The organism is Bradyrhizobium sp. SRL28 (genome assembly GCF_018596315.1).
Taxonomy (GTDB): domain Bacteria; phylum Pseudomonadota; class Alphaproteobacteria; order Rhizobiales; family Xanthobacteraceae; genus Bradyrhizobium.
Window position 1 is genome coordinate 1 of record NZ_JAHEAG010000009.1, and the last position, 57,671, is coordinate 57,671.

Genomic DNA, 57,671 nt, shown 5'->3' on the forward strand with positions numbered 1-57,671 from the left:
GTCGGCGCGACACCCTTGCGGTCCATGCAAAGCTTGACGAACTTTTGAAAGCGACGCGCGACGCACGAACCGAACTCGCTTCGATTGACGAAAGAGAGCCAGAGGTGATCGAAAACATTCGAGACCGTGAGCGGCGCGAAGCGCAAACAAAATAGACAGTGCTCAACTGCCATTGACGGCTGTGTAGTTAGATGTCCCTGTGAAGGCTGGCGGGTCCCGGCGGGGCTCAAGGCGATGCGGTCGCCGATTTTGAAGCCACCGGCCGGCTTGTAGAGCTGGGGCTGAAGGCGAAGGTGAATAGTGGCGAATACCCGACACATCTACTCGAAAGAGGGGGAGCACGTCTATTATCGCGTCGGCGACAATATCTATGAACCCGGTGGAGTCCGCGCGTTTTGGGTCAGCGGCACTTGGTGGCATTCGCACGAAGGCGGGGCCGAGTACTATGAAAGAGGAAACTGGATATACAGCAAAGACGGCGACCGGGTAGTGGAGCAGACCGGAATCTTGGTGGGCCGCCCGATGCCATCCCCCGGCTTGTCGAGCTAGGATTGAAGGCGAAGGTCAAATGACGTCAATCGAGCTCAAGCCGGGCGATCGGGTGCGTTTAAACGAACTGGGCGCCTCTCGTAGCCCAAAGATAAAGGTTCGCACTGGAGTAGTAGTCGCGTCCTCCGACAACAGAAGCGGCGGCGCATCCATCGGCGTTCTATTTGATGGGAATAAGCGACCGACTACCATCCATCGGTCCTACGTTGAGCTCGATGACGTCGGGGCAAATGACAAATGAAGTTCTGGCGTTGGCTTCAAGACGCACTTGCACCAACAGGCCCACCGGTGTTTTTGGTGGGAGTAACTGCTTTTCTTATTTCCGTTCTGATTTCCATTTATATGCGCTCGCGATAGGTTAAGACGGCTGGTCGAGCTGGGGCTGAAGGCGAATACCGAAGGCTGATTTGCGATCTTGCGAACGACGGGCGAGCGGCATGAAAGGTTCGAAGATCAAAGAGCACGTCTGCCCGGCCTGCAATGGAACGGGCTACCCAATCGTGAAGCAGCCAGTGCAACCAGGTCGCAAAATCTATCCCGTCAAGTGCACGTCCTGCGACGGCAAGGGAAAGGTCACGGACGCCAACTGAGGTCTCGTTGCTCCCGATCCTGACGACGCGAGCCGGCAAGTAAATTGCGTGCCGGAAAGCATTTGCATCAGTAGCCGCAGTGGAATTTGCCCGTGAACGATACTGATCCCGATGGACAATGTTTTTCATAATATCGATCGGCCGCTCGTTCTTCGTCTTGCTCTTGGCTCAAATTAGCCGGGGGAGGAACTGTTACTGGTGGGCTCAGCACGGCGATGGGGAAACTTTCAGATTTGAGATCGCCGTCCCCGTCGGTCCACGAGCAATTCACCTGATCGCCTTGGACCGCGGTAACGGTCATCAAGGGCCCACCTGAACGCACTCGAACAAGATCGCCATTGTGCAACGGAGAAGCGGAACGGCTCTGCGCTGCAACTTGGGAAGGAGGAGAAGCAGAAAAGGCGGGTATCGCCAAATACACGTTAACCCCAATTCCAAGCATTACTGCAATTGCAATCGAGCATGGTCTCGTGCGCGCCAGCATGTTAAGCTCCCGTTTCACAGCTCATGATCCGACCCCCGTGCAGCTGACGTAGGTTCGCAATCCTCAGAATCCCATTAAATTCTGCTTTAGAAGGACCAAACGCCCAGCTTGTAGGCCATCCGCCGGCTGTAGAGCTGGGGCTGAAGGCCAGGGGGAAGTGAAATTCTGGCGTTGGTTGCGAGACGCAGTCGCGCCTAAGGGGCCGCCGGTGTTCTTAGTAGCAGCCATCGCATTTCTTATTTCCGTTTTGGTCTCGATCTATATTCGTTCGCGGATAGGATGAAACGGCTTGCGGGGCTGAAAAAGAAGTGAGCACTGCGAATGACGATAAGAGCCCGATGATCGATCTTCTTACCTGCATTGTATGTAAGGTGACGATGAAGATTGCGAACTCCACCCCTGAATCCTCAGGCAGCGACTCAGTTCAATATCGCTACCGCCATTAGCGGAAGTTGGTCACGGCACGCATGATATGGCAGAGCTACCGCCTGCGCTCTAGGTTTCCCGGCTATATTGCTCGTACAGTTTGGCGGCGTTGTCCCAGCGAATAGCTTCCATGTAGACGTCGACGTAGCGCGCGGCCGCCGCACCGTAGTCCATGTGATAGGCGTGCTCATACATATCGAGCACTAAGACCGGACGACCGCCTGCAAGCGTCGTGGTGTGGTCGGCGGCCCATTGGTTGACGAACCGCTTGTCGCGAGGTGAGTACGCGAGGATCACCCAACCCGAACCACCACCTTCCGCCTTGCCCATCGCTGCGAACTCGGATCGCCAGCGCTCCATACTGCCGAAATCACGCGCGATGGCATCAGCAACCGGTCCACTGGCCATTCCGCCACCACCAAGCCCTTGAAAAATAGATTTCGTGGAGGATCATCGAGTTTGAGGCCACAAGTTCCTCACGCTTCAATCCGCTGATGACGAAATTCGGAGCCTTGGCGAAATCAAGCTCTGCCAGTTGGGTGCCAATCGCATTGAGGCGCTTCACCGCGCCGACATAGTTGTTCTCATAGTGGCTAGTGAGCACTTTTTCCGAGATGCCCGTGATGGTTTTTGGATCGAACGGCATCGGTTTGGCTTGGTAGGGCATCGCTTTAGCTGCGGCCTGCAGGTTGCCCTGGGCAAACGCCTGTGTTTCGGGAAGCACGGCCGTCGATACTGCGGCAGCACTTGCGGCCTTGAGAACGTTTCGGCGATCGGTGGTCATGGTCATCGGACTCTCCACGTGTTGATTGCCCCCATGGTAGAAGTCGCTCGTGCAGGTTCAAGGCACGACGGCTCAATCTCCGCAGGCGCGGAGAGCCGGATGTTGGCGGAAAAACGCACAGCCGTAACGGCGCAAGGCATTGGGTCTGATGGGCGTACCCATTCAAGCCAGATCCAGATCGCTTCGGGGCAAGACCAGCATCCAGGAAAGATGGCCTCAGCGCTCTCTCGCGCCGAGGTTATCTCGCGGCCAGATACTCCATCTGTTAGCTGCCCGTTCCAGATCGCGATCAACATCAGTCTGCGACGGCCCATCAACCGCAAACCTGGCGGGGTTGCAGGCGCCAGCCATGCTTGCTGTGCACGCGTCGCTGGACCACGTAGCAACTGCCGTCGTCGCCGTATGAATCGCTGTAGGCATACGGATAATAGCCATACGGATAGTCGTAAGCGTAGTCGTCATAGTAATCGTACGGGTAGAAGCCGAAGCCGAAACGCCGCCCGAAGCCGCGATCATGAAATCCACGGCCGTGGAATCCGCCACCACGAAATCCACCTCCGTGGAAACCACCGCCATCATGGAAACCGCCCGCCATGCCGCCTCCATGGAATCCGCCAGCTATGCCGCCGCCATGGAAACCGCCTCCTCCGAAGCCGCCACCGCCAAAGCCACCGCCGCCCATGCCGCCCCCGTGGCCGCCACCACCACCGCCGCCAAAGCCGCCGCCGCCCATGCCGCCCCCGTGGCCGCCGCCACCGCCGCCACCTCCACCGCCACGGGCCAACGCCATCGTTGGCGAAACTAGGCCAATGGACGCAACTGCCAATAACGCGATCACTGTCTTACGCAACATGACCATTCTCCGTCAGAGATATTTCGCTCCCAACCAGGACCGGGCTTTCGAGATGGGAATCATCTTCGAGAATCGCTACCAGCTTCGACGAGTCCGTTACTCAACTCTCCGCGAGCCACGCCTGATTAAATTTAAATTTAGTGAACGAGTTGTTCGCGCCGCGCGCGCGGGGCGGCCGAAGCGCGCGCCCACTGTTGCAGATGTAGCCTGATCTGGAATTTCGTAGCAAACATCTGCTGAAGTAGAATCCGAATTGGCCTTCCTGGATGGCGGCTACTTTCGCAACGACTAGCAGAACGGCAACGTGTCCATGGAACATCGTTGGCACCGTCACCATCGGATGCACCGCGACGCTATTAATGTATGCCGCTTTCAAAGGACCAATTCTCCGTCCGAGATAGGGTGCTGCCGCCGCGATGGGTGAATCACCGCGCGACAGAGAACACCCCGCCGCCTTTCGCAGGGAAGCGGCGGGTATGTTTCTTGCTTTCTTAGCTCGCTCGTCGCGAAGCCATCGGAACTCCGCCCCTCTGTCGTCCGGCGGATGACGTTTTGGGCATGGCCTTCACGCCGCGCGCTTGTCGCGAAGTGTGCTTAACGTGCCATTCCAAAGCTCGATCCGGGCCTTGATGCTGTTGCACGCGGCGCGCAGAGCCCGCTCGTCCCTTTGCGGCGAGCCCGCGACCAGAGCATCGAGCAACTCTCGCCCCATTGGACCGTGACTGTCGCCATCGAGCTCGATGTGCCGCTCGATGTAGTAGATGAAATGACGCAGCGGATCCTTGTCCTGCCTTGCGCCAGGGAGGGTCTTTTGAAGTCTGCTGAACATCTCCGGGATGACGTCCTCGCGGCCGTGAAAGAATGCTGCTACGACCTCTTCCGTCGACCCGGACTGGGCCAGCATCATCGTATGCTTGACGAAGGCCTGGACATGAGGCGGCACGCCGGTCCGCACCATAGCCGTTTCGACCGAAGTACCGCCTCGCGCCATCGAGCGAAACGTGTCGAATTGACGGGTGCTGGCGCCGACGTCCGCCATGGCGCGGAGGTAGAGATCGAGGTGGCTGACATAGGAGCCGTCCGGATCGACATCCGTCTCCTCGCCGATCACGATGTCGTTGATCAAGCGCGCAGCCTTAGTGTTTTCCGCCGGGAACCACGGCACTTTTGTGCACGTCAGGTCTTGCTGCAGCCGCTTAAGGAGCGACATGAAATCCCAGACGGCGAAGACATGATCTTCCATGAATCGCCGCAGATCCTCGACGGAAGCGACCTCCGCGTAAACGGGATGATCCAGCAGCTGCGTGCGAAGGGTGTTGAGGCAGTAACGGTCCTGTTTCGGCATGTTTGACCTCTATTTCAGCATGTTTGACCTGAGCTCTGGTTGAAGTGTGAGCCCGGCTTCGGCGACCTAATCCCGCGCAGCTAACGTGCAAGTATCTCAGAGCCGTTAGTGCGCGCCGGTACTCATCAAAGTGCGTAATCGTTCTGTCCAGAATTATTCCACGCTGCGATTGGTGCTGTAACAACGACGTCAACTGCAAAAGTCCGCAGCGCGACGCCTGGTTTGAAGCCGACGGGGTTTGTCGGCTGATGATCAATTTGATCAGACGTGATCGCTTATGTCCTCATTTTGGCTCACGAGCATGCGAGTCCCTTTGCGTCAGCGGACGGCTGCAGATAGCTCGACGTCTGCAAAGCAGTACGGTGCCGACACCGTTTGCATGTCTACTCATGCATGCCGTTTCGGTCGCCAACCAATCGGGTTTTCGAGGATGGATGGTCCCATGCCACGAAATGCGGGCGAGAATGTCGCGCTGCCAACTCTGGATTATGAGACGTGGAAAGAACTCGTGCGCGCGATGGGCGGCCGGTTCAATCCGGAAGGTATCGATCCGAAGGCATTTATCGGCTGGCTGCGGCCCATGAGCGTCTTTGGGCTAACGGCAGCCGAGGTTAGTTCTAATGCTCAGCGAGTCGAGCGGACGCAGCGGGATGTTCGCCTCGATGGCGCGGACCACTACATCGCGATCTTTCAGTTCGCCGGCCAGTCCGCGATAACCCACAACGAACAGGCCTTGCGATGCGATGTGGGCGATGTCGTGCTGGTCGACGTGGCTCGGCCCGCGACGTTCTTTGCGAGCGTGGGGGCCGAGTTGTGGAAGTCCGTAGCCCTTGTTTTGCCGCGACGGTCGCTCGTTTCCCACCTCGGATTCGAGCCACGCGGCGGGCTTTACCGGCGCGGCGGAACGGCTGCCGGGCGCCTCCTCCTGATCTCATCCGGAATCCCGGCGAAGACGGAGGATCAGCCCACTCCTGTGCCAATTCCCACATGCGATTAGCTGTCTATGATCTTGTCGGCGCCCTCTTTGCACCGGTTGATCCGGCGCCGTCGCGTCATGCGGACAAGCTGTTCATGCGTGTCCGCAGCATCATCAAGGACGGTTTCGCGGATCCGGATTTTTGTCCGGACGAAGCAGCGGCGAGAGCGGGGATATCATTGCGCTATCTGCAGAAACTGTTCACGCAGCGCGGTTCGACCTGCAGTGAATTCATCTATTCGTTCCGTCTGGATCAGGCCGCACGTCTTCTGCATCGCCGGGCGGAGCTGGCCGCAAATCAACACCTCAGCGAGATTGCTTACGCTTGCGGCTTTCGCGGCTACGCACATTTCGCGAGAAAGTTTCGGCACCGGTTCGGTCACGCACCAGCTGCACGTCCCGCAGGGTATGTTCACGCCCGGCAGCAGCCCGAATGAGCGTGTGCCATCGGCTCACGACGACAGGTGAGCGATTAGCAGTCTTGGATAGTCCGTCAGATTCGCGTTGGCTTCCGGGGATGGAATAGCTCCTCGACGGATTGTTTCGGGTCCTTGATCCGGGAGCGATCCTTGCGATCGTTCTTCTGTGCCTCGAGCTTCTGCAGGAAGCGAAAACGGGGCGACCGGGTCGCGTGACCCGATCGGCCGTGCTTGGTCATGCCGAAACCCTTTTGGCCGCCGTGCGTCATTTGATCACTAACGAAAGCTGTGTGCCTAATCTCTCGCAACCGGGAAGCGGCCACGGGCCAAGCTTCATGCGGTTCGCCGAAACCATGATCACGTGAGAAAGGATAGCCCTGATCGTCAAAAGGCGCGAGGTGGAGACGGTCAGTTTGCGAGAACAGAATGCGGCAGTGCGGCGTGCCTGCTACCCAGGAGCCGTTGTGAGCCGTCGGGAGTTCCAGTCAGGGGAGCGCTACCGCCCTTCCCCACACCCGACAAACTTGCGCTACCTCCTTCGATCATCCGCATGATGCAGTTCACACGACATTGAGCCAGCTCTTGAATTTCTTACGTGCGGCACCGACGGCGCGGTTCCGTCGCGTCGTTCTGACTGCGCGCCAATCACTTCCGGTTTACCCAGATAAGCAAACATTTTCAGAGCCGATCGGTACTTCGCGGGCCAACTTCGGACGCGCGCACTGGATTTCTTCATCAGCAAAATCCCAAGTCGCCCGAACCGACCCACAGAATGAATCGCCGGCGAGGCATCTTTTGCAGTAGCGCAGCCGTGGTCTGCCCTCCATCTACCTACTATCTCGAGGAGACCCGAAATGAACAGATTGCTCACCCTAGCCCTGCTAGCCCTGCTGGCCGGCGCTACGGCCACCCCGGCCCCGGCGGCGAATGTCACGGAAACGGAATTGATGCAGGCGGCGACCGCGCTGGCTCAGCAATATGACGCCAATTACGCCGCCAAAAATCCCGCTGGCATGGCCGCGCTCTACGCCTCGGACGGCGTGCTGGTCGCACCGTCCGGCTCGATCGTGCGTGGCCGGCAGGCCCTCACGACCTATTATGCCAGCCGCTTCGCCTTCGGTGCCCGGGGCCATGCGATCAAAGTCGTCGAAGCGCATGTCCAGGGCAATGGCGGGTACGGCCTTACCCAATTCACCGTCACTGTGCCGGGAGCGAATGGCCATCTTCGCGAAGAGCACGGTAGCATCGTCGTGGTCTATCGACGCGACGCCGATGGATGGCACATGCGCCTCGCCGAACCGAGCGTGCCGGAGTCGGCCGACCAATAGACGGCAGTGACAGCGCCCCGCAGGCGTTACGGCCGAGCGCGACCGCGCCTAAGGATGGATACTTCCTGATGCGGTCAACACACCAAACCGTCACTGCATAAATTGATTCAGTCTCTATGCCGTGATGCTAGGAGTTCTTCCGGACCATCTGCGGCTGAACCGCCGTTCTCAGTGGCGGGATGCCCTTGGTGCTTGCCACCACCGGCGTCTCCTCCGATAGGCCCGCAGTCACCTCGATGCGACCGTTATCGGTGAGCCCCGTCTTGACGGCGAGGCGTGTGATGCGATTGTCAGTGATGGTGTAGACAAAGTTGCCGTCGCCATCCGAACCTACAGCCCCGGTGGGTACGGTAAGTGCATCGGGACGCCGGTTCATCTCCAGTGAGACCTCCGCATACGTGCCGGGATATAGCCGTTCCTCCGAGTTGGGAAGGTCGATCTCGGTGCGCATGTTGCGAGTCTCAGGGTCGAGACGCTGCGAGAAGCGAGTTACCTTACCGATGAACGGCTTTCCGTCGAAGCCAGACGGCTTGATGATCGCCGGATCGCCGACGTGAAGGTGAGGTACGTCGTTCTCCGGAACGTCGCAAAACACCCGGATCGTGTCGATCCGCTGCACCGTGAACAGCGATCCCGCAGACGGCGTCGTCCGCGTCGCCGTGGCGGCCTGGACCAAATCGCCCCGGTTCACTTGGCGCCGCGCCACCACGCCATCGAAAGGCGCCACGATCTGCGTATAGGCGAGCAGAGCCTTGATCTTCTCCACGGTCGCGGCGGCGACGTCGACCTGGTTGGCAGCGAGGTCGCGGTTCGACTCCGCAACGCCGAGATCCGCCTTGGCGATCTCCGCATTGGCGTGCACCTGGTCAAGCGTCCGGTCGCTAATAAACTGCCGTCCCTCGCCCAACTGCTCCCGGTCTCTGGCCAGGGCATTCTGAAGCGCCAGGTCCGCCTTGTTGTGGTCCAGTTGACGGCGAGCGCTCTCTAGCGAACTTTTCTTGGATGCGAGCTGGGCCTTGGCTTCGGCAAGTTCCTGCTTCATTTCGGGAACGTCGATCACCGCGAGCACTTGACCCGCCTTCACGTGATCGCCGATGTCGACGCGAACGTCGGACAGGTATCCGGAGACTTTGGCGAAGAGGTCGGCTTCCTCAAAGGCTTCGAGGGTGGCGTTGGTTTGGAGACGGTGAGCCATCGTAACGCGGCGTGGACGCAGAACCTCGACCCGCGGGGGGCTATCCGCCTTCGTTAAATTCACCGGCGATGGCGATGCCACCAGGTGCCGCCCGGCAACGATGCCCGCCGCGCCGACAGCGACCACGACTACCAAGACCTTTATGCCGGTTCGACTCGTGAAATTCATTGCGTTCCGCCTTTAGAATTCGTCTCGCTGTTCGCTTATTCCGCCGCGTGAGCATGGTGCTCAGCGCGTCCATCGCCATTCGAGACCGACCTGGGCCGCGGCTCCGACTCGAAATAGCGACTCTGCGGGTCGTCAGGATCAAGCGAGGCCGAAATTCGGGTATGACGCGACTGGAGCGTGGCCAAGATCGCCGGCAGAATGATGAGGGTGGCGCACGTTGCGCCTAGCAGACCGCCGATCACTGCCCGCCCGAGCGGCGCACTTTGCTCTCCGCCTTCGCCTAGACCCAATGCCATCGGCACCATCCCGGCCAACATCGCGAAACTGGTCATCAGGATCGGGCGCAGGCGGCTCCGTGCGCCTTCAATTGCTGCCTCCCATGATTCGCGGCCCTCGACCCGGCTGCGCTCAGCGAAGGTCACGAGCAAGATGGCGTTTGCCACGGCCACGCCGATCGCCATGATCGCGCCCATGAAGGATTGAATGTTGAGTGTGGTCCGGGTGAGCCAAAGCATAAGTACGACCCCCGCGATCACGGCGGGAATCGTCAACCCCACCGCCAGGGAAAGCCGGAGCGATTGGAAATTGGCTGCCAGTACCAGAAGGATGACACCGACTGCCATCAAGAGCCCAAGACGCAGTCCCCCGAACATCTCCGCCATCGGCTGGACTTGCCCGCGCACGGTGACGTTTACCCGATCGGGCGGCTTGCCCGTATCGTTGATCGCCTGTTGCACGCGAGCTGCCGCGCGCCCAAGATCCTCGCCGTGAATGTTCGCGCTGAGTGTCAGCATTCGCTGCATGTTGTAGCGGTCATATTCGCCGAGCGCCGTGCCGTCGGTCACGCCGGCCACATTGCGAAGGTCGATCTGTTGGCCCGACCGGCGAGTAATGGGAAGGTTCTTCACCTCCTCCAAGGAGTTCATCTTGTGCTCCGGGATCTCGACCTGAACCTGATAGCCAATGCCGCTCTTGGGATCGGCCCAATAATTGGCGGAGGTGTAGCGACTGGATGACGTGCCTGCGACGACCGACTTCGCCACATCATCCGTCGTCACTCCCAGGACGCCCGCTCGCTCGCGGTCTACTGTGACCTTCACGGTCGGGTAATCGAGTTCCTGCTCGAATCCCAGGTCTCGCAACGTCGGCACCTGCGCAAGTTTCGCTCGCAGTTCTTCGGCGAATTGGCGGCTGTCGGCAAGGTTGGGCCCGCCCACCGCCACTTCGATCGGTGTCGGCGCGCCGAAGCTCATCACCCGGCTGACGATGTCGCTTGGCTCGAATGAGAAGCGTACACCGGCCAGTTCTTGGGGCAATTTCTGACGCAGCCGCTCCTTCAAGTCCTCGATGCCGATCCCTGCGCCGCGCTTGAGCTGCACCTGCAGCACCGCCTCCTCGGAGCCGGAACTCCAGAGGTAAATGGTATTGATGGGGTAATTGGGCGGCTGCGTGCCGACAAAACCGAGGCTGATTTCCACGTTGTCCGGCCCGACCTCGCGCTTGATCACGTCGAGCGTCTGCAGCGCGATCTGCTCGGTCCGCTCGATGCGCGTTCCCGCCGGAGCTCGGAGATGCAATTGGAGCTGGCCGGTATCCACGCTCGGAAAAATCTCGGTGCCGAGCGAGCCGCCGACCACGAAAATGATTGCGCCGCTGATAATGAGATAGGAAAGCACGATGCGTCGCCGTCTCATGATGAGGCGCAGGAACCGATCGTACCTCGCACGCAGCCGATCGAAAAACGTCTCTTGCGGCTTTTGGTATGTGCTGAGATTGCGCAATAGCCAGACCGACAATACCGGCACAAAGGTACTGGAAAGCAGGTACGACCCCACCATCGCGAAGCCGACTGCCAAGGCCAGCGGTACGAACAGGTTATGCGCAGCGCCGGTCATGAAGACGGCGGGAATGAACACCGCCAGAATACAAAGCATGGCCACGAACCGGGGGAGCGTCGTCTCGGCCGTGGCCTCGCTCGCCGCACGGGCAAGGCCGCGGCCATCAGCAAGACGGGTGTGGATATTTTCAATGGTGACTGTCGCCTCGTCGACCAGGATGCCGACAGCCAACGCCAACCCGCCCAGGGTCATGATGTTGATCGTCTGACCCGATACCCAGAGTGCCGTCACCGAGGCGAGGATCGCGAGCGGAATGTTCAAGACTACGACGAGCGAACTGCGCCAATCCCGCAGAAACAGCAGCACCATGAGGCCGGTGAGCACCGCGCCGAGTGCGCCTTCGACGAACAGGCCCTGGATGGCGCGCGTCACGTAAGCGGACTGGTCGAACTGGTAACTGACCTCAACGTCATCAGGAAGCACGGATTGGAAGCGTGGCAAATTGGCCTTGACGGCCTGGACGACCGCGAGTGTCGAGGCATCCGCTCGCTTGGTTACGGGGATGTAGACCGTGCGGCGTCCATTCACCAGCGCGTAGCCGGTCTGGATGTCGGCGCCGTCTTCGACCGATCCGACGTCGCGTATGAAGATCGTCTGCGTTCCGCGCGAACGGATGGGGATGTTGTTCAGGCCCTTGAAATCCCCGACAACGGAGTTGACCGGCACCATTGGCATGAGGTCGCCGATGCGGACGTTACCCGATGGGCTGACCGTATTTCCAGCACCCAACGCCTGCACCACCTCATCGGGGGACATGTTGTAGGAACGCAGCTTGTCGGGATCCAAGCTAACGAGGATGGTGCGCTGGCTCGATCCGAAGGGCGGCGGTGCCGACACGCCCGGCAAGGTCGCGAACAACGGGCGCACCTTGAAGAGCGCCGCGTCCTGAAGCTCGGCGACTGTTTTGGTCTTGCTGGAGAAGACGAGGTCGCCGACCGGAACGCTGCCACCGTCGAACCGCATCACAAAAGGCGGCACGGTTCCCGTGGGCATGAAGGCTCGGGCGCGGTCGACGTAACCGACCGTCTCCGCCGTGGCCTGCGCCATGTCGGTGCCGCGATGGAATTGGAGCTTGATCAGCCCTACGCCCTGAATCGATTTGCTTTCGACATGCTCGATGCCGGTGATGTAGAGGAAGTGGTATTCATAGTAATTGACGATGAACCCTTCCATCTGCGCCGGGTCCATGCCGCCGTACGGCTGGGCCACATACAGAACGGGCACCCCGAGATCTGGGAAAATGTCCCGAGACATACGACCGATCGCCAGAAAACCCACCAATGCAACGGCTACGACAATCGTCAAAAGCGAGATCGGGCGTCGCAGTGCAAACGACACTAAGTTCATGGTGCCGCCTCAGCCCGTTCTGCTCCGCCCGGACGACCGAGCGCGCCTCGATGCCAGCAATAGTTTTGGAAAAATGCAGCTCATATTTCCATCCACATGCTCAGCCCTCAAGATCCAACGACATCGAGTGGTGAGCAGAACTTGAACGGCGAACCGTCTTGGGATGGCCGGGGGTCTGCTGGCCCCGACGACCGAACCTGGCAATCAAGTTCGACCTTCTCAACTAAATTCGAATTCAGCTTTGCGGCCCTGAGGGTTCCGACCACTTAGAATTTTCGCGCGAGCGGCCCATATTCAGTACAGGAACGGATAATTCGCAGGTTCAACAATGCACTCACATTCAATTGACCAGTGGAAACACGATCACGTGTTCCTCGGTTCACAGCACGCCCGGAATGAGCGACGCACTTGGGTCGTGGTGGCACTGACCGCCATCATGATGGTCGGTGAGATCATGGCGGGCTGGTTGTCCGGATCGATGGCGCTGCTCGCCGACGGCTGGCACATGGCGACACACGCGGTGGCGCTCGGGATCGCCGGGCTGGCCTATCTGTTTGCGCGCCAGCACGCCCAAAGTTCTCGTTTCAGCTTCGGCACCGGCAAGTTCGGCGACCTCGCCGCCTTTGCAAGCGCGATCATCCTGGCGATGATCGCCGTTCAGGTGGCTTACGAAAGCGTGGTCCGGCTGATCCATCCGGTACCGATTGCCTATAGGGAAGCTATTTCGGTCGCGGTGCTTGGTCTTGCGGTCAACGTCCTGAGCGCCTGGCTGTTGCGCGATACTCACAGCCACCACCACGACCATGGTCATTCGCACGAGCATCATCATCACGACAACAATCTGCGCGCGGCCTATGTCCACCTGCTGGCGGATGCGGCGACGTCGATCCTCGCGATTGCCGGGCTCGTGGTGGCAATGTCTGCGCAATGGGTCTGGGCCGATCCGGCGGTAGGGCTCATCGGCAGCATCGTAATCGCCAGTTGGGCCTACGGATTGATCCGCTCTTGCGGCGCTGTGCTGCTCGACGTCAGCGCGGACAAGAACCTCGAAACCGTCATCCGTGACCGCCTTGAGACCAAGGGCGACCGCGTCACCGACCTGCATGTGTGGCAGGTCGGTCCCGGTCATCGCGCTGCGGTGATCTCGGTGGTTTCAGACCAGCCGCTGGCGCCTGCGGACTATAAGGAACGCCTCGGCGGCCTGCGCGGCCTCAGCCACGTAACCATCGAGGTGGAGACCTGTCCGAACCCGCACGCTTAGGCCATCCGGACCCAGCTGGCTCAACAACGGACATGCATTGGACGGGATCTTGTGCAAGCGACCCGGAAACGCCGAACACCTTCCCGGCCCGGTACTTGTTGATCTTGCGTTTGTCTAGCAGCAGACGCCTTGGCGGCCCATTGGTCCTGCGACGAGAGACCCAAGCTCTAGCGCCGTTCCTGGATTTGGCCGCTGCTGTCGACGACGAGAGACACTTCCTTGCCGTTTTTCATCGCCTTGACGGACGTACCTTCGGCGGTCGATTTGATTTCTCGGATTTGTGAATAACCCGCGGATTCCAGCTTGGCTACCAGCTCCTGCTGGGTCAGGGCCTGGGCAGGCGAGAAGACGCCAACCAGCAGCAGAGCGGCGAAAATGGTCTTTCCTATCTTCATGCTTGTCTCCCGAAGCTGCAAACGCTCGCGATAAGGGCCGACGATTGGTTTTGGTTCCGATGGGGCGCACACGGCTTCGTGATTATTTGCGTTTTTCACGTCAGCATTATCATTCACTGGCTCCTGTTGCGCGTGCGCCGCACGCGATCTAGGAATCGATTGCGGGGAAAGCAGACTCCCCTTCAGACGGTCTCCGTCCAAGCTCTGCGCAATGCTCGATTTGTCGAGGAGATTGCGCATGGACGAAAAAGGACCTTCGTTATCTGTCCCGGGCGTTATCTGTCCCGGGACTTGTGAACAGACCGGCTCTGATGCGGCGCCGTTAGGGGTGGGCGTTGGATGCCCCAGGGACGCGGGCAACATCCTCGTTTTGCCGACTTGCGACAAGTCCAACGACCGCCTGCCGAGTTCATGCGTGAGAACTCGTTGATCACCTATTCCGGCCTGAGCAGCGGGTTCGCGAAGGCTTCTCCATCGCGTTACGCGCAATGGGAATCGAGGTTGACGTTAAGCCTAGGGATACTGCCCCTGCTCCCTGCCGACCCAACCAAAGAGGATAACTAAATGCGTATCATTCTTCGGCTCATGGCATCAATCTTCGCGATTCCGCTTATTTACGGCGCGAACGCGCAGAAAATCGACTGGCAGGTTTTCGTGGAGCCGTTTGTCACCTCCGCACATGCCCAGCAAATCGACTGGCAAAAGGTCGACGACGTGTTTGGCAGGAAGCCTGCCGTGTCAGGTGACGTGCACCGGTATGGCTTTCCTCGGACCGATCTCGCCGTGACGCTCGACGGCGTCACCATCAAGCCAGCATTGGCTCTTGGCGGCTGGGTCGCGTTCAAGCCGATGCATGGGGAAGCCATGGTCATGGGCGACCTCGTATTGCTCGAGACCGAGATCAATCCGGTCATGCTCAAGCTGATCGAAGGCGGACTTGAGATCACCGCCGTTCACAATCACCTTCTGCGGGCGAACCCCGCGACATTTTACATGCATGTCGGCGGCCACGGCGATCCGGTCAAGATGGCGGCCGTTATTCGTGAGGCCCTTGGTGCAAGCAAGACACCATTGGCGACGCCAGCCGCGGCCACTCCTCCACCGGCGGTAGATCTCGACACGGCGCAGCTCGATCAGGTCATCGGCGCGAAGGGGCAGTCGAACGGCGGCGTTTATCAATTTAATGTGCAGCGGCGCGATCCGATCACGGAAGGCGGAATGCAAATTACTCCTGTCGGTTCGATGGGCGTGGCTATAGCGATCAACTTCCAACCGACTGGCGGTGGCAAGGCGGCAATTACCGGCGATTTCGTACTTACGGGCGACGAGGTAAATCCCGTCATAAAGGCGTTGCGGGCGAACGGCATCGACGTGACCGCGGTTCACAGCCACATGCTCGACGAACAGCCGCGCCTGTTCTTCCTGCATTTCTGGGCCAATGACCACGCATTGAAGCTTGCCCGAGGACTGCGTGCCGCGCTCGACGAGACAGCGAGCACGAAGTTCTAGATTGGGAAAAGGAAACGTACCGACTGAACTCGGCCAAGGGTCGAGGGCAGGTGTGATGATTGACGCTGCGCACGAGATAAAGAACAAGGCGCGCTGTCTTCCGCTTCACACCGAGGGGAATCTCATCATGAGAATTATTGGGATAACGCTGCTGTGCTTGTCAGCTTTCATGAGATCAGCGACGCAGCAGCTCAACAATCGAATAACTGCAAAGTGTGCAGCGACCAGCAACGAGCTGCATGAAACGTTATGCCGGACCGACCCGCAAGACTGAGTACCAGATGTGCATGAATCTTAGCAGAAGCGAAACGAAGTATTTGAAATTCTTTTGTCAAAGTACTCGGACGTTTGATTGCGTCTCGAGGGAGGCGCGACCTGAACGTCCGCTTTGCGCTGCCGGCTCAACCGGTCGACCCAACACAGGCGTTAAATCTCTCTGCTGGGGTTTCAAATTGCAAGGTCTCACGTGGTCGTTCGTTTAGCTGACGAGCCACTTTGTTCAGATGGGCTTGCGAATGCACCGACAAGTCGGTGCCCTTGGGAAAGTACTGTCTGAGCAGGCCATTGGTATTCTCGTTCGACCCGCGTTGCCACGGGCTTTGCGGATCGCAAAAAACGACGTCGATTTTGGTCGCCAACGCAAAGCGACGATGATCCGTAAGTTCCTTGCCCCGGTCCGAGGTCAGGGATTTGTATAGCTCCTTTGGTAGCTTCTTCGCCTGCTTGATGAGCGCGGTGACAACCGTCTGGGTGTCCTTGCCTGCCACCTTGGCCAACATCACGTAACGGGTATGACGCTCGACCAAGGTGGCGATGTAGGTGTTGTTCGGCCCGGACAGGAGATCGCCCTCCCAATGACCAGGCACCGCCCGATCTTCAACCGCCGCCGGTCGCTGACGGATTGAGACGATATCCTTGATATGCCCCCCGTTTATCGCCATTCGGGTCAACCGGCCTGGAGCGACGCATCGAGCGCTTCGATCGAAGATGGCTAAGCAGCTCTTTCTTGAGCACGCCGCGCGCTTGGACAAACAGGCTGCGATAGATGGTCTCGTGTGACACCTGATTACACTCGTCCAAAAGACGCTGCTGCTAATCTTCCGCCAAAGAACGAAACAAGCGATAGTCGCAGATCAATGCGGCCTCAAACCCACTACCGGAATCGCCTGTGAGTTTGGCGCGTGGAGGCGTGGTCCCCCACATCATTTTTCAATCGCCGCGCCTATGGCTCGGAGAGCTTGAGTCCCATCCCCCAAAACGACTTTTGCAACACTATCTTGGCAAAAGCGGACAAGGGCCGCCCTCGCCTATCCGTCCGTTCGGCGCGCCGAGATGCCGCTGTATCCTGTCAAGATGGCCGCGGCTCCTGCTTGAAAACACGCTGCACTACGCTCGTGCCGATGCGAATAATCTCCCGCTCGAACTCAGCAATACACCTAACATCTGAAACATCGCCTTGCCGGCGGTGGTTGACATATCGATACCTTGCTGATGAAGGAACAGGTCGATCCTTTTCCTGAAGCTCTTGCAGGATGCCGAGCAGATCGGTCAGCGATCGACCGAGCCGATCCACCGACCAAGCGGCGACCATATCGAACTCCTTGTCATTCACCGCCTTCATCGTCCCTTCTAGTCCGGGATGTTTGTCCCTGCCCTTGGCACCGCTGATGCCAGCGTCCTCGTAGACTTTCTAAATCTCCCAGCCCGACCGTTCCGCAACCGCGCTCAATTCGCGGCTTTGATTGTCGGTGTGATGAATGCCTTAAACCGCCACCTCGAAGCCGGCAGAAGTCAGCGCCAGCCGCCACCCCGATCAGCTTGAGCTGACCGCCGCGTACCAACGCCCAACCTGCTCGCATAAAATCGAATTGAGTTTTCTGAACGGCAATTTAATGGTGCCGGCAGGCCGGCCGTCTATCTTCAACTCTGACGGTAATGCTTGTGGACGCAGATAGCCTAGAGGTGTGACGCTTCATCAGTCCATCGAACCGTCGTCTTGCTGAAGTGCAAGGTTCCGGCGCCAGCACTAGCGCCGTTGAAACGGTAAACGCTCATGCCTCTCGCAACTAAATTTCCGGCCTCCACGAGCCGACTTCCTTTGCTCGCCCTCGCGTTGGCTTCGTTTGGGATCGGCACAACCGAATTCGTGATCATGGGACTGTTGCCCGATGTTGCCGGCGATCTTGGCGTCACGATCCCGCACGCCGGTCTCCTTGTGACCGGATATGCGTTGAGCGTGGCATTCGGGTCTCCTTTCCTTGCCATTGCAACGGCAAGAATGGACCGGCGGAGGGCGTTGCTTTTGCTGATCGGCATCTTCATTTTCGGCAACCTGCTTTGCGCGCTGGCTCCGAATTATGCCCTGTTGATGGCCGCGCGAATCGCAACGGCACTTTGTCACGGCGCATTCTTCGGACTCGGCGCTGTCGTCGCCGCCGCCCTGGTGCCGGAGCAGAAAAAGGCCCAAGCGATCGCAATGATGTTCGCCGGTCTCACCCTCGCCAATGTGCTAGGCGTTCCGTTTGGCACCGCACTCGGCGAAGCCGTCGGCTGGCGGAATACATTTTGGGCCGTGGTTGTCATCGGCTTCGCCGCGGCATTTACCCTTTACGCCTGGCTGCCGCGCGACATACCCGCTCCCCGCATGCAGTTCATCCACGAAGCAAGGTCGCTTGGCAGCACGCAGGTGATTTTAGCAATGCTGATCAGCATGGCGGTGTCTGCAAGCCTCTTCAGTGTCTTCACTTACATCACCCCGATTCTGGAGAACGTGACAGTGATCTCGCCGCACGAGGTCACGTTCATGCTGCTGCTGTTCGGCACTGGACTCACGGCGGGTAATTTCATTGGAGGGTGGCTCGGCGACTGGAAGCTGATGCCGTCAGTGATCGGCATCTTGGCGTTGCTGATTCCGGTCTTGGGCCTGTTCACGCTTACGACCGCATCGCTGGTGCCGGCGGCCGCGACGGTCTTCTGCTGGGGTTTCCTGGCGTTCGCCCTGGTCTCCCCATTGCAGATGCGCGTCGTCAACGAGGCAGCGCAGGCACCCAATCTCGCCTCTACCCTCAATCAGGGTGCATTCAACCTTGGCAACGCCGCAGGCGCCTGGGTCGGCGGTCTCGCCCTGACCGACGGTCTGGCCTATCGCGAGTTGCCGTGGATCGGCGCGGCTCTTGCCGCTGTCGCCCTCACACTCAGCTTTCTGTCCCGTCGGCTCGACGTAAAGGCGTCCGTCGCCGGTGCGCCGGAAGGCGCGCGATGACATCTGCGCTACCGCAAATTTTCTCGCCGACGCATCTGGTATCGGACCAAGTAGTCAAGCACCTTGGGCTTACTAACACTGATCGGCCTGTGTTGAGCGGCGATTGGAGGCTATCAGCCTAAGCCAGAGGCGGCGCTTCCGTTATACAGCCACTGCCGGGTCTCTTCGTCGGTCCATCCCGGAACCGCGAATCGCGGCGAGGGAGCAGTAACATGTTGGACCGGGTGAAGTGACCCGCAGGCGGTTTGAAGTGATGCACCGTGGCGGCGTTGGCAGAAGCGCACAAAGTGGTCAGTAGGCCCATGGCCAGAACAGTTCGCATCGTACTTGCTCAGTTATCATGGATGTCACGCCGACTATGTGCGCACTGGTGGCCACCGCGCCAAGCCGTAGCGGCTTCACGATTGGGTCGAATGCCTTTGATGCCGCTTGGCTCGCGTGCCTGTCAAAACGCACGGAATAAACTTCAATTTAATGGTGTCGGCGGATTGCGAACCTACATCAACTTCACGCACATCGACCAACGAATTGGGCCGAACGATCAAGAGAAAGGACCGGCGCGGTGATACCCCCGATAGTAACGCTAATCGTCGCAGTCGTAGGTACGGCTGGTATCCTCCTTAACGACTTCGGCCCAGGCAACGCCTCGCAGGGTAGTAGCAACGCGGGGATAATCACAGCCGCGGCGGTGTCGAGGGTCGGCGCAATCGAAATCCCCTTCGGAGCTGCCCGCCGGCCGGCGCTAACGAAGAGTCTCGGCATGAAAAAGCTTTCCGTTCTTTGCATCGCCCTTTGCGTTGGCCTTTCAACCACCGCGGCGTTCGCCCGCGGCGGCATGGGAGGAGCGCATGGCATGGGATCGTCTCATATGGGCATGATGGGTATGTCCATGATGGGCGGCGCGTTCGGCACCACCGCTGCGGCGCCCGGCACCAACTCGTCGGGCACTGCGCTTTCGTCAGATGGCGTGGGCCACCCCATGCTTGACACCAAGCCCGCTATCGACCCTGAAGACGCGAAGGTCGACAAAATGATAAATTCGATCTGCCGGGGATGTTGATGCCTCTGGCCTGGGGCGTTGCTACTGACCTCAAGGAATGTCAAAAATGATTGAAGCAGTCGCGGCATTTCTAACCCTGCTTAGCGCTGGTATCTTTGTCGCTCACGCGGTCGACGCTTACGCCCACATGGCGAAGGTCAATGAAGCGGTGCGCAATCGAGAAGATCACCAGTGCAGTTAAGTGTCGTCGTTTGCACACCCCGGTGGCGATTCTCCTTCACGGATGTTCGACTGCGGCAGGTCGGGGCAGCCTGTCGAGTTTGCCCATCCTTAAAGTGTAGCAGAGCGACGAACCTGGCCAACGTCCCCCCTCCGTGATCGATGACAAGCACCCCGAATTCTTCAAGACGTTTCATGGCGGAGCAGACGGTTCGCCGCGACAATCCGGTTGTGCGCGCGAGGAGCTTTTGACCAGCCAAAGCCCAATTGAAGCGCGGCGGGCCGGGTCTCGGTTGATGAACTGCAAGGCGATAATCAGGCCGATGAGCTTCTCAGAAGGGGAGAGTTCGGAGCCGATATCGATTCCATCCAGCGATCGCGAGCTTGTCGCCAGGGAATGGCTTCCCGAGGCAGCCCTTCCTACGCAGCGCTTCCGCGAAGCGGACTCACTTCGATCGTTCGATCGAGCTCGCCCCACCCTTCGTGTCAGCGTACGCTTGGAAGGCCTGTACACTTGATCAGGTCTGGACCGTTCGAATTCTGGCCCCACACTCCGGAGCCCGGAACGAACAGAATTGTGTACCTCCGCTCAGTCCAGGGATGCTGGCCCGCCCCATCCAGGAAGATAAATGGCTTCCTGACTCTTGGCAAACTTCATTGCCGTTATGAGTGCGCGATCAAAATCACGCTCAATGAGCCTGCGTTTGATTCGCCGTCGCAGAAAGTCCGCCCACAGAAACTCGCTGAACGGTGTCGTATCTTTGGCGAATCCCCCCGCGCGCCTCAATTCGCCGGCCAGAGAGCGGAAAGGATCATCCACGAGGTCGCGCACCGATTTCGGAATATCCTTGTAGTCGCGACGACGACCCTTGTCGTCAAACGGATGCATCCACCTGCGATTGTCGAGAACCCTCCAAAAAGTACCCGGGTCGACCATGCTAAGGTTGGCGACAACCGCAACTAACACATCTTTGACGCCCTCCTCGTGAAGTGCGCGCGTCAAATGATGATGATCAATAATATAAAGGCGATCACTTGGTCCCAGAATAACTGGAATCATGTGTTTGCCGAGAAACTCCGCAGCTTTCTTGCCCTTCTTCTCGCGCCAGCCTTTCCGCTTTCCCTCGACCTCGCGCATGCCTACGGTAATCTGGGTTGGGCGCAGGTCGGTGATACCTACCGGCTTAAGAACGGGTTCGCGGACCGCCACCATTGGATGCTCCTGCATATGTTGTCGCTTGTGTATCGCTGGGGACTAACGGCACGTCCGCTGGCTGGTCGAATACCTCGATCATTGAGCCCGTTGGCAATCTCGCTGGGTTGATCGCGACCAAATTCCGCAGCGCAGCGAAATGACGCGATGGCCACAACCGGGCTCACGCGCCCGCTTGAATTTTGAATGCTCAGCTGCGTGGGGCCGTACAAAGATTTCGGGCTGGTGGCAAATCGCTCCCAGCCCGAACTATTCGCACGCTTCCCACATTGCAGTGCCAGCGGCGCGTCCTCATCGATCGATCCGGGTTCGTTGCCTACCCGTTCAGCCAGATGCCGCGCCGACCTATCAATAAGACGACGCGGGTTCGCACGGGGGTCTGGTGTAGGGGTCCGATGCAAATGCGCCGACGTCCGGAGCGCGGACGCAGCCACGCCCATCAAGGGCGCCACGCGGGACGCTGACGTCGGCCCCGTTGGCGACGTGCCGATACTCCCGAGCCATCGCGGGCGTGGTCAACATGGCTGCGGCGATCAGCCCAGCCGACAGAACTTTGAATCTTGTCATCTCAGTTTCTCCATTGGATACAGAAGCCAAAACATTTTGGCGTCTGCTTTGAAAATGAGTGGAGCGACCGGCGGTTTAAATGAAATATTTGTTTATAGTCGTTCACCGCTGCGCGAGGTCGGCGAGGGAACCGATCACAAATTTTGGCCCCGCGTTCGTCACGCGCCGTTGCGCGTGAACGCGCCATCGGCGGCTATCCGAGGAGAGTTCTTCAACGGTTTGCGAAAAGCGACCGGTTGCCGACATTCGGAGAGCACCTGTGGATCGGCGGGCAAGACGCCTGAAGCTCCGAACATGATGAACGATTGAAACGGCCGCTCATGCCGTTCCATGTTGGCGTACGCGGCTCCGTCGGGCCAATTGACAGAAGCAGACCTTGCACGACTGCTTGGGTCTGTATTCGCGACCAGGTCGCGCCGGTAGCAAGTCGGCCAGGTCCGCCATGCCGCCGAAAGCGGAAAAAAATTCAAAGCATGAGCGGGTGGTCTCGTTCTATAACTCCGTGCCGCCGCCAAACAGCTCTTCGTAGTGGAACGGCGGCCGTGGCGGAACGGCGTAGTGAAAGGAGAAACCTTGAACATGTCGGCCCCAGCGACCGGGGGGAGCCACTGGGGCCGCGCTAGCAGTGCCTGTCTGAGGGAGAGCGGCACGATCCTGATGTAGGTTCGCAATCCGTCGGTCCCATTAAATTCTCTGTTAGATTCTCGGAGTGGCTTGCCATTGGCAGGCAGGATCCGCCGTTGTGAGCGCCGGCGGCTCCTTCTAAGACAGTGTGGGGCCCAAAATCTTTGCTGGCCGCCGGCCCCACGTTCTGCGGGTATTCGATCAGCAATTCTTGGACATATTCACATTGCGGACAGTCGAAGATTCGCATCAAGTGACTCCCGGGTTATGTTCGATCCGGGTTAGCATCATATGGCCCTGACACTTGGGGCAATGAGGCGGGCTTGATCGGAATTAGCTACAAGGCCGCCAATCGAGGCGGCCTTAGCGCGGCTCCATACTGGCGTCCATCCTGAACACTTCGTACGCCCTCCCCGACTTCGCTGCCGTTTCGTCGTGACGGTCAAACCAAGGTTTATCGCAGACGACCAGAAGATGTTATGCCGCAGAACGCAAGTGTGATGGAAGAAGCCACCCAAATCGAGCATGTTTCACGCAGAAGGCGCTGCGCTGAGCCGGGCCTCCGAGATCCGCAAAGTCTTGAATCGTGCGGACGGAGTCGATTTCCGTCTGCGAATCAGAGGCCTGGTTGGAACGCTTTAGTAAACTCGGACGAGCATCTCACACGGCAGGTTTATCATGCACAATCACGATTTGGTTTCCGATGGATTCCTCACGCTGACAGCCGCCAGCCTTGTGCTGCTGGGCTCGAGCTTGCTGGCTTTCGCGTTCAACTGAGGGACGTTCTCGCCTATCGCAACGATTGCCGACGGACTCGATTGCGCATCCCCGTGAATGCACCACTCGTGTTCCTTTTGTCTCGCTGCCGCCCGTACGATCGTAACGCCACCTTTCGCAGATTTCGATCAACTTGCGAAACTTCTCAATGACGCAAGCGACGTCCGGGAAGCATCACAGACCGGGCCCGCCTCCAAATGATCGTTTGTTCCTGCAACGTCCTCAGCGACCACGACGTCCGCAATGCCATGAACGGCAGCGGGTCCTTGCCACGAAATGCCAGGCAGCTCTATGGCTGCCTTGGTTGCAGCGCCGATTGCGGTCGTTGCGCGCGCACTATCAACACCATCATCGAAGAGGCACTCAGTCCCTGCGTCAAGGCGTGCCGTGCCAGCTGCCCGCAGAGCCAGGAGGCGGCCTCACGCACAAAGACGCGCGCGTTGGCCCGGGCATTACGCGAGAGCTAGGCAAGGTAGGCGACGGGGACGGTTCCGCGATCGCTGCAATCCCTGTCAGAAATTCTCGTCACTCTGATCGCCCATCGATCATTTTCGGTCTTCCGGCTAGCGGACATTCTCGGGATCAGTCGGCAAGTATCAACGGCGCCATGTGTGGACTGCTCCGGGTTGGCAAGAACCTTCTTTACGTCGCAGGCTCTTTCGGTGCAACCATGTGTTCGGTTTGCAGGTGCGGTTCACATGACCACTGGCCATAATGCTCCCCGCGGATCAGGTTCCGGTTAAAAGCGCGCATTCGATGATGCGACCGCACAAGTGGGTTGTCCCGATCGCCGGATCGACCGGCTCTGCATTACGCACGGTCGGCCTCCCGACCTTCACATCACGCCGGTTCCGGCGCGATCTCGTTACGCCGCAAGGGCGACGGGTTGCTTGCATCGCTCGCCTTCAGCCATGCACTACCGCCTGAAAATCGAAGCCGCGGTGAACCCGCAGCAAAGGCGGGAGCTTCGTCAGTGCGGCAAAAGGGATTTCGCATCCGCTGAAGCCCGGGATGGAAAGCGCTCCGCGCGACGGCCCCACCGCTTAGCCAGCGCCGCGCAGACCATCAGCTGGATCTGATGGAAGATCATGAGGGGAAGGATGGCCGCGCCCACGGCGTGCGAAGCGAAGATCACCTTGGCTATGATGATACCCTGAGACAAGCTCTTCTTCGAGCCGCAGAAGACGATGGTTACCCGGTCGGCATGCTCGAAGCCCAGCCATTTGCTGACCAGCGCGGTGGTGATCAGCGCGGCCGCCAGGAGGACGCCGTCTGCGACTAGCAGCCCGGCCAGCGCCGAAGGCGGAACCTGGCGCCACAGGCCTTCGCCTAACGCCTCGCTAAAGGCTGAATAGACGATGAGCAGGATCGAGCCTTGGTCAACCCCGCTAACGATGCTCTCGTTGCGCTGGATCCATCCGCCAATCAACGGCCGTAGAAGCTGCCCGCAGACGAAGGGCACGAGCAGCTGCAGCACGATTTCGCCGACGGTTCGCCAGCCCGAACCCATTCCGACATGGCTCGAGAGCACGAGGCTTACCACCAGCGGCGTGACGAAGATGCCGGTGATGCTCGAGGCCGAGGCGCTGCAGACCGCCGCCGGGACGTTGCCCTTCGCCATGGCCGTGAAGGCGATTGAGGATTGGACCGTGGACGGCAGGGTGCAGAGAAATAGGATACCGGCATAGAGCGTGGGCGTCACGAGTGGAGACAGGAGCGGTTTGAACGCCAGGCCGAACAGCGGAAACACGACAAATGTAATCAATAGCACCAGGACGTGTAGCCGCCAGTGACTTGCCGCCGCGATCACGGCTTCACGCGACAGCTCTGCCCCATGCAGGAAAAACAGCAGGGCGATGGCGACGTTGGTGAGATCATCTACGGTCGCCGCCGCCGCGCCGCGGCACGGCAGGAGGCTCGCTGCGACGAGCGTCCCGATCAGCGACAGGGTGAAGTTGTCAGACTTGGGGCGGGACATGCTAGTAATCTGATTCATTCAGGCGATTCCCAAAACTTGCTCCAGCCTGTCTGGCCGTGAAATCGGACCTCCTTCACTCGGCCTTCGAGCAGCGACCGGAAACCGGCTAGCTCGTCCTGGAAGGCTTATCAAGCCGAACGCCCGCTCCGGGTCAGACTCGAATGCCTGACCGCAAAGCGCGCTTCACCTCGGGACACCAACCTTAGCTCATGCCCGGCCACCCGAGTTCGAGGTCTTTCGCGGCACTGGAAACATACCCCAGTGAGAACAGCTGATCCATTCGTCGTTATCGATCGCGAACGCAGACCGTGATGCGATTACCGTCAACTTCATGGTTGTCTCCTTTGTTGTGCGAACATTTTTCAGATAGGAGACGCCCAAACCGTCACCATTAAAATCTTGTTTAGGCGTGGCAGGAACGATGCAAGCACGTTCAGCAGCCGCGTCGCGCGAAAGGGCCAATGTCCGTGTTGGTCATTAGCGAAAGCCTATGCCGCTCTGAACGGTGTCCGCGGTACCCAACAAACAGATCCTTCGCGCGGCCCTTCCGCAAATTGCCGTGCCGCGCAATTTGCCACGCGTCGACATCGATGGGACGCCTTCACACTACGGCCGCGCTTGTGCCGTCCGCCTCGCACCAATTCGAGGATGCGCCTGGAAGGAATTGCTCGCGGCCACTCACAAGAAGGATAAGTATTGGAAGCGCAGAAGGCAAAAGCGATGCAAATTGCGCGCTTCACCGCGTTGCGAAGCGCGACTCCAGTAGATCAAGCTCTCTGACCAACTTGCGAGAGGTCTCATCGGAGAGGCGGCGGGCGCGAGCAATACGGTAGATTTCGGTTCGTTCGGCACGAAGCCCGGTCAGACGCAGCCTCCGCTCGATCTCATCGATCTTTCGCGCCAGGGATGCTTCTTTGCCGCTCGTAGAGCGACCATTGATCCGCTGGCGATAAAGCTCCATGATACGTACCCCAGCATCGGTATATAGATCGGCGTCGCTGCGGCCTTCCCCCATGTGATGCTGCGCCTGCTCAATCGCCCGAATCGCCGCCTCCGCCGCGGCGATGCGTGCCAGATCCTCTTCTTCCTGTTGCGACGGCTCAGGTGGCAATTTGAGCCCTTTGAGGAGAAACGGGAGGCTGAAACTTGCCGCGACCAGCGACACAATGATCACGCCAGCAGCGAGAAAGATTGCAAGGTCGCGCGCCGGAAACGCGGACCCATCGTTCATGGTCAGAGGCAGCGTTAGCACGCCGGCGAGCGTTATGGTCCCTCGAACGCCGGCGAGCGATGTCGCCGCGATGAGACGCCAGCTTGGTACGTATGAGTTTTGGCCCTTCAGCGCTGTCCGAAACAACGTGAAGCGCAATGACGTCCAGACCCATATGAATCTCAACACGGCAAGGGCGAGATTGATGGCAACCACATACACAACGAGCCAGATCGCTTCGTGTTGTCCGGCCTCATGCACCACCTGCGCTGCACCGATGACGAACTGCGGAAGCTGCTCTCCAAGCAATACGAAGATGATGCCGCTGGCGGTAAACTGAACCAGGTCCCAAACCGCGCTGCGCCGAACTCGGGTGATGGGAAGCGCCTGGCCGCTCTGCTCGACGTAGCTCATGGTGATGCCAGCCGCGACGGCGGCGAGAATGCCGGAGCAATGCAGATGCTCGGACAAAAGGTAGGCACCAAACGGGATCAACAGGCTGATCAGGATCTGCGAGCCGGTCTCCTCGCCGAAATGCCGCGATACCCAGTTCTTCGCGGCGGACGCAATCCAGGTGACGCCTACACCTATGGCAACGCCGCCGATCGCAAGCCAAAGGAACGTGCCGACCGCGTCGAGGAGCGAGAACGTCCCCGTTAGTGCTGCGGCAATGGCGAAGCGCATGCACACGAGGCCCGAGGCATCATTGAGCAGCGACTCACCGTCAAGAATGTGCATCAATCGCTTGGGAATTGGCACGCGGGCAGCGATCGCGGAAACCGCGGTAGAATCGGTGGGTGAGACAATCGCGGCAAGCGCGAAGGCGACAGCCAGCGGCATCGCCGGGATCATCCAGTTGATGAAAGACCCGACACCAACGACCGTGAACACGACGAGGCCGAGCGCCAGCTCCAGGATTGTCGCTTTGTCGCGCAACAATCCCTCCTTCGGAATGCGCCAGCCATCCAAGAAGAGCAGAGGCGGCAGGAACAGAAGGAAGAAAATATCCGGCCTCAATTTGACGCCGAAATTCGCGACCGAGGCAATGAATGCGCCGAGCGCTATCTGCACGAGCGGCGGCGGCAAAGCCACTGGAGACATGCATGCGAGCGTGCCGCTGACCACGACGGCGAGCAGGAGAAACAAGGCAACAGCAATCGTCTCCACGGTCTACTCGCGATGATCGATGTGGTCAGAAGTTTGGCGCGTCGATTTCTCTTTTGCCCCTTGCGCTGAGAACCAAGCAAGTCGGACGAAACGGGCCGGGCTCGATCGCCGGCGCTTGGCCCCTGCCCGGCTCATTTTGACGGGACGAAGCACCGTGTGCCGTCCTCATCGAGACAGCCTACATAACTAAACGGTACGGTCTCGTTTCGGATTTGCCGTCGATAGCTTTTGTATTTCGGGCTTAGGCGCAGCAACAACGGGGCGGGCCAGCTCTCGCGAAAACGGCGTCACGTTGACCCGTGATGAGACGACTTCCGAATCCGGGCTCGGTCCAGCCTGGATCATGCCATCTCGGCGCAGCCAGAACTCCGAAAACGGAGAGGCGTCCGCACGCTCAAGTAAGGCCCGGAGCTTTGGATGCAGGCCCTCGCCACGCGATGCTGCAAAAACGCTGAACTGATGGAACAAGGTCATTACCGGGGCTCCTGCGCTACTTCCGCAATTGATCAACGCCCGCCCGCCGTAGGCACACCCCTACAGCTGTGGCTCTCGGCTCCAGCGGGCACTGAGCGATCCTGTTTGGGGAGCTCTGGCACTTACCGGAATGAATTCGGGGGTTGCACAAGGCAGACAAGTGCAACACCTGAGAGATAGGGAAGAGATAGAGGCTCGGGCGCGCTTGACGAGTAAATACGAATTTATTCTGCCGTCTGATTTGCCAGAACTCGCGTGTCGCGCGATCGTCTCACATGCTTGCTCGATACCAAAGATCGCACCGCCGGACGGTTGCCCCATCGCATTCGCCGGCGCCAAGAACGAATCCAGACCGATATCGCCCTGGATTGGCGAACAAGACGCCAACGAACCTGTCGGGTCCTGGGAGGCAATTTCTAGCCCCGACTTGATCTATTCCCATCTGCGGCTCAGCGATGATGAAGCACTCAGTGAACATAAAACTTTTTTTAATCCATTTCCCAACGTCAGCTCTCATCTGTCTGATGACACCGAAGTTGGAGGCCATGATGACAATCGCTCAGGCAATCTTACTTATGTCCACGACTGCGCTGTCTGCGCTTGCCTTTTCAGTATCCGCAGAAACTGCCGGGCCCATTGTTCCCCGCGGGCACTACTGTTTGGCATATAACCTGGGCGGCACTGATTGCAGCTTACGAGCTACAAACAGTGTCTGGAAACTACCGTGGCGTATGAAGCGCAGTGTTACGGCAAGACCGCTCGCGATGACGGAAATGATCGAACCCGTATCCTCCGTTGGTAACGGTCTTGAGGTAGCCAGTCAGGCGCCGTTCGAAACGACGCCGGCAAGGTCGTTGGCGGAAAGCAAACGTACGCGCCTGCGCTAAGCGCGAAGCGTTCGGCGCGCCTGGATCATTGTGCTTCCATGACTTCATGCCAAGGTACAAGGACCACGCGACGGCGCTGATTGCGGAACCGCAACTCGGCGGCCTGACGATGTGCTTGGTCGACGATCGGATCGTCAGTTCTCCGCTCCCTGGCCCACCCTCACGGCGCGCAATCCCTCCAAGTATCGCATTGGATGCGGCTTCCCATGCGAAAAGTTCGTCGCCGATTACAACGGTCTTAAGCCGATGCGTGATACCGAGTCCGGAGAGCAGCATTTCAGCATACAGACGAGAAGCGTTCGAAACTGCGATCATAGGGATATTCGTCTGATTTACGCGCAAGTTTTAGAGATTGGAAATCTGCAAAAGCCTGCGGTCGCCTATCCAGGTTCTGGCAAGGTCAGCCTCGGCCTTGCGCGCCGCGGCGATGTTGCCGCGTGACTTATGCAGTTCCGCCAGCCCGTAGTACGACCAGCCGTTGGATGGCGCTCGACTGAGCGCACGCTGGAACTGTCGCTCGGCCTCATCGTAGCGGCCAGCCTGCAGCAGGGCAGCGGCAAGAGACTGCCTAATCGGATAGTACCAGTATGGTGGCTCGGTGTAGGGCAGCGCGTCCTGTAACGCAGCCGCCCGCTCGAACCGCACGACTGCGGTGCGGTTGTCGCCTTTGGCCTGGGCCACGCGCGCCAGGATCAGTGTGCGCGCGATGCGGAGCACCTCCTGTGCCGGGACGCTTGAATCCTTCAGCAATTTGAAGTCCGCGGTGCGCTCAAGGGTCTCGATTGCATTGGCGGCCGCCGCCGAGCTCGCGAAGTTACGGCGCGCCGCCAGTGCTACGCCGCGCATGTAGAGCCACATCGCCTTGACATAAGGGATGGCGTCGCCGGGATCGGGCAATGCCAGGATGGTCTCGGGCGTGCTGAACTGCGCGTGCGCGAAATAAGGCGCCGCCTTGACTGGCTGTCTACCACGGGCAACCTCGTCGGGAATGAGATCGCGCAGCTTCTCGGCGGCGGCGATCACGGTCTGGCCGTCGCCAGCCATCTGCGCCGACGCCATCACGAAGTGCACGTTATGCGGGTAATAGCCGAGCCGATAGACCCCCATCGGCGCGTTGGTGTCGGCCAAGTATTTTTCATCGACCTTGACCGCAGCCTTGTTGTCTTCCAGCGCGTCGAGATAGCGGCCGACCCGATAGTAGATGTGGCTCGGCATGTGCACGAGATGGCCGGCACCGGGGATCGCACCGCGTAGTCGGTCGGCATAGGGTTCGGCGCGCTTGGGCCGGTCCGACGCCTCGACGGCATGGATGTAGAAGTGAATTGCACCGGGATGATTCGGATTGCGAGCCAGCACGCGCTCCAATGTCGGCACGATCGGCACGCTCTGCGGCTTGGGTTCGCGGCCGCCCGGCTTCCAGTAGTCCCAGGGGCTGAGATCCATGACCGCCTCGGCATAGAGCGTAGCGATTTCGTCGTCATCGGGAAACTGCGTCGCCACCTTCGCCATTTCTGCCGCGTAGGCTGCATCAAACGTTGTGCGGGCGGCCTTCGGATCGCTGCCGTAGCGTGCCGCGAGAGCGCCGATTACCGCCTGCTCGCGTGGGCTGGATTTGCCGGCAAGCGCCTTGGCCTTCTGCGCGGCAGCGTAGGCGGGCGCGACCGCGTCCTCCGGCATCGGAAGATTGATATTGGGACCGAGCACCAGCGCCTCGCCCCAGAAGCACATAGCGCAGTCGGGATCGAGCTTCTGCGCCATGCGGAACGCGCGCTGCGCCTCGTCGTGATTGAACGCATAAGCGAGACGCAGGCCCTGATCGAAATAAGCCTGTGCGCGCTCGTTCGCGGTCGTGATTTTGTAAGTGATGGAGCCGAGGCCGGCCCACAGCGGCGGCTCGGTTTCCGCAAATGCTGGCGCGGAGCTGGCTGCGCTCATCTCGGCGCGTGGCACTTCTGTCTGCGTCAGGCGAAGCGTCATGTTCGGCGAGCCAGTTGCAGCCGGCGTGCTGCAAACCGAAAACTCCGCGCCGACGAATGGCGGCGATACGTCCATGGCGACTGCGCCACCCGCGAGGGTGATGATGTTTCCGGACAGCAACGTCACCAGTGCAGAGCCGCCGAGTGCCGCAGCTCCCGCGGAAGCCAGTAGCCTTTTCGATCGCGTGAATGTCGCCATGTCGTCCTCCTAATCGGCCAGAGAAAAAATCTGCCGAATCTGAGATCCAACGGGTCGCACTGAGTCGGGATCCAAAGAAGACCCCCGAACGTGAATTTTGAGACTTTTCCTGCCTTTCTGCAAGACCATTGCAATGCTTGTACGCAGCCGACACTTAAGCGTCGGCGACAGGCTCCACGGGTGCCACGTGGGGCCGCCGGTGCTGTTCAATCTGCTTTGGTCGTTAGCAGACATCGGGCTCGTCCGCCTGATGTCCTCCTTCTCCCCAATTGATCGACTCCTGTACCGGGAGACGTGCCAGCCCATATCGCCGCGCCACGCCAAAGCTTAGCGGTAACCGCAGCAGCTTGCGAAGATGCCGCCCACCGACACGACAACGTTGCCAACACATCCTCCGGGTCAAACGGGCGGTAGCCAACACGTAATCGTCCGTGAGCGCTAGATTACAGGAACCATGGGTCCATAATACCCCAGTGACCCCACACATCGCGGTTCCTGTACCCGCTGGGTCCATGCAAACCGTAGCCGCCGCCACCGAAGCCCTCGCTAATGCGATTGCCGCGAACACCATCACCCTTGCCAATATAGCGCGCGCCAGGCGTGATACTCGCATTGGCTTCCGCCGCGCGGTGCCGCGCGGCTGATGGCTCTCGCGAGCCATCGCGGGAGTTACGAGCAGGACTGCAGCGGACAGTGCAGCCGACAGAAGTTCAGGCTTAGCCATCCAATTTCGCCAATTGATATGAACCGATGTTTTTGCAGCGGAACGTTTGGGCTGCCGTCGTTATTGACCGCACGGGCCTACCCCTCGCATCAGAGTCAAAACTACCTGATTGCAAACGCAGGGCGCTCCTTCTTCAGCAAGCCAGCGCCCGAACTCATGCCTCGCCAGGCGGATTCGAAGGGACGAGCAAATCGTCTCCACTAAAACTTTTTTTAGGCGTGGCGAAAACGTGCACGCTCGTTCGGCGACGTTTCCCGATTGAATTCGAATTTAGCGCCCCTAAACGCCAATTTAATGGCTCCGCCAGGGCCTGTGCATATCATTTGGTGGTCCGCTCGAGCTTCGAACGGCAGACAGTATCCAGCTTTTCACGACGGAGCGATCGATATGAGCGTTGAAGGACAATTCGCAGGCCTCACGGTTGCAGCCAAGCGTGAACCAGGGTTCGCCAGAGATGGAAGCGGCAAGAACTATCTCTACACCATCCGGCGCTTCGAGATGCTCGAAAGGGACCAGGAATACAACCTCGCCAAACGTTGGCGCCAGAACGGCGACCGCAATGCCGCGAACCAGCTTGTGACAAGTCATCTTCGTCTCGCCGCCAAAATCGCCATGGGCTACCGCGGCTATGGCCTGCCCATCTCGGAGATCATCTCCGAGGGCAACGTCGGCCTGATGCAGGCATTGAACCGTTTTGAGCCCGAAAAAGGTTTTCGCTTTGCCACATATGCGATGTGGTGGATCAGGGCTTCAATACAGGATTACATTCTGCGCTCGTGGTCACTTGTGAAAATCGGAACCACCACCAATCAGAAGAAGCTCTTTTTCAAGCTGCGCACGGCAAAAAGCAAGATCGCGGCATACGAAAGCGGCGACCTACATCCCGATCAGGTAACCTCGATCGCGAAATGCCTCAATGTTACGGGCCAGGACGTTGTCGACATGAATCGACGCCTCGGCGGTGATGCCTCACTCAATGCACCAATTCATGAACAGGGCGAACCCACCGAATGGCAGGAACATCTGGTTGACCAGTCCCCCTCGCCGGAAGCTATCGTCGTCGAACAGGACGAGAAAGACCACCGACGCAGGGCGCTGGTCGCTGCAATCGCTCTACTGAACGACCGCGAGCGTCGTATCTTCGAGGCGCGCCATTTGACGGACGAAGCGCAGACGCTGGAGGACCTCGCGGTCAAATTCAACGTGTCGCGTGAACGCGTCAGGCAAATCGAGGCGCGTGCGTTCGAGAAGGTGCGAAAAGCGGCAAAGAACCACGCTGCACTAGCGCCGGCGGCGATGCAGGAGCCTTGAGGCGCCCGAACGGAGCTCGGATCTTGCAGATAGCGTTCACAGTTCGGGTTGTTGAGCCACAGATCAGAAAGCCTTCGCTTCACGCACAACGTTTCAGGTGACGTGAACCGCGTTACATCTAGCTGTACTCATGCGCTCGGCGGCGCCTTCTTAGCAGCCGGCGTATCATAATGCTCTCGATAATCGTCTTCCCTGCGAACCCAAGGATCATGACCACGGGCCTTCGTGGCGACCGAAGCTGTTGGGTACCTTTGCGAAAACTACAATCGGTGGTTATGGATTCCGGCTCGCGAGCTTCGCTTCGCCTGGACGACGAGGCGGCCTTTGCTAGCTCCCATTAAACTATTTATTGCATAATCGGATCTAATCGTTGGCGGTCTCAACCAATCGGCGCAACGTGGTTTTCGCGAACCTGAAGCAGAACTGGCGTCGACTTGTAGGAAGGTGTTCCGGATTTCGCGTCGTAATGATCGAGCGCAACCAGCACATTCGCCTCCGGATAATAGGCCGCGATTGAGCCCTGCGCGATATTGGACGCGACCTGTCAGGTTCGGCATAACACGCCCGTCCGCTTCCGATCCCCCACCCGGCTGCAGCTCCATCGTAGCCGCCCACGCCCGCGACATCGTCTTCGCTCATTGTGCTCTCCATAGTTGCGGCAATGTTTCGCTGAGGTGTTTCCCGACCCGATTATCTTCATCAGGCAAAGTCCATGGACATCGGCAGGAAGCGCCAACGGTTCAAGTAAAATTACTTTTAGTTGTCTGAGAACCGAAATGGCCGGGGTCAGCCCCTTCATCATTCGGTGAGGAGCAGATTCGGCTCACGGTCGAGGAGCCGTCTTGGGCGGCGATCGTATCAGAAAGAATAAACGCAAATTTAGTTGAACAGGTTTGATGGTCCGGCCAATTACGATTGAAGCGTTTAGAGCCGACCAAAACGACGATCCTGCGGTCATTCAATCATTCCTTTGGAGCGACTCCATGCTGCCCTTCTTCTTTCAACTCTGCCGCTGTCGATTCCGCCAATCGCGGTTGCTCGAATGGTCCGCGAGGCTGTCGTGATCGAAATCGCAGAAACTCGCTCCGAGTCGTCGATGCGCTCTGGCCTCGGCGCCGCCGGATTCACACGGAGAATACGGTTAAGATTCTCGTTGAGTCTTGCGATGCTTCCGGCGCTCCTGACTTCCACCGGGGCCATCGCGCAAGTTGGTGCAATGGTGACGACGCCGACCCTTGGTGCGACGTCGCCGCTTGGGGTGAGCCCAGGTACGTCAGTCGGACCGACCGGAATCCCGCTCGGCTCCACTGAGATCACTTCTCCAGGACTCAGTCCCGCACCCACCGGCGTAACGGGCACAATCACCATTCCGAGTACAGCTAGCGGTACGGCATGTTCGACTGTGGGGACGTCGCCATCGTCAATGTTCGGGTCCACCGCGAGTTTCGATGGCGGCGGAATGGGGATGGGAACAGGATCACCCGCCACCGCAACAACGGCCGGCAGCGCAGCGATGACCGGCAGCCCGACAATGTCGGGAGCGTCAACTTCGTCGGGGATATCGAGCTCGTCAAGCATCCTGGGCACGTCGGGAGTTTCGGCAACTTCAGGAACGATGGAAACGGCGGGAATGTCGGGAATGTGCGGCTCGGGCTCAAGCAGCGTGGTTTCATCATCCACTCCAACCTCGACGGCGCCCACTGCGCCCGGCGGTGTCGCTCGAACCGGAATTCCGTTGGGCTCGACGGAGATTAGCAATCTTGGGGTCAGTGCCACACCAGCGGTGCCGACCCTAACCGTAGCGCCCACCGTGGGACCGAGTGCAGTGCTGCCGACAATCCCCACGGTTGCCCCTCCGCCCGCTGCTTCATCCACGGCAACAAACCTGTTCCCGTGTCTGACCCCAGGGACGTCGGCCACTGGCTGCTAGATAAGATCTTTCATCCTCGAGCGAGAACGACCATGAACAAGAAAGTCGCCATGTCTGTCGCCGTTCTTACTGCGGTGCTTGCGGCCGGTGGTTTGTACTTGATGTACGCCCACCCCTTCGCGAAAGTCGCTGCAGCACCCGCTCCGCCCGCGGTGCCGATTGTCGCTGCGACGGTCGCCCAACATGACGTGCCTATCTATCTGACCGGTGTCGGCACCGTAATCGCGTATAACACCGACGTCGTGCGGGCCCAGATCCAGGGGCAGATCGTCAGCATCAACTTCACCGAAGGCCAGGCCGTGCATGCCGGCGACCTGCTGGCGCAGATCGATCCGCGACCCTACCAGGCCTTGATCGATCAATACACGGCTAATCTTGAGCGCGATCAGGCTCAGCTCATCAACGCTCAGGCCAATCTCTCCCGCTACACCACATTGGGTCAGAAGGGCTGGGCAACTCCGCAATTGCTCGAAACCCAGAAGGCGCAAGTGGGGCAACTGGTGGCGGCCGTCAAGGCCGATCAGGCACTGATCGATTCGGCGAAGGTCGAACTCAGCTACACGCGCCTGACCTCGCCGATCGATGGTGTGGTCGGGATTCGTCAGATCGACGTCGGCAACATCATCAGTCCGTCAACTGCGAACGGCCTCGTCGTCGTCACGCAGCTAGACCCGATTTCGCTGATCTTCACGCTTCCAGAGAAGGCGCTGCCGCAAATCCAGCAGCAACAGCAAGCGACCAAGAAGCCGCTTGCGGTCCTCGCCTACAGCCAGGATGATAGGGCGCTCCTCGATCAGGGAGTGCTCGGCCTCGTCAACAACGAGATCCTGCAGACCACCGGCTCGATCCAGCTCAAGGCCAATTTTGCCAACAAGTCGGGCAAGCTCTGGCCAGGCCAGCTCATCAATGCGCGGCTGCTCGTCGACACCCGGCACAACGGCCTGACCGTTCCCGCGGGCGTCGTGCAGGAAGGTTCGACCGGTCCCTACGCCTATGTGGTCAATCCGGACAACACCGTCGCAATCCGCCAACTCAAGGTCGCGCAAATCAGCGACGGCCAGGCACTGATCGATTCCGGCCTGGAGGCCAACGAGCAGGTCGTGGCCGACGGGCAATACAAGCTGCAGCCCGGCGTGCATGTGGTGACGCTGCACGGCAAGGCAGCGCAGGAAGAAGCCGCGCAGGACGCGCTACAGGCGCCGATCCCATGAACATTTCCGCGCCGTTTATCTATCGGCCGATCGCGACCGCGATGCTGATGGTCGCCTTGTTGGTGGGCGGCTTGGTCGCTTATCCTCTGTTGTCGGTCGCGTCACTGCCCAACGTCAATTATCCGACGCTTACCGTGACCGCACAGCTCCCTGGCGCCGATCCGCAGACTATGGCGTCCACGGTGGCCTCCCCGCTTGAGCTACAATTCGGGGAGATCCCGGGTCTCACCCAGATGACATCCGCCAGCGCGCTCGGTTACACCCAGATCACCCTGCAGTTCGACCTGAATCGGCAGATCGACGGCGCGGTCAGCGACACGCTCTCAGCCATCAATGCCGCGAACGCCTATTTGCCGGCCGGTTTGCCTTATCCGCCGCAGATCCGAAAGGTCAACCCGGCAGAGACGCCGATTCTTGTTCTTGGCATCACCTCCGACAGCCTGCCGCTGACGGTCGTCGACGCCTACGCGCAAAATATCCTGCTGCAGAAGATCTCGCAGGTATCCGGCGTCGGCCTCGTCGGCATCGGGGGCACGCAGCAGCCGACGGTCCGCATCCAGGTCGATCCGGAAGCGCTGGCGGCCCGCGGCATCAACCTCGAGGACGTCCGGACGGTGCTTGGGCAGGCGAATGTCGACCTTCCCAAGGGCACGCTCAACAGCCCGCGGCAGACCTTTACGCTCAATACCAACGATCAGTTGTTCAAGCCCGACCAGTATGCCGACCTCGTCATCGCCTATCGCAACGGGTCGCCGGTTCGCGTCCGCGATATCGGCCGCGCCATCAGCGCGGGTGAGAATGAGTTGATCGCCGGATGGTACAACAGTCAGCGGGCGATCATTTTGGCGATTCAGCGGCAACCCGGCGCCAACGTTATCGAAACCGTGGGGCGAATCAAGGCGATGATGCCCGTGCTTCAGGCCTCGATCCCGGCCGCCGTCAAGATAAATGTCATATCCGATCGCACCCAGACCATCCGCGCATCAGTCGCCGACGTGCAGTTCACGTTGCTGCTGACAGTTGCGCTCGTCGTCATGGTCATCTTCATATTCCTGCGCAATCTCTGGGCAACCATCATCCCTGCCGTCACCGTGCCGCTGTCGCTGGTCGGCACGTTCGCGATCCTCTACGAGATGGGCTACAGCCTGGACAATCTCTCGCTGATGGCCTTGTCGATCGCGGTCGGATTCGTGGTCGATGATGCCGTCGTCGAGATCGAGAACATCACGCGGCACATCGAAGATGGCATGTCGCCGTATGACGCGGCACTCAAGGGCTCCGGCGAGATCGGCTTTACCGTCATGGCGATTACGTTTTCGCTGATCGCCGTGTTCATTCCGCTGTTCCTGATGAGCGGCTATGTCGGATTGCTGTTCCGCGAATTCGCAGTGACCGTGAGCGTGGCGCTCGTTCTCTCGCTGATCATCTCGCGCACACTCACGCCGATGATGTGCGCCTACCTGCTCAAGCCGGAGAGCCAGCAACACGGATGGCTGTACCGGATGTCCGAGCGCGGTTTCGACGGCCTGCTCTATGCCTATGAGACGGGCCTCAAAGTCGTGCTGCGGCACCGCTTCATCACGCTGATGGTGATGTTCGGCACGGTCGCGCTGACCGGTTATCTCTACGTCATCATTCCCAAGGGCTTCTTTCCCCAGCAGGATACCGGATTGATCATCGGCCAGTCCGAGGCGGCGCAGGATATTTCCTTCCAGGCGATGAAGGAGCGCCAGCAAGCCTTGCTCGACGGCATCATGAAGGATCCGGCTGTCGCCACCGTCGGTTCGGCTGTCGGCGCCGGTGGGGGTAGCTACACGCTCAACGATGGCCGTGTCTTCATTCAGCTCAAGCCCGCCAACGAGCGCGAGTCGATCGAGAAGGTGATGGCCAGGCTGCGGACCAATCTGGCCAAGATCCAGGGCATCTCGCTCTACATGCAGGCAGCCCAGGACATCACGGTCGGGGCACGGCTCAACAAGACCCAGTTCCAGTACACGCTGAACGATGCCGACCCCGGCGAGCTCAGCCACTGGTCTGCTCTGTTCCTCGACAAGTTCAAGGCAATTCCGGGCATCACTGACGTAACTACCGATCAGCTCAGTTCCGGGCCGTTGCTCGACATCACGATCAAGCGCGAGGTCGCCTCGAGCTACGGCATCCTGCCGTACACGATCGACAACACGCTCGACGACGCCTTTGGCCAGCGCATCGTTTCGACAATGTATACCACGCTTCAGCAATACCACGTCATTCTGGAGGTGAATCCCAAATTCCAGTACGGCCCAGAGGCGCTCAACGGCATTTACGTCAAATCGTCAAGCGGGCAACAGGTGCCGTTGTCGACGCTGATCGACTCGGTGGTGAAGGTCGCCCCGCTCGTGGTCAACCACACCGGACAATTTCCGTCGGTGACGATCTCGTTCAATCTCGCGCCGGGCACCGCGATCGGACAAGCCGTCAGCGCCATTAACGCGGCTGAAAAGGACCTGCATCCGCCGCTCTCGGTGCAGACCAGTTTCCAGGGCAATGCGCAGGCATTTGGAGCATCGTTGTCGAGCACGCCGATTCTCATCCTCGCCGCGCTCTTCGTCATCTATATCATTCTCAGCGTGCTCTACGAAAGCGTGATCCACCCAATCACCATTATCTCCACCCTGCCCTCGGCCGGCGTCGGTGCGCTGCTGTTGCTGATGGCGGCTCACTACGACCTCAGCGTGATTGCGATCGTCGGGATCATTCTGCTGATCGGCATCGTCAAGAAAAACGGCATCATGCTGGTGGATTTCGCCTTGCAGGCCGAACAGAACGAAGGCCTGTCAACCGAGGAGGCAATCTATCAGGCCTGCATCAAGCGCTTCCGCCCCATTCTGATGACCACGATGGCGGCGCTGCTCGGCGCCGTGCCGATGATGATCGGCACCGGAGTCGGCTCGGAGATCCGCCAACCGCTCGGCTACGCCATTGTCGGCGGTCTGGCCCTGTCACAGATTCTCACGCTCTATACGACGCCGGTTGTCTATATCTATCTCGATCGGCTGCAAACCCGGCTGTTCGGGGAAAAGAGGAAGCAAGTTGCTTCCGGCGAAACAGCACCTGCGCCCGCCGAATGATCGAAGATCACAGCCGTGCCAATGCCGCCAGTATTGGCTGGGCAGCGCCTGAGTCAAAATACGCGCGGGTGAGCCTAAATCTTTATATAATGGCGCAGAAAAAGCCCGCGACTATCTCCACCATTCTCTTCGTTCTGCCACAGAGGTGAACAATCGATGTTTTCGAGGCGTGACATGTTGGCGGCGACCGCCGTCGGTGGGGCGACGACGGCAGCGACAATGACCACGGCGAATGCCGCGCCGGTGAAGAGTGATATCACCTTCGGCAATCCAAACGATCCTCCGCAGGGTGCAATCAACGCGAAGAATCCACGATCGGGAGCCCCGGCGCGCGAGACGAAGGGCGGTTCGGTGCGCATCGCCGACAGCAACTTCACCGTTTCCACAACGGTCGCCGCCGCACTGGTCACCATGCGTCCAGGACGCCTGCGGGAGATGCACTGGCGCTCCAACGCCGACGAATGGCAGTACTGGATCAAGGGCAAAGGCCAAATGACACCGGCCCGAACGCCGTCACCATGGATCTCAACGCGGGCGACGTCGGCTAGGTCAAGAAGAACCGCGGACATTATATCAAGAACACTGGCGATACCGATTTGCAGTTTCTCGAAGTGTTCAGAGCTCCCTATTTCGCAGATGTCTCCCTTTCCGACTGGATTTCCCTCACGCCGCCATCGATGGTTGCCCAGCACCTGAACGTGACCGAGGCTACCATCGCAAAATTTCCCAAGAACAAGCCGGAAGTCATGCCGGAGTGACCGGACCACGGGTGCATGTGGCCGAAAGCAACATGCTGCCCCCTCCAACTTGGGCCGGCCGATTGCCCTGATATCCGCTTCGCCGGCCAGGTGTCTAGCATTCGGCCGGCGGTTCTCGATATTGGCGCGCTTTCTTCGATCGGCGGAAGAAACTCACCGCGAGCACACCCGGACGAGAACTGGGAGGATGCGCGCAGTCGATCATGTCACGATCGGTGTCAACCACCGAGCAGCCCAGACCGTGACCTCAGTTCGACGCGGATATCTAAACTCCAATTTAGTGGTTATCTGATTGGCCGCTGCTTAACTTTTCACGGTTACCCATTCAAACATGATCCGGGACGCCATGAGTTCTCCTTCTGAAATTCACATCGTCAGCCCCGCCCAATTCGATCCGGGAACAGCGCAGACGCCAGGCTCAGAACGTCGCGCCGCTATCGCGCCGACGCTTGGCATCGCGTCCGCAATCTGGGGCGGCCTGTTCGAGGTCAAACCAGGATCCCGGACGGGGGTTCATCATCACGGAGAGCAGGAGACGATCGCCTACGTCCTCTCCGGCATCTGCGAAATCCGCTGGGGCGCGACAGGAAAATCGGTCGCGCGTGCAAAGGCCGGCGATTTCATTCATGTACCCGCCTTCCTGCCGCACATGGAAATCAATCCTTCGAAAGAGGAGCCGTTTCGATGGGTCGTCGTACGCAGCACCGCGACACCCATTGTGATCAACCTACCGGACGACACCTGGCCGTAAGCCGGATGTCTTCTCGCGGGCGGCCGGAAGACATCAGGCCGTAAGCCTGATGCCTTTCAGACAACCCTGATGGACTTGGCGAACATGGAGCAGTCATGAACGAGCGTGATTCCACTGCAGAACCCGGTACCCCAAATGCATTTGAAGTTACTCGCCGAACAGTAATCGAGACGGGAGCCACCGCGTTGCTGTTGACGACGCTGCCACATGCTGTTCTTGCCGATCCGATCGACGGCAACGAACCTTTATCCTCTCCCGTGAAGGTCGAACTTCAGATCAACGGCCAACTACATTCGCTGACCCTGGATCCCCGCACGACATTGCTGGACGCTTTGCGTGAACACCTCGCGCTGACGGGCTCGAAAAAGGGCTGCGATCACGGCCAATGCGGCGCGTGCACTGTGCTGATCGAAGGACGCCGCATCAACTCCTGCCTGACGCTAGCGGTGATGCACGACGGCCAATCGGTCAACACGATCGAGGGGCTCGCCCAAGGCGCGAATTTGCATCCAATGCAAACGGCCTTCGTCGAGCATGACGGCTTCCAGTGCGGCTACTGCACATCCGGCCAGATCTGCTCGGCCATCGGAATGCTGGCAGAAAGCCAGCAGGGCATGCCGAGCTACGTGACCGAGGACCTGACGAAGTCGGCCCCCGAACTCACCGATGCGGAAATCCGCGAGAGAATGAGCGGCAACATCTGTCGCTGCGCAGCCTACCCCAACATCGTGGAGGCCATCAAACAAGCCGCGGGAATGCCAACATGAAAGCCTTTACTTACCAACGCGCCGACTCGACGGCGCAAGCGGCCGCCGCTGCCGTCAAGCCTGGTGCGAAAATCATCGCTGGCGGCACCAATTTGCTCGACCTGATGAAATTGCAGGTCGAGACACCTTCGAATCTGGTCGATATCAACCGCCTGCCGCTCGACAAGATCGAAGAGACTCCCGATGGCGGCTTGCGTATCGGCACGCTGGTTCGCAACAGCGATCTCGCCGCCGACCCACATGTGCGGCAGCGTTACGGCGTGCTAAGCCGCGCGCTGCTGGCTGGCGCCAGTGCGCAATTGCGCAATAAGGCCACGACTGGCGGCAATCTGCTGCAGCGAACCCGCTGCTATTACTTCTATGACGTCACAAAACCCTGCAACAAGCGCAGTCCCGGCTCCGGCTGTGCGGCGCTCGCTGGCTTTAACCGCATTCATGCCGTCCTGGGCACCAGCGAGCACTGCATCGCGACGCATCCGTCAGATATGGCGGTAGCGATGCAGGCGCTCGACGCCAAGGTGGAGACGGTCAATCGCCAGGGTGAAACCAAAGTGATTCCGATCGCGGAATTTTATCGTCTTCCCGGCAACACCCCCGAGATCGAGACGTCACTCAAATCAGGCGAAATCATCACCGCTGTGACGCTGCCTCCACCGCCTCCGGGTGTGCAGCTTTACCGCAAGGTCCGCGATCGCGCTTCCTACGCGTTTGCACTGGTTTCAGTCGCCGCGATTGTCGATACGGCGCATGGTCGCATCCGTTCGGCCCGGCTCGCCTTCGGCGGTCTGGCACATAGGCCGTGGCGTGTAGCACAAGCAGAGCAAGGATTGGCCAACACGCCTGCGAACACTGCCACCTTTAATGCTGCCGCAGATGCGGTACTCGAAGGCGCCCGCGGCTACGTCGGGAATGATTTCAAGATCCCGCTGACACGGCGCACCCTGCACAGCGTGCTGGCAGAGATTACCCGGACCTGAGGGAGGCGATCTCATGGAAATGAACTCACCCATCGGCCCTAATGCACTCGACGCACAGCGCATTGTCGGCAAGCCCCTCGACCGCGTGGACGGCCGATTGAAGGTTACGGGCAGCGCGCGCTACGCCTATGAGATGCAGCAGGAGAACACGCTGTACGGCTTTGTCGTCGAAGCCTCGATCGGAAAGGGAAGGATCGTATCGATCGATACGCGTGCTGCCGAGAAGGCGCCAGGCGTGGAGCTGGTTCTCACCCATCGCAACGCGCCCGCGCAGGGCACCGGCAATCACCGTGATGCGCACCCGGTGCTCACGGGCCCACAAGTGACCCGTTACGGCCAGCCGGTCGCCTTCGTGGTTGCCGAAAGTTTTGAGCAGGCCCGGGCGGCGGCTTACCTGGTAGACGTGAAGTACGACCGATCGAACGGGAAATACGCGCTGCATAGCAATCTCGACAAGGCGCGCGTTCCAAACCCAAGCGATGCGCCGGCAGCCGACAGCGCGGTGGGCGATTTCGCACGCGCATTCGCCAGCGCCCCGGTGCAACTCGACGTGACCTATACCACCCCGTTGCAAAGTCACGCGATGATGGAACCGCATGCCACGCTCGCGATGTGGGACGGCGACAACTTGATCCTGCATACTGCAAATCAGATGCTCAACCAGGGTCAACAAGTCATCGCGACAACCCTGAAAATTCCCGTCGAGAATATACGTCTGATCAGCCCGTTCATCGGCGGCGGATTCGGCGGCAAACTCTGGGTCAATGCCGATGCGATCCTGGCGGCGATCGCTGCGCGGCAGCTCAAGCGGCCTGTGAAAATCGCGCTGACGCGGCAGCAGATTTTTCACGTCACGACGCACCGCTCCGACACGATCCAGCGGCTGCGCCTGGGCACCGATAGCGAGGGCCGCATCCTCGCGATCGGCCACGACGTATTCTCCGGCAATCTGCCCAGCGAGCAAACTTACGAGGGCGCGGCGCTGCAGACCCGCACCCTCTACGCCGGGCCTAATCGGCTGACGCAGCATCGCCAGGTTCCCCTGGATATTCCGGTCGCGTCGTCGATGCGGGCACCCGGCGAGGCTGTCGGGCTGATGGCGCTTGAATGCGCGATGGATGAACTTGCCGAGAAATTGAATCTCGATCCGATCGAGCTGCGAGTGCGCAACGAGCCGAGCGAGGATCCGGAAAAGCATATTCCCTATTCCAGCCGTCATTTGATCCCCTGCATGCAGGAAGGTGCGCGCCGCTTTGGATGGGACAAGCGCAATCCGAAACCGGGTCAGGTGCGTGACGGACGTTGGCTCGTGGGAATTGGCATGGCTGCGGCGACACGCGGCAACCCGCTGCTGCTTTCCAAGGCTAATGTCCGGCTGGATCCTGACGGTACCTGCATCGTGCGAATGGCGATGACCGACATAGGAACCGGCACTTATACCATCCTGGCGCAGATCGCAGCGGAGATGCTCGGCCTGCCGATGGAACGCGTTAAGGTCGAACTCGGCGACACCATCTTTCCGCAGGCGGCGGGTTCGGGCGGCTCATGGGGCGCGGGCAGCTCGGGCTCGGCCCTGTTCGAGGCATGCAATGCGCTGCGCGAAAAGCTGGCACGGACCGCCGGCATGGACCCGGCAACCGCAAGGTTCGCCAACGGTAGTATCGCATCCGGCGACCAGTCCAGAAAGCTGACGGACCTTGTGGGCGTCGGGATGGACGCCGACGGTGAAATCCGGCCCGGCCGCAACAACAAGGATTTTTCGCAGCAATCCTACGGCGCGCATTTCGCGGAAGTCGGCGTCGACGAGGATACCGGTGAGGTGCGTGTGCGGCGCATGCTGGGCGTATTCACGGCCGGCCGTGTCCTGAACGCAAAAACGGCGCGCTCCCAAGCGATCGGGGGAATGGTTTTCGGCGTCGGTGCCGCGCTGCATGAAGAGATGACGCTCGATCCGCGCTTCGGGTATTTCGTCAACCACGATCTCGCCGAATATCATGTTCCGGTGCATGCCGACATTCCAGACATCGACGCCGTCTTTCTTGCCGAACTGGACGACCAATCCAACCCGCTCAAGAGTAAGGGCATCGGCGAACTCGGAATCTGCGGCGCCGGCGCATCGATTGCCAATGCGATCTACAACGCGTGTGGCGCACGGATTCGGGATTACCCGATCACGCTCGACAAGCTGCTTTCCAGGCTGCCAGTGCGCACATGATCGGGCGAGAAGAAACAGGCATCCAGCGCCGCCCGTTCATGGTTGTGGCGATCGCAATTACTGCAGCCGCCATCCTGGCGATCTGTCTTGCGGCCTCGCGCGGCGTTGCCGCTGGGCCAGAAGCGACGCCCTCACCTCATGCTACCGAATATCTGCCGAGCGTCAGCGACCTGATGATTGCGACAATTCAACCACGGCATGAGCGCCTCTGGCAGGCAGAGCAGGACGGAAATTGGGAATTTGCGGCCTACGAGCTTGGAAACCTGCGCGGCGCCTTCGGTCGACTCGGGCGCGCCCATCCCAGTGAACACGACATCTCCTTTCCGGACATGATCACCTCCGTTACGGAGCAACCGTTCAAGGAACTCAACAGCGCGATCCAATCCAAAGACGGCACCGCATTCGCCAAGGCCTATGCCGATCTGACCGCCGCATGCAATTCATGTCATCAGGCTCTCAACCACAGCGTGGTCGAAGTCCGCGTACCGAACCGGACGTCTACGTCAGACCTAAACGCCAACAGCCCAACCCGGAATTGACGCTGGGCATATCGGCGACTCCCACCGCCAGATCCGCATTCTGAATGTTAATTTAGTGGCTCGGGATAAATTGTGGGCCTATCTCTAATGGACCCGCAGTCGATTTTTTGAGGAGCGACGACGATGTTTTCGAGACGGAATGTACTGGCAGTCACTGCTGCAGGTGCAGTGGCATCCGCGGCGCACGCCGCTTCCTTCGGTAATCCGGACCAGCCGGCGCAAGGCGCTGTCAACGCCAAAGCTCCGGGAAATCTCAGAGATCCTGGCCCGCAAAGCGAAGCCATCGGCAACCAGTTTCCTTCGGCGCAAACTCCGCCCGCCACCGACGTCGGCGGCATGCCGATGGACTGGGCGTCCTTCAACAACGCGCCAAAGCGCATCCAGAACGGCGGCTGGGCGCGGCAGGTGACGCAGGCTGATTTCGCGATCTCAAACACGATCACGGGCGTCAATATGCGTTTGACCGCCGGCGGCATCAGGGAATTGCACTGGCACCAGGCCGCCGAGTGGGCGATCATGACCTACGGCAGCTGCCGCGTGACCGTTCTCGACGCCGTAGGCCGGCCATACGTGGCGGACGTCAACGAGGGCGACCTCTGGTATTTTCCGGCCGGCCAGCCGCATTCGCTGCAGGGTCTCGGCCCGGACGGCTGCGAGTTCGTGATCTGCTTTGATGACGGCAACGCCAGCGAGTTCAATACGCTGCTGGTGACCGACTGGTTCGCCCATACCCCTCCCCAGGTGCTTGCCAAGAATTTTGGCGTTCCAGCCCAGACGTTTGCTAAAATTCCGCTGCAGAATCTCTGGATCTTCCAGGGCACGTTGCCCGGCGATTTGGCATCCGACCGCGCCGCGGTCAGCAGGACCGCGAGCGCTCCACCCCATCCATTCATCTTTAGGCTGGGATCATCGGCTCCGGCGAAAGAATCCAGGGGTGGCGAGGTTCGGGTTGCCGACAGCAGCAACTTCAATATCGCCACGACGGTTGCTGCGGCGCTGGTAACGGTTCGTCCCGGTGGGCTCCGCGAGATGCACTGGCATCCGAACGCCGACGAATGGCAGTACTATATCAAGGGCAAAGGACGCATGACGGTGTTCAACACCGGCCCGAATGCAATGACGATGGACTTCAACGCCGGCGACATCGGCTACGTCAAGCGCAACCTCGGACATTATGTTGAGAATGTCGGTGACACGGACCTGCAGTTTATCGGAGTCTTCAAGGCTCCCCGCTACGAAGAGGTTTCTCTGTCCAACTGGCTGACGCATACGCCGCCAGCGTTGGTAACCCAGCATCTGAACGTGGACGAGGCGGCCATCGCGAAATGGCCGGACAACGGGCCGGGCGTAATGCCCAAATCCTAGATCGCGGTCGAAGTCGGGCCTCTCATGCAACGGAGCTATTGGCGGCGCCAGAGACCGCCGCCAGTTCGCCACAAGACCAGAACGAGGAAGATATGGATGCGCTCGACAACGTCATGATCGGCATGACGGCCGAGAAGACTGTCACCGTGACATCAGATATGACAGTCGGCCATTTCGTGGCGCAGATGCCGCAGGTCTACGCCACGCCAATGATGATCCTGCATATGGAAATGGCGTCGGGATCCGCTATCGCTTCGCATCTGCCGGAAGGCTTCGTCAGCGTTGGGATGGACGTGAAAGTCCGTCACCTCGCAGCAACGCCGGTCGGCCGCACGGTCCGCGCCCTTTCTCGCGTCGTCAAGATTGATCCCAGGAGCGTGGTATTCCAGGTCGAGGCCTGGGACGGCGACCGCAAGATCGGCGACGGCACCCATCGCCGCGGCATCGTCAATGTGACGGAGTTCGAGCAACGGTACGGAGTAAGGCAGTTCGCCGCGAGCCTGGATTGAAGCGATCCGAAATCGCCCGTTGTGCCGTCCTTGGCAGCCCTTAATGTAGTCTTTCTCGGTCCACGGACGATTCTCTGTTCATGGCGGAAGCGCCGACAATACTAGCAGCGACAGCACCAGCGCAGGCGGCATGACGATGAAGCCAAGCTTGAGATAGCGAAGAGGCGTAACGTTCTCGCCCTCTCGGCGCAGTGCGATCAGCCACAGGATGGTGGCGAGCGATCCCGTCACCGAAAGATTGGGCCCGAGATCGACGCCAATCAGGATAGCGCCGGCCACCTGCGGCGGCACCTGCGCAGCGTGACTTGTGGCCGCCGCGATCAGACCCACCGGCAGATTGTTGACGAGGTTGGAGGCAACTGCGACGACGATGCCTGCGACCCACGACGTCGCTTGCGGCGACGCCGCGACAGCGTCGTGCAGGTTGCGCGCCAGCGCCCACAACACGCCGGTTTCATTCAATCCCGCGACAATAACGAATAGACCCGCGACGAGCGGCAGCACGCCCCACGAAACGCCCTTGAGAATCGGCAGCGGCGATTGCCGCGCAATGACCAGCACAAGGGCGGTCAAGGATGCCCCGGCGCAAAAAGTGGGAAACCCGAGCGGCCGATCGAACGCCGATGCCGACAGCAGCACGACGACGGTCAGCACGATTCCGATCGCCGCAAGCTTGCCACCCAGCGTCAGCGGTGGCGCGTCCTTGATAGCGGCGACCTTTGCATCGAGCGCCGGCCCTTGCGTCAGCCGCAATACGACGTATGTCGTGAGGATCGCAGCCAATGACGGCCCGGCAAAATAACGTAGCCATTCCGAAAGAGCCGGCATTTGCCCGCCGAACACGACGAGGTTGGCGGGATTGGCGATCGGCAGGACAAAACTCGCGGCGTTGGCGACGAAAGCGCAAATGAAGAGATAGGGGAGTGGCTCGACCTGCGCGGCCCGAGTCGTTGCGTAGACCGCCGGCGTCATCACCACAGTGGTGGCGTCGTTCGACAAAAACACCGTCATGAGGGTTCCGACGACGTAGATGATCAGGAATAGGCGTTTGGCCGAGCCACGCGCATGCCTCACCGCCTGGGTCGCGAGCCAGTCGAACAGCCCCTCCTTCCTGGCGACTTCGGATAGCAGCATCATTCCGATTAGAAAGAGGTAGACGTCAGTGCCCTTGCCGACGGCTGCGACCGCCTCCTGCCAGGACAGTAGGTTGAACAGCACCAGCATCGCGGCACCCACCGTCGCCCAAACGAACTCCGGCGAATTCCATGGCCGGGCGATCACGCCAAACGTTGCCACAGCCGCAATTGCCCAGATGGCCGAATTGAACGCCATCAGCCAGCACCTACGAGCCCGGTAGCAGGGATTCTCCCGCCGTGCTCAGCAAGCCTACCTCCTCGACCAGGGTCCAGACCTCGACAACTGCGCGGATTAAGCTGATCGAGGATCGCATCGAAAGCGGTTTCGCCCCTGCGCGCCATTTGGGTCAGTTTGCCCTTTTCTATCCATAGCAACGTGTCGGCGTTGTCGGCTTCATCCCGATGATGTGTGGCCAGCAGGACGGCTCGCCCACGCGTTTCGAACCGAATATTCTCGATCACGAGGGCGGCGGTTGCGGCATCAAGCCCTTCCGTCGCTTCGTCGAAGACGTAGACATCCGGCGATGCGACAAGCAAACGAGCAATCCCCAATCGTCGCCGCTCCCCGCCCGAGAGACCTGTTCCACCATCTCCAAGCTGATGGTGTAATCCCTTCGGCAGATTTGCGATTGCCTGATCAAGACCGACCGCCGCCACAGCGATCTGCAGCTCGTCATCGCTTGCGTCGAGCCGGCCCATCAGCAGATTGTCGCCGATCGAACCGCGGAACAATTCGGTTCGCTGCAGAAGATAGCCGATACGACCACCAGACGCCGCCCGCCCTGGCCGGCTAAGACCTTCGCCACCAAGCGCTACGGCCCCACAATCCGGCGTGAGCAGGCCGGCGGCGAGGGACAGAATGGTCGACTTGCCGCCGCCGCTAGGCCCCACGAGTGCGACCGTCTCCCCCGGTGCCACGCGCAGCGAAATGCCTTTTGCGACGGGTTCGTTTTCACCTGGAAACGTGAAGCTGACATCGACAAGTTTGAGGTCGCCGAGAGAATTCGCGAGCTCATGTTCGACCGGCTTTTCCGTCGTCGCATTTTGATCGCCTAGTAATAGTCGTACCCGGCGCGCAGCAAGGGTCCAACGCCCCAAATCCAACGCTGCCAAACGGAGCGGAGCCACCACTTCGCCGAGTGAGAAGGAGAAAACGACAATGGCGGCAAACATCAGCGGCGTTACATTGTGTGAGCCGACTAGAGCAGCCCCACTGAGCAGCGCGCCGAGGATGGCGCCCTGACTTCCCCACGATCCTGCCAACCGCAGGCCGGCATCGAGCCGAATGAGACGCAGTTCTGATTCGGCTGCGAGTTTGCATGCTGCAACAACGCTTTCTGCGTGAGTGGCGAACACCCCCGCAATGCAGAGCTCGGTGCGTCCGCGGTCCAGATCGGCGAGACGTGTCCGGGCGGCGTCAAGTGCCAGCATTCGCAGTCGCGCGACCCGGGTCACGAACAATCCGATCAAACAGGGCGCCAGAACGCCGCCGAGCAACACAGGCGTAATCGTTGCCACCGCCAGAAGGGGGCTGATGCCCCGCAGGATGATTGCAAAGCCCGTGAGGATGACCGCCGCGGCGAACAGCGGAGTTGCGAAACGGATGCTCAGACCATCCAGTGCGTCGAGGTCACTCGAGAGTCGCGCGAGAAGCACGCCAGCCCGCGCTCTGGCCAACTCGCCACGTCCATCTGCGATGGACCGGAAAACGTTCACGCGTAATCCCGCAATGAAGCGGAAGGTAGCGTCGTGGGTTGCAAGCCGTTCGGCGTAACGGGCAACCGTGCGAACAATGGCAAACAAGCGTATCGTGGCGCTGGGGATGACCATGTCAAACGCTACCAAACCTATTCCGGCGATTGCCGAGCCCGCGATCAGATAGCCGGAAAGGGCGAGCAGCCCTGCCCCAGCTGCAAGTGTCAGTGCGGCCAGTGCCACGCCACTTGCGAAGCGCCATGGCGCAGAGCGAATCGCCGACCAAAGCACCTCGAGCAATGCGGTCGTCCCGGTCACGACGCGATTTCCTCGACGCTGCCGAAGCACAGGGTAACGATCCGATCCATCCGGCGAGCCAGGTTTTCGTCGTGTGTCGCAACAATCATTGTCTTCCCCCGCGCCGCGTCCAGAAGTGCCGAGCGAACTTCCTCGGCCGTCGCGCCGTCGAGATCCGCTGTCGGCTCGTCCGCAAGAATCACCGGTGCATCGGCTAGCACCGCGCGCGCGATCGCGAGACGGCGAAGCTCCCCACCCGAGAGACCAGCCCCATTCTCGCCGATCGGCGTCAGCATCTGGCGCTGCATCCGCCCGATCCGCTCCGTCAGGCGCGCTGTCTCGAGCGCAGCAGCGGCCCGCCCGCGGTTGATCGACTGGTTCCCCAGTTGAAGATTTCGCTCGAGCGAGGCTTGCTTCACATACGGCTCTTGTCCGATCCAGGCCATTCGACGACGTAAAGTTTCCGCCGTATCGCTCGTAAGGAGCATGCCGTCGATCGCAACCCGGCCCTGAACTCCTTCGATGAGACCTGCGATCGCGTGAAGCAAGGCGCTCTTCCCGGCGCCGCTCGCTCCCATGATCGCTACGTGCTCGCCGGCGGCGACCGCAAGGTTCGCACGCTTCAGCAACGGACGCTCGCAGCCGGCAAGCCGGACGGTCAGCCGTCTGACGTCCACGGAGGACGCTAGAGGACGATCGAGATGGTGATGGGCCGTGGTATCAAGGTGACCGACGAAGCTCGGCCGCTGGACGTTAAAGATATCATCTGTGCGTTCTGCGAGTCCCGCCACGGCGGCGCGGTCGTGATAGCCGGCCGCGAACTCCTTTAACGGCTGAAAGAAATCCGGCGCAAGCAATAGCATGAACAGACCTCCGGATAGTCCGAAATTCGTCAGTGTGGCGCCAAAGGTAATCCATCCCAACAGATAGAAGCCGACATAGAGTGCGACCATCGCGACGCCGATGGTCGCAAAGAATTCGAGCACGGCAGAAGACAGAAAGGCGATGGACAGCACATCCATAGCAGAGCGTCTCACGCGCTCACCGGAAGCCTCGATTGCCGCGGCGACATGCTCTTCAGCGCCCAATAGACGGATGGTCGCTAGACCGCGCAGGCGATCGAGCAGTAGCCCGGTCAGGTTGCCCGCTTGGTCGAATTGCCGGCGGCTGCGCTCCCGCGCCGTCGCCCCGATCAACGCCATGAAAACCGGGATCACCGGTCCAACGATCGCCAGCATCAAAGCGACGGCCCAGCTGACCGGCAGAATCGCTACGAGAATTGCGACCGGGACCACTGCCACCCTGAACCGGGCGATCTGATACCTGACGAGAAAAGGGTCGATTGTCTCTACCTGATCAACAACAAGCGCCGCGATTTCGCCGGCCGGCGGCCGGGTGGCATCGAACGGGGACCACGGTAGAACGGCGTGAATGAGCTTGCGCCGCAGATCCAATTTTGTCGCCGTTGAAGCGCGAGCGCTTATCGAAAACGCTCCAGTATCGGCGACCGATCGCGCCGCCAGCAGTACCGCGAACATCGATGCGAGCACGATCGGCGACAGTCCGGTCATCTCGGCATCGGTGCCGATGCAAACAGCCGCAACGGTGTCGGCGAGAATCAGGGCCTGGGGAATCCAGATCAGGTTTGTTGAAAGCGAGAGCGCCACCGCAATGGGTGGGATCCTACAGGAGAGTATCCCAAAGCGATCCGTCATTAGAACTCCGCTTTCGGAAGCCGAATAAGGTCGATTGCGATGAATGGTGGCGACGCAGCTAATAGGACGGTCACTGTGGTACAGTGACCGCGAAACGCAGGTTCGCCCATTAAATTGAGATTCAGGAATCTAAATTCGATTTTAACCGGGCCGCCCGCGGAGTCCTCAGTGCATCGGCGTCGCGCGTACCTTCCCCCTGAATACCCGGTAGCTGATGACCGTGTAGATCAGCATCAGCGGGTAAACGAAGAGCCCCTCACCCCAGAACATGAATGCCAGACTCGAATGAGGCGCCGCGGCCTCTTCGACTGTGATGACGTAGGGGATCATGTATGGCCAGAACGAGATGGCCAATGTTCCGAAAGCCGACAGAAAGATCAGCGCGACCATGTAAAACGGCAATCCGTCCCGATGGCGTTCAACGCTTATCGCAAGCACAATTGCCGCCAGAGCAGCAATTGCAGGAAAGAAGAGGAGATAGGGACGTTCAATCCACCGATGCATGATCTGGAGATTTTCAGCCAACGCAAAGGAGAAGACGGCAATGAGGAAGACCAGCAGTCCGATCGACAAATAAGGGACCTGGCGATAGGCCGCCGCCTTGACGACCCCATCGCATTTTCTGATCAGCCAGCAGGCGCCAAGAAGCGTATAGCCGAAACACAGCCCTACACCGCAAAGCACGGCGAACGGGCTGAACCAGCCAAAATCGCCGCCGGTGTATTGACCGCTTGTAATCGGCAAACCCTCTACCAGCGCGCCAACGGTCATGCCCTGGACGAAGGTCGCCACCAGCGAGCCGCCGAAAAAGCTGAAGTCCCAGATCCAGCGCATCCGCTCCGCCTTGTAGCGAAACTCGAACGCCACACCGCGAAGGATGAGAGCTGACAGCATGACGACGAGCGGAAGGTAGAACGCGGACATCAGCATCGCATATACGGCCGGAAATGCCCCCCAGAGGATAACCGCGGTGACGACCAGCCATGTCTCGTTACCGTCCCATATCGGCGCGACAGCCCCCCACATGGCGTGCCGCCTCGCTTCATTCCGTGTCAGCCCAAACAGAATCCCGATGCCGAGATCGAAGCCGTCCAGCAGGACATACAGCAGAATGCTGATGGCAAGCAGCGATACCCAATAGGTTACCATGGCTATTCTCCAGCTTCCGCCAGCAGGCGTGCATCCTCGCCGGCAAGCGAAAGCGGCCGGTTGGGCACCGCCGCAGATGCCGGCGTCACCATTGGCCGCACCAAGCCAGTCCGCATCAGCCGATAGATGTAGAAGATGCCGAACGAAAAAATGAACGTGTAGACAATTGCAAAGATCACTAGCGAGATCACCGCCGCTTCGGCCGTCAGGAGCGGGGTCATCGCGTCAGCGGTTCGAAGCAACCCGTAGACCGCCCAAGGCTGCCGACCAACCTCGGCGGTGAACCAGCCGGTCCACGTCGCGATAAAGGGCAACGGGAAGCTCAGAAATGTCGCCCACAGGAACAGGCGGTATCGGCCGATCCGTCGCGTGAGACTGAGGTACGAGCCGATGAAGGCGAGCGCCAGCATGATCAACCCGCATCCGACCATGATACGAAAGGTGAAAAACGGGATAAGTACCGGAGGCCAGTCCTGCCGCGGAAAACTGGTCAACCCGACCTCCTTGGAATCAAAGCTCATGCTTCCGATCAGGCTTCCAAGAACGGGTATCGAGATCGCGTATTTGTTGCTCGCCGACGCTTCATCTGGAATGGCAACCAAGACTTCGCTGGCGGGCTGTTCGTCATGCCAGCGGCCCTCGATGGCCGCAAATTTTTCGGGCTGGCGGTCATGAACATAGTCGCCGGCCAGGTGTCCGATAAAGAGCTGGATCGGCATCAGCAGAGCCGCCAGACAAAGCCCCATACGGAGCATGATCTTGGCTTCGGCCATGAACCTCCCGCGCAGCAGATACCACGCGCCAGTCGCGGCGACGCAGAACGCTCCGGTCAAGTATGCCGCAAGCAACATGTGCGGGAACCGCACCCACACCACCGGGCTGAAGTTGATCGCAGTCCAGTCGTTCGGAACGAATATTCCCTTTTCCACGACGTAGCCGACGGGTGCCTGCATCCAGCTGTTGTTGACCATGATCCAGAAGGCGGAGAACGTCGTTCCCAGGGCAACCATAGCGGTTGAAAAGAGATAGAACCACGGGGGGACGCGAGGTCGGCCAAAAATGAGAACCCCGAAAAACGTCGCCTCCAGCATAAAAGCCGTGAATGTCTCGTACGAAAGCAGCGGTCCCTGAATGGGCCCCGACATCCTGGACAGCACGCTCCAGTTCATGCCGAGCTGAAAAGCCATCACGATGCCGGACACGACCCCCATCCCGAACGCTACGCCGAATATCTTGAGCCAGAAGTCGAACAGCACGCGATAGGCCGAGCGACCGGTGCGCAAATGCAGCGCCTCAAGGACGGTGAGCCAGGCTGCCAGCCCGATGCTGAAGGCCGGAAATATGATGTGGAATGAAATGGTGAATGCGAATTGAATTCGCGACAAGAATAGAGCCGCGGAGTCCATTGAAACCTCCTAAGGTCCGGTGTCGCGGGGTTCACTGCCCGACCGGACACCTCTCGTTGCACGTCACGCTGCGACGCTGCGTGACGGCGGGGCCATGAATTCCGGGCCAACCGGATCGGTGATGGTTTCGCGCAGGATCCGATCGATCTCGGCCTTGGCGGAGGCATCGAGCGACCAGCCCACCACCTCGTCGACCGGCTGCAACTGATCGGGATGACGGGCACCCCACAATGCCGTGGTGATGCCCTGATCGAGCATCCACCGAACCGCCAGATGAATAACCCGCTTGCCGAAGCGTTGCTGAGCGAGCCGATCGAGCCTGTGCACGGCGGTCTGATATTGCGCGAAGCGAGGCTCGAGGAACTTCGGGTCGGTGCGCCTCAAATCGTCGCCACCGAAAACCGTATTGGCCTGCATCCGTCCGGACAGGAGGCCGCGGCACAGCGCCCCATACCCCAGCATCGCAATGTTGTTCTTTCGGCAGTAGGGTAGAAGGTCGGTCTCGATGCCGCGTTCGAACAAGTTGTACGGTGGTTGCAGCACATGCAGGGGCGCGACGCGGCGAAATCTCTCCATCTGGTCGACCGAAAAGTTGCTCACGCCAATGGCGCGGATTTTGCCTTGCGCAAGCAGCATGTGCATTGCGTCTGCGGTTTCTTCGATCGTAATCAATGGATCAGGCCAATGGACTTGATAGATATCGATGTAATCGGTTCGAAGCCTGCGCAAGGAATCTTCGACCTCACGCATGATGCGGGCGCGGCTGGCATTGCGCGATACCCTTCCGCCCTCCCACTGAAGTCCAGCCTTGGTGGCAATCAGCGCGTGCGAGCGTAACCCGCTTTCGGCGATCGCCCTGCCAACAATCTCTTCAGAGCGGCCGAACCCGTAGACCGGGGCGGTGTCGACAAGGTTGATGCCATGCTCGAAAGCGGCCTGGATAGTAGTGACAGATTCAGCTTCGTCGGTTCCGCCCCACATCCACCCGCCGATGGCCCAGGTGCCAATGGCGACGGGCGACACCTTGAGCGACGTGCCGGGAATCTCGGTAAGCGGCAGTTTCATTGCGAGAGCTTCTGATTGATGAGTCATAATCCTGTTCTTTCTTCCGTGGATGCGCCTTCAGGCTGTGGATGGCGGAACCTCAATCGGCAGCGACCGGTGGCGCGGCGTAGAGGCCGGCTTCCTCCTCGGCGATGCGCCCCAGGGCGGTCCAGTCGAGTTCGCCGTAACCCCGCGCGATTCCCGTGATTAACCGGTCTCGAACCACGCCCACCGATGGCATCGGAGCGCCCGCGTTCTCTGCTTCTGCAAGGGCAAGCCGCACATCCTTGAGCACGAGGGGCAAGACAAATCCCGCGGCGTAGCTCTGTCGAGCAATCTTGTCGCCGTAAATTTTGTGCGCACGCCCGCCGAACATTGTGCTCGTCATGATGTCGATGAACGGCTGGGGATCCAGCCCGTGCTTCCGGACCACGGCAACGACTTCTCCGAGCGTTTCTAGTGCCGTCGCACTCATCATATTGCCGAGCAGTTTGACGAGGTTTGCGTGTCCCGGTTCGGCACCGATCACAAAGGTCCTTTGTCCTAGACTGTCGAGGATCGGCTGGCAGCGCTCGACATCGGCCGCGACGCCGGCGGCAACGATGAAGAGCTGGCGCGCCTTGGCGGCATCCGGATTCCCGAAGACCGGCGCAGCGACATAACCTTGTCCGTTCCGCGCATGCTCGCGCGCCAGCAGCGATGCAGCCGCCGTGCTGATCGTACTCATCGACAGATGGATTGCGCCGGGCATCAGACCCGCCGCCAGACCGTCAAGGCCAATCTCTCGTCGACCGAACACGATTTCGCGCACGGCATCGTCGTCTGGCAACATGCTGATGACGACGTCGCAGTGGAGCAGGTCGCCAATGTCCGTGGTGGGCCTCAGGCCGAGCGCCTCAAGCTCGCTGACCCGATCCGGGCGGCGGACATAGGCGATCACCTGTCGTCCCTTGGCCGCGAGGTTTGCGGCCATCGCCCCTCCCATGCGGCCGAGGCCGACAAACCCGATTTCCCCCAGCGCCGGCGGGCGAGCGGAGGTCAATTTCGACCCGCCTGAACGCTCGCGGCGCGGAACTACGGACGCACCTCCGGAGGCAAGAGGGGAGCGGGGTTCGTGCTTGGACATGGCAACTCCTGGCCGAGCGCGGCTGCACCGACTGATGCGCACGTTGCGACGGACACATCCGGGGATCTGGGGATCAACGGGTTCTGTGCTTGTCTCAGCTTGCCGCGCGTTACGTTTTATTGCCGCGATTTTCCGAACACCGTCGCCTAGCTAGGCACTCGCATGACGCACGCTCGCCTAGGCTCGCGCATGCCGCCTCGAATAAATTCGAATTTAGTGTCTGAACGGCAATTTAATGGCGCCGAAAACCCATCCGCTTTAGTTTTGCCTCTGACTACAGTTCCCACAAAGGCCGACAGCGTCTCTTTGGCCGCGAGCAGTAATGATGGCTTGATGAAAAATGATCCCAGCATCGCTCTCTCTCGACAGAAGAATGCTGGTCGAGACGAAGAGCCAGTGCGCCTGTCTGGAGGCAGTATGAGTGACCTCGGCATCAGCATTGCGGGTTATTCTCGTCCCTCCCCTCCATCAATCGTTGAAATTTCGCCGCCCGATATCGCTCGCCGGCAACTAGCGAACTGGGGCGCAATACAAGCGGACACGGTAGAGGTCACCCGGCGCGAAACGTTCGAATACGGCTTCCAAGCGCGAAGGCATCTGCTGGTCGCTTACGAGCGTGCAGAACGACATGAAGGCGAGACGCTTATCGAGGGTTTGCCAAAATCGACTTTGCGCGAGTTCAATTGCAAGCTCAGCTTCGTGCCTGCCGGGCATCGCTTCTACGGATGGCAGACGCCGCGAGTTCTCACGCGCGTCACATATTTCTATATTGATGTGCGGGATTCGTTGTTTGATCCGGAAACTGGCATCACTTGTCCCACGATCAGTCCGCGACTGTTCTTCTTCGATCAAGCCG

The 57,671-nt window shown here is 59.8% G+C and carries 41 protein-coding genes and 4 pseudogenes (1 of these 45 running past the window's edge); 21 read left to right on the forward strand and 24 right to left on the reverse strand.

The genetic code is table 11. The features are described from left to right. Positions 1-1,206: 1,206 nt before the first annotated feature. From KIP88_RS19805 to KIP88_RS19820, 4 genes and pseudogenes are all read right to left on the reverse strand, one after another. On the reverse strand, positions 1,207-1,623 hold the full coding sequence (locus tag KIP88_RS19805; protein WP_249790887.1) for a YodC family protein: 417 nt from the start codon (positions 1,621-1,623) through the stop codon (positions 1,207-1,209). 495 nt (positions 1,624-2,118) lie between these two features. Continuing rightward, a pseudogene (locus tag KIP88_RS19810) lies at positions 2,119-2,716 on the reverse strand (superoxide dismutase). A gap of 430 nt (positions 2,717-3,146) precedes the next feature. Beyond that, positions 3,147-3,686, reverse strand: a complete 540-nt coding sequence (locus KIP88_RS19815) for a hypothetical protein (RefSeq protein ID WP_214489636.1) — start codon at positions 3,684-3,686, stop codon at positions 3,147-3,149. Positions 3,687-4,251: 565 nt separating this feature from the next. After that, positions 4,252-5,031, reverse strand: coding sequence for a DUF3050 domain-containing protein (locus tag KIP88_RS19820; RefSeq protein ID WP_214489637.1), 780 nt, complete (start codon positions 5,029-5,031; stop codon positions 4,252-4,254). Positions 5,032-5,461: 430 nt separating this feature from the next. Between KIP88_RS19820 and KIP88_RS19825 the strand changes: the two genes are divergently transcribed. The 3 genes from KIP88_RS19825 (at position 5,462) to KIP88_RS19835 (ending at position 7,754) form a co-directional block, all read left to right on the forward strand. Continuing rightward, on the forward strand, positions 5,462-6,028 hold the full coding sequence (locus tag KIP88_RS19825; protein WP_214489638.1) for a hypothetical protein: 567 nt from the start codon (positions 5,462-5,464) through the stop codon (positions 6,026-6,028). Continuing rightward, positions 6,019-6,444, forward strand: coding sequence for a helix-turn-helix domain-containing protein (locus KIP88_RS19830; protein ID WP_214489639.1), 426 nt, complete (start codon positions 6,019-6,021; stop codon positions 6,442-6,444). The genes KIP88_RS19825 and KIP88_RS19830 overlap by 10 nt, the downstream gene beginning before the upstream one ends. A gap of 836 nt (positions 6,445-7,280) precedes the next feature. Continuing rightward, on the forward strand, positions 7,281-7,754 hold the full coding sequence (locus KIP88_RS19835; protein WP_214489640.1) for an SgcJ/EcaC family oxidoreductase: 474 nt from the start codon (positions 7,281-7,283) through the stop codon (positions 7,752-7,754). A gap of 127 nt (positions 7,755-7,881) precedes the next feature. Here KIP88_RS19835 and KIP88_RS19840 read toward each other — a convergent pair whose 3' ends face one another. Together KIP88_RS19840 and KIP88_RS19845 are read right to left on the reverse strand one after the other, a co-directional pair. Continuing rightward, a complete protein-coding gene (locus KIP88_RS19840) occupies positions 7,882-9,117 on the reverse strand; it encodes an efflux RND transporter periplasmic adaptor subunit (protein ID WP_214489641.1) in 1,236 nt (411 codons plus the stop codon). Between the two features lie 35 nt (positions 9,118-9,152). Then, on the reverse strand, positions 9,153-12,362 hold the full coding sequence (locus KIP88_RS19845; RefSeq protein WP_214489642.1) for an efflux RND transporter permease subunit: 3,210 nt from the start codon (positions 12,360-12,362) through the stop codon (positions 9,153-9,155). 328 nt (positions 12,363-12,690) lie between these two features. Between KIP88_RS19845 and dmeF the strand changes: the two genes are divergently transcribed. After that, complete coding sequence (gene dmeF, locus KIP88_RS19850; protein WP_214489643.1) at positions 12,691-13,623, forward strand: CDF family Co(II)/Ni(II) efflux transporter DmeF; 933 nt, start codon at positions 12,691-12,693, stop codon at positions 13,621-13,623. A 167-nt stretch (positions 13,624-13,790) separates the two neighbouring features. On the opposite strand, the gene KIP88_RS48195 is transcribed toward dmeF, so the two are convergent. Further along, complete coding sequence (locus KIP88_RS48195) at positions 13,791-14,258, reverse strand: PepSY domain-containing protein (protein WP_308163595.1); 468 nt, start codon at positions 14,256-14,258, stop codon at positions 13,791-13,793. 324 nt (positions 14,259-14,582) lie between these two features. Here KIP88_RS48195 and KIP88_RS19860 point away from each other — a divergent pair, with 324 nt between their 5' ends. Then, positions 14,583-15,527, forward strand: a complete 945-nt coding sequence (locus KIP88_RS19860; protein WP_214489644.1) for a DUF1259 domain-containing protein — start codon at positions 14,583-14,585, stop codon at positions 15,525-15,527. 401 nt (positions 15,528-15,928) lie between these two features. On the opposite strand, the pseudogene KIP88_RS19865 reads toward KIP88_RS19860, so the two are convergent. Further along, positions 15,929-16,589 (reverse strand): annotated as a pseudogene (locus tag KIP88_RS19865) (IS30 family transposase); the annotation flags it as partial. A gap of 286 nt (positions 16,590-16,875) precedes the next feature. Continuing rightward, a pseudogene (locus tag KIP88_RS19870) lies at positions 16,876-17,202 on the reverse strand (recombinase family protein); the annotation flags it as partial. Positions 17,203-17,580: 378 nt separating this feature from the next. On the opposite strand from KIP88_RS19870, the gene KIP88_RS19875 reads away from it, so the two are divergent. The 3 genes from KIP88_RS19875 (at position 17,581) to KIP88_RS47880 (ending at position 20,030) form a co-directional block, all read left to right on the forward strand. Beyond that, positions 17,581-18,789, forward strand: coding sequence for an MFS transporter (locus KIP88_RS19875; protein WP_214489645.1), 1,209 nt, complete (start codon positions 17,581-17,583; stop codon positions 18,787-18,789). Positions 18,790-19,549: 760 nt separating this feature from the next. Further along, the gene (locus tag KIP88_RS19880) at positions 19,550-19,849 is read left to right on the forward strand and encodes a hypothetical protein (protein WP_214489646.1); all 300 of its coding nucleotides are present in this window, start codon (positions 19,550-19,552) and stop codon (positions 19,847-19,849) included. A gap of 46 nt (positions 19,850-19,895) precedes the next feature. Continuing rightward, positions 19,896-20,030 (forward strand): hypothetical protein, encoded by a 135-nt coding sequence (locus tag KIP88_RS47880; protein WP_283848519.1) that lies wholly within the window; start codon positions 19,896-19,898, stop codon positions 20,028-20,030. Between the two features lie 567 nt (positions 20,031-20,597). On the opposite strand, the gene KIP88_RS19885 is transcribed toward KIP88_RS47880, so the two are convergent. Continuing rightward, positions 20,598-21,221 (reverse strand): ParB-like protein, encoded by a 624-nt coding sequence (locus tag KIP88_RS19885; RefSeq protein WP_214489647.1) that lies wholly within the window; start codon positions 21,219-21,221, stop codon positions 20,598-20,600. Between the two features lie 2,165 nt (positions 21,222-23,386). Between KIP88_RS19885 and KIP88_RS19890 the strand changes: the two genes are divergently transcribed. Continuing rightward, positions 23,387-23,656 (forward strand): bacterioferritin-associated ferredoxin, encoded by a 270-nt coding sequence (locus KIP88_RS19890; RefSeq protein WP_214489648.1) that lies wholly within the window; start codon positions 23,387-23,389, stop codon positions 23,654-23,656. A 503-nt stretch (positions 23,657-24,159) separates the two neighbouring features. On the opposite strand, the gene KIP88_RS19895 is transcribed toward KIP88_RS19890, so the two are convergent. The 5 genes and pseudogenes from KIP88_RS19895 to KIP88_RS19910 all read right to left on the reverse strand — a co-directional run bounded on the left by KIP88_RS19895 (position 24,160) and on the right by KIP88_RS19910 (position 31,080). Then, entirely contained in the window at positions 24,160-25,167 is a 1,008-nt protein-coding gene (locus KIP88_RS19895) for a bile acid:sodium symporter family protein (RefSeq protein WP_249790889.1), read from the reverse strand. Between the two features lie 736 nt (positions 25,168-25,903). After that, the gene (locus tag KIP88_RS19900) at positions 25,904-27,544 is read right to left on the reverse strand and encodes a Na+/H+ antiporter (protein ID WP_214489650.1); all 1,641 of its coding nucleotides are present in this window, start codon (positions 27,542-27,544) and stop codon (positions 25,904-25,906) included. A 186-nt stretch (positions 27,545-27,730) separates the two neighbouring features. Further along, entirely contained in the window at positions 27,731-28,018 is a 288-nt protein-coding gene (locus KIP88_RS19905; RefSeq protein ID WP_214489651.1) for a hypothetical protein, read from the reverse strand. A gap of 1,048 nt (positions 28,019-29,066) precedes the next feature. Further along, a pseudogene (locus KIP88_RS46575) lies at positions 29,067-29,226 on the reverse strand (haloacid dehalogenase); the annotation flags it as partial. A gap of 24 nt (positions 29,227-29,250) precedes the next feature. Then, positions 29,251-31,080 (reverse strand): tetratricopeptide repeat protein, encoded by a 1,830-nt coding sequence (locus tag KIP88_RS19910; RefSeq protein ID WP_214489652.1) that lies wholly within the window; start codon positions 31,078-31,080, stop codon positions 29,251-29,253. A gap of 1,111 nt (positions 31,081-32,191) precedes the next feature. Between KIP88_RS19910 and rpoH the strand changes: the two genes are divergently transcribed. Continuing rightward, a complete protein-coding gene (gene rpoH / locus KIP88_RS19915; RefSeq protein ID WP_214489813.1) occupies positions 32,192-33,115 on the forward strand; it encodes an RNA polymerase sigma factor RpoH in 924 nt (307 codons plus the stop codon). 954 nt (positions 33,116-34,069) lie between these two features. Here rpoH and KIP88_RS19920 read toward each other — a convergent pair. Further along, positions 34,070-34,795: a hypothetical protein gene (locus KIP88_RS19920; protein WP_214489653.1), complete on the reverse strand. Its 726-nt coding sequence runs from the start codon at positions 34,793-34,795 to the stop codon at positions 34,070-34,072. Positions 34,796-35,077: 282 nt separating this feature from the next. Between KIP88_RS19920 and KIP88_RS19925 the strand changes: the two genes are divergently transcribed. Together KIP88_RS19925 and KIP88_RS19930 are read left to right on the forward strand one after the other, a co-directional pair. Next, positions 35,078-36,256 (forward strand): efflux RND transporter periplasmic adaptor subunit, encoded by a 1,179-nt coding sequence (locus KIP88_RS19925; RefSeq protein WP_214489654.1) that lies wholly within the window; start codon positions 35,078-35,080, stop codon positions 36,254-36,256. Continuing rightward, positions 36,253-39,366 carry an efflux RND transporter permease subunit gene (locus tag KIP88_RS19930; protein ID WP_214489655.1) on the forward strand — a complete coding sequence of 1,038 codons (3,114 nt, stop codon included), beginning with the start codon at positions 36,253-36,255 and terminating at the stop codon, positions 39,364-39,366. Before KIP88_RS19925 ends, KIP88_RS19930 begins: the two co-directional genes overlap by 4 nt. A 74-nt stretch (positions 39,367-39,440) precedes the next feature. Here the strand turns inward: KIP88_RS19930 and KIP88_RS48200 are convergent, their stop codons facing one another. Next, positions 39,441-39,779: a hypothetical protein gene (locus KIP88_RS48200; RefSeq protein ID WP_308163617.1), complete on the reverse strand. Its 339-nt coding sequence runs from the start codon at positions 39,777-39,779 to the stop codon at positions 39,441-39,443. Here KIP88_RS48200 and KIP88_RS48205 point away from each other — a divergent pair. From KIP88_RS48205 to KIP88_RS19970, 8 genes are all read left to right on the forward strand, one after another. Then, positions 39,718-40,062, forward strand: coding sequence for a cupin domain-containing protein (locus KIP88_RS48205; protein ID WP_308163610.1), 345 nt, complete (start codon positions 39,718-39,720; stop codon positions 40,060-40,062). The two genes, KIP88_RS48200 and KIP88_RS48205, sit on opposite strands and share 62 nt — an antisense overlap. 393 nt (positions 40,063-40,455) lie before the next feature. Next, positions 40,456-40,875 (forward strand): cupin domain-containing protein, encoded by a 420-nt coding sequence (locus KIP88_RS19940; protein ID WP_214489656.1) that lies wholly within the window; start codon positions 40,456-40,458, stop codon positions 40,873-40,875. Between the two features lie 95 nt (positions 40,876-40,970). Further along, on the forward strand, positions 40,971-41,642 hold the full coding sequence (locus tag KIP88_RS19945) for a 2Fe-2S iron-sulfur cluster-binding protein (RefSeq protein ID WP_214489657.1): 672 nt from the start codon (positions 40,971-40,973) through the stop codon (positions 41,640-41,642). Continuing rightward, positions 41,639-42,619 carry a xanthine dehydrogenase family protein subunit M gene (locus KIP88_RS19950; RefSeq protein ID WP_214489658.1) on the forward strand — a complete coding sequence of 327 codons (981 nt, stop codon included), beginning with the start codon at positions 41,639-41,641 and terminating at the stop codon, positions 42,617-42,619. The genes KIP88_RS19945 and KIP88_RS19950 overlap by 4 nt, the downstream gene beginning before the upstream one ends. A gap of 13 nt (positions 42,620-42,632) precedes the next feature. Beyond that, positions 42,633-44,834, forward strand: a complete 2,202-nt coding sequence (locus KIP88_RS19955) for a xanthine dehydrogenase family protein molybdopterin-binding subunit (RefSeq protein WP_214489659.1) — start codon at positions 42,633-42,635, stop codon at positions 44,832-44,834. Further along, positions 44,762-45,373, forward strand: coding sequence for a cytochrome family protein (locus KIP88_RS19960; protein WP_308163597.1), 612 nt, complete (start codon positions 44,762-44,764; stop codon positions 45,371-45,373). Before KIP88_RS19955 ends, KIP88_RS19960 begins: the two co-directional genes overlap by 73 nt. Before the next feature lie 123 nt (positions 45,374-45,496). Further along, complete coding sequence (locus KIP88_RS19965; RefSeq protein ID WP_214489660.1) at positions 45,497-46,738, forward strand: oxalate decarboxylase family bicupin; 1,242 nt, start codon at positions 45,497-45,499, stop codon at positions 46,736-46,738. Positions 46,739-46,830: 92 nt separating this feature from the next. Continuing rightward, on the forward strand, positions 46,831-47,247 hold the full coding sequence (locus KIP88_RS19970; protein ID WP_214489661.1) for a thioesterase family protein: 417 nt from the start codon (positions 46,831-46,833) through the stop codon (positions 47,245-47,247). A gap of 78 nt (positions 47,248-47,325) precedes the next feature. Here KIP88_RS19970 and KIP88_RS19975 read toward each other — a convergent pair whose 3' ends face one another. From KIP88_RS19975 to KIP88_RS20005, 7 genes are all read right to left on the reverse strand, one after another. Next, positions 47,326-48,579: an arsenic transporter gene (locus KIP88_RS19975; RefSeq protein ID WP_214489662.1), complete on the reverse strand. Its 1,254-nt coding sequence runs from the start codon at positions 48,577-48,579 to the stop codon at positions 47,326-47,328. Next, positions 48,579-50,396 (reverse strand): thiol reductant ABC exporter subunit CydC, encoded by a 1,818-nt coding sequence (gene cydC, locus KIP88_RS19980; protein WP_214489663.1) that lies wholly within the window; start codon positions 50,394-50,396, stop codon positions 48,579-48,581. Before cydC ends, KIP88_RS19975 begins: the two co-directional genes overlap by 1 nt. Continuing rightward, positions 50,393-52,090: a thiol reductant ABC exporter subunit CydD gene (cydD, locus tag KIP88_RS19985; RefSeq protein WP_214489664.1), complete on the reverse strand. Its 1,698-nt coding sequence runs from the start codon at positions 52,088-52,090 to the stop codon at positions 50,393-50,395. Before cydD ends, cydC begins: the two co-directional genes overlap by 4 nt. Before the next feature lie 165 nt (positions 52,091-52,255). After that, positions 52,256-53,239: a cytochrome d ubiquinol oxidase subunit II gene (gene cydB / locus KIP88_RS19990; RefSeq protein ID WP_214489665.1), complete on the reverse strand. Its 984-nt coding sequence runs from the start codon at positions 53,237-53,239 to the stop codon at positions 52,256-52,258. A 2-nt stretch (positions 53,240-53,241) separates the two neighbouring features. Further along, entirely contained in the window at positions 53,242-54,645 is a 1,404-nt protein-coding gene (locus KIP88_RS19995) for a cytochrome ubiquinol oxidase subunit I (protein ID WP_214489666.1), read from the reverse strand. A 63-nt stretch (positions 54,646-54,708) separates the two neighbouring features. Then, entirely contained in the window at positions 54,709-55,737 is a 1,029-nt protein-coding gene (locus tag KIP88_RS20000) for an aldo/keto reductase (protein WP_308163598.1), read from the reverse strand. 52 nt (positions 55,738-55,789) lie between these two features. Beyond that, the gene (locus KIP88_RS20005) at positions 55,790-56,815 is read right to left on the reverse strand and encodes an NAD(P)-dependent oxidoreductase (RefSeq protein ID WP_283848520.1); all 1,026 of its coding nucleotides are present in this window, start codon (positions 56,813-56,815) and stop codon (positions 55,790-55,792) included. A gap of 417 nt (positions 56,816-57,232) precedes the next feature. On the opposite strand from KIP88_RS20005, the gene KIP88_RS20010 reads away from it, so the two are divergent. After that, positions 57,233-57,671, forward strand: partial view of a helix-turn-helix domain-containing protein gene (locus KIP88_RS20010; RefSeq protein WP_214489669.1) — the start only. 479 nt of this gene lie beyond the right edge of the window; 439 of the gene's 918 nt are visible here — the first part of the coding sequence; its start codon is at positions 57,233-57,235; its stop codon lies off the right edge, out of view.

Excerpts from the sequence above, each read along its gene's own strand:
- KIP88_RS20005 (WP_283848520.1), bottom strand. The coding sequence starts at position 56,815 with ATGTCCAAGCACGAACCCCGCTCCCCTCTTGCCTCCGGAGGTGCGTCC.
- KIP88_RS19820 (WP_214489637.1), bottom strand. The coding sequence starts at position 5,031 with ATGCCGAAACAGGACCGTTACTGCCTCAACACCCTTCGCACGCAGCTG.
- KIP88_RS19995 (WP_214489666.1), bottom strand. The coding sequence starts at position 54,645 with ATGGACTCCGCGGCTCTATTCTTGTCGCGAATTCAATTCGCATTCACC.
- KIP88_RS19975 (WP_214489662.1), bottom strand. The coding sequence starts at position 48,579 with ATGGCGTTCAATTCGGCCATCTGGGCAATTGCGGCTGTGGCAACGTTT.
- KIP88_RS19875 (WP_214489645.1), top strand. The coding sequence starts at position 17,581 with ATGCCTCTCGCAACTAAATTTCCGGCCTCCACGAGCCGACTTCCTTTG.
- KIP88_RS19970 (WP_214489661.1), top strand. The coding sequence starts at position 46,831 with ATGGATGCGCTCGACAACGTCATGATCGGCATGACGGCCGAGAAGACT.
- KIP88_RS19950 (WP_214489658.1), top strand. The coding sequence starts at position 41,639 with ATGAAAGCCTTTACTTACCAACGCGCCGACTCGACGGCGCAAGCGGCC.
- KIP88_RS19925 (WP_214489654.1), top strand. The coding sequence starts at position 35,078 with ATGAACAAGAAAGTCGCCATGTCTGTCGCCGTTCTTACTGCGGTGCTT.
- KIP88_RS48195 (WP_308163595.1), bottom strand. The coding sequence starts at position 14,258 with ATGCGCAATCTCCTCGACAAATCGAGCATTGCGCAGAGCTTGGACGGA.
- KIP88_RS19830 (WP_214489639.1), top strand. The coding sequence starts at position 6,019 with ATGCGATTAGCTGTCTATGATCTTGTCGGCGCCCTCTTTGCACCGGTT.
- KIP88_RS19885 (WP_214489647.1), bottom strand. The coding sequence starts at position 21,221 with ATGGTGGCGGTCCGCGAACCCGTTCTTAAGCCGGTAGGTATCACCGAC.
- KIP88_RS19805 (WP_249790887.1), bottom strand. The coding sequence starts at position 1,623 with ATGCTGGCGCGCACGAGACCATGCTCGATTGCAATTGCAGTAATGCTT.
- KIP88_RS19840 (WP_214489641.1), bottom strand. The coding sequence starts at position 9,117 with ATGAATTTCACGAGTCGAACCGGCATAAAGGTCTTGGTAGTCGTGGTC.
- KIP88_RS20000 (WP_308163598.1), bottom strand. The coding sequence starts at position 55,737 with ATGACTCATCAATCAGAAGCTCTCGCAATGAAACTGCCGCTTACCGAG.
- KIP88_RS19930 (WP_214489655.1), top strand. The coding sequence starts at position 36,253 with ATGAACATTTCCGCGCCGTTTATCTATCGGCCGATCGCGACCGCGATG.
- KIP88_RS19945 (WP_214489657.1), top strand. The coding sequence starts at position 40,971 with ATGAACGAGCGTGATTCCACTGCAGAACCCGGTACCCCAAATGCATTT.
- KIP88_RS19965 (WP_214489660.1), top strand. The coding sequence starts at position 45,497 with ATGTTTTCGAGACGGAATGTACTGGCAGTCACTGCTGCAGGTGCAGTG.
- KIP88_RS19825 (WP_214489638.1), top strand. The coding sequence starts at position 5,462 with ATGGATGGTCCCATGCCACGAAATGCGGGCGAGAATGTCGCGCTGCCA.
- KIP88_RS47880 (WP_283848519.1), top strand. The coding sequence starts at position 19,896 with ATGATTGAAGCAGTCGCGGCATTTCTAACCCTGCTTAGCGCTGGTATC.
- KIP88_RS19910 (WP_214489652.1), bottom strand. The coding sequence starts at position 31,080 with ATGGCGACATTCACGCGATCGAAAAGGCTACTGGCTTCCGCGGGAGCT.
- KIP88_RS19845 (WP_214489642.1), bottom strand. The coding sequence starts at position 12,362 with ATGAACTTAGTGTCGTTTGCACTGCGACGCCCGATCTCGCTTTTGACG.
- cydD (WP_214489664.1), bottom strand. The coding sequence starts at position 52,090 with ATGACGGATCGCTTTGGGATACTCTCCTGTAGGATCCCACCCATTGCG.
- KIP88_RS19955 (WP_214489659.1), top strand. The coding sequence starts at position 42,633 with ATGGAAATGAACTCACCCATCGGCCCTAATGCACTCGACGCACAGCGC.
- KIP88_RS19890 (WP_214489648.1), top strand. The coding sequence starts at position 23,387 with ATGATCGTTTGTTCCTGCAACGTCCTCAGCGACCACGACGTCCGCAAT.
- dmeF (WP_214489643.1), top strand. The coding sequence starts at position 12,691 with ATGCACTCACATTCAATTGACCAGTGGAAACACGATCACGTGTTCCTC.
- KIP88_RS19880 (WP_214489646.1), top strand. The coding sequence starts at position 19,550 with ATGAAAAAGCTTTCCGTTCTTTGCATCGCCCTTTGCGTTGGCCTTTCA.
- cydB (WP_214489665.1), bottom strand. The coding sequence starts at position 53,239 with ATGGTAACCTATTGGGTATCGCTGCTTGCCATCAGCATTCTGCTGTAT.
- rpoH (WP_214489813.1), top strand. The coding sequence starts at position 32,192 with ATGAGCGTTGAAGGACAATTCGCAGGCCTCACGGTTGCAGCCAAGCGT.
- KIP88_RS19940 (WP_214489656.1), top strand. The coding sequence starts at position 40,456 with ATGATCCGGGACGCCATGAGTTCTCCTTCTGAAATTCACATCGTCAGC.
- KIP88_RS19835 (WP_214489640.1), top strand. The coding sequence starts at position 7,281 with ATGAACAGATTGCTCACCCTAGCCCTGCTAGCCCTGCTGGCCGGCGCT.
- KIP88_RS19860 (WP_214489644.1), top strand. The coding sequence starts at position 14,583 with ATGCGTATCATTCTTCGGCTCATGGCATCAATCTTCGCGATTCCGCTT.
- KIP88_RS19895 (WP_249790889.1), bottom strand. The coding sequence starts at position 25,167 with ATGTCCCGCCCCAAGTCTGACAACTTCACCCTGTCGCTGATCGGGACG.
- KIP88_RS19815 (WP_214489636.1), bottom strand. The coding sequence starts at position 3,686 with ATGTTGCGTAAGACAGTGATCGCGTTATTGGCAGTTGCGTCCATTGGC.
- KIP88_RS19905 (WP_214489651.1), bottom strand. The coding sequence starts at position 28,018 with ATGACCTTGTTCCATCAGTTCAGCGTTTTTGCAGCATCGCGTGGCGAG.
- KIP88_RS48200 (WP_308163617.1), bottom strand. The coding sequence starts at position 39,779 with ATGGTGACCAGTGCGGCGGCGACCGTTGTGGAAACGGTGAAGTTGCTG.